At 64.8% G+C, this 57,671-nt stretch carries 34 protein-coding genes, 1 tRNA gene and 5 pseudogenes (2 of these 40 only partly in view); 20 read left to right on the top strand and 20 right to left on the bottom strand.

Going from position 1 to position 57,671, the window contains the following annotated elements:
- Positions 1-328: the 5' end (the start) of a threonine synthase gene (thrC, locus tag ACCQ05_RS12230; RefSeq protein WP_372390505.1), read on the bottom strand. The gene continues 977 nt to the left of window position 1, outside the view; the window shows 328 of its 1,305 coding nt (coding positions 1-328); its start codon is at positions 326-328; its stop codon lies beyond the left edge, outside the window.
- Between the two features lie 158 nt (positions 329-486).
- Between thrC and ACCQ05_RS12235 the strand changes: the two genes are divergently transcribed.
- On the top strand, positions 487-801 hold the full coding sequence (locus ACCQ05_RS12235) for an EthD family reductase (RefSeq protein ID WP_372390507.1): 315 nt from the start codon (positions 487-489) through the stop codon (positions 799-801).
- Between the two features lie 62 nt (positions 802-863).
- Here ACCQ05_RS12235 and ACCQ05_RS12240 read toward each other — a convergent pair whose 3' ends face one another.
- From ACCQ05_RS12240 to ACCQ05_RS12255, 4 genes are all read right to left on the bottom strand, one after another.
- Entirely contained in the window at positions 864-1,829 is a 966-nt protein-coding gene (locus tag ACCQ05_RS12240) for a homoserine kinase (protein WP_372394067.1), read from the bottom strand.
- A 26-nt stretch (positions 1,830-1,855) separates the two neighbouring features.
- Positions 1,856-4,363 carry a bifunctional aspartate kinase/homoserine dehydrogenase I gene (gene thrA / locus ACCQ05_RS12245; RefSeq protein WP_372390509.1) on the bottom strand — a complete coding sequence of 836 codons (2,508 nt, stop codon included), beginning with the start codon at positions 4,361-4,363 and terminating at the stop codon, positions 1,856-1,858.
- A gap of 561 nt (positions 4,364-4,924) precedes the next feature.
- Entirely contained in the window at positions 4,925-5,425 is a 501-nt protein-coding gene (locus ACCQ05_RS12250; protein WP_372390511.1) for a TspO/MBR family protein, read from the bottom strand.
- Positions 5,426-5,793: 368 nt separating this feature from the next.
- Positions 5,794-7,074, bottom strand: a complete 1,281-nt coding sequence (locus ACCQ05_RS12255; protein WP_228963254.1) for a bifunctional alpha/beta hydrolase/OsmC family protein — start codon at positions 7,072-7,074, stop codon at positions 5,794-5,796.
- 367 nt (positions 7,075-7,441) lie between these two features.
- Between ACCQ05_RS12255 and ACCQ05_RS12260 the strand changes: the two are divergent.
- Positions 7,442-8,044: pseudogene (locus tag ACCQ05_RS12260) on the top strand (IS3 family transposase); the annotation flags it as partial.
- Between the two features lie 42 nt (positions 8,045-8,086).
- The gene (locus ACCQ05_RS12265; RefSeq protein ID WP_372390513.1) at positions 8,087-8,893 is read left to right on the top strand and encodes an IS5 family transposase; all 807 of its coding nucleotides are present in this window, start codon (positions 8,087-8,089) and stop codon (positions 8,891-8,893) included.
- Between the two features lie 6 nt (positions 8,894-8,899).
- Here the strand turns inward: ACCQ05_RS12265 and ACCQ05_RS12270 are convergent.
- From ACCQ05_RS12270 to ACCQ05_RS12280, 3 genes and pseudogenes are all read right to left on the bottom strand, one after another.
- A pseudogene (locus ACCQ05_RS12270) lies at positions 8,900-9,659 on the bottom strand (IS5 family transposase).
- Positions 9,660-9,767: 108 nt separating this feature from the next.
- The gene (locus ACCQ05_RS12275) at positions 9,768-10,229 is read right to left on the bottom strand and encodes a hypothetical protein (RefSeq protein ID WP_372390516.1); all 462 of its coding nucleotides are present in this window, start codon (positions 10,227-10,229) and stop codon (positions 9,768-9,770) included.
- Positions 10,222-10,685: pseudogene (locus tag ACCQ05_RS12280) on the bottom strand (cytidine deaminase-like fold-containing protein). The gene ACCQ05_RS12275 and the pseudogene ACCQ05_RS12280 overlap by 8 nt, the downstream one beginning before the upstream one ends.
- Before the next feature lie 173 nt (positions 10,686-10,858).
- Between ACCQ05_RS12280 and ACCQ05_RS12285 the strand changes: the two are divergent.
- A protein-coding gene (locus tag ACCQ05_RS12285; RefSeq protein ID WP_372390521.1) for an IS5 family transposase occupies positions 10,859-11,664 on the top strand; the annotation gives its coding sequence in 2 pieces (ribosomal slippage) (positions 10,859-11,189 and positions 11,189-11,664; 807 coding nt in all).
- On the opposite strand, the pseudogene ACCQ05_RS12290 reads toward ACCQ05_RS12285, so the two are convergent.
- The 5 genes and pseudogenes from ACCQ05_RS12290 to ACCQ05_RS12310 form a co-directional block, all read right to left on the bottom strand.
- A pseudogene (locus tag ACCQ05_RS12290) lies at positions 11,638-15,567 on the bottom strand (hemagglutinin repeat-containing protein); the annotation flags it as partial. The gene ACCQ05_RS12285 and the pseudogene ACCQ05_RS12290 sit on opposite strands and share 27 nt — an antisense overlap.
- A 164-nt stretch (positions 15,568-15,731) precedes the next feature.
- Positions 15,732-16,097: a hypothetical protein gene (locus ACCQ05_RS12295; RefSeq protein WP_372390524.1), complete on the bottom strand. Its 366-nt coding sequence runs from the start codon at positions 16,095-16,097 to the stop codon at positions 15,732-15,734.
- A complete protein-coding gene (locus ACCQ05_RS12300) occupies positions 16,097-17,707 on the bottom strand; it encodes a DUF8616 domain-containing protein (RefSeq protein ID WP_506191552.1) in 1,611 nt (536 codons plus the stop codon). The genes ACCQ05_RS12295 and ACCQ05_RS12300 overlap by 1 nt, the downstream gene beginning before the upstream one ends.
- Before the next feature lie 531 nt (positions 17,708-18,238).
- A pseudogene (locus ACCQ05_RS12305) lies at positions 18,239-30,577 on the bottom strand (hemagglutinin repeat-containing protein); the annotation flags it as partial.
- A 70-nt stretch (positions 30,578-30,647) separates the two neighbouring features.
- The gene (locus ACCQ05_RS12310; RefSeq protein ID WP_372390529.1) at positions 30,648-32,348 is read right to left on the bottom strand and encodes a ShlB/FhaC/HecB family hemolysin secretion/activation protein; all 1,701 of its coding nucleotides are present in this window, start codon (positions 32,346-32,348) and stop codon (positions 30,648-30,650) included.
- Between the two features lie 719 nt (positions 32,349-33,067).
- On the opposite strand from ACCQ05_RS12310, the gene pgaA reads away from it, so the two are divergent.
- The 4 genes from pgaA to pgaD are packed head-to-tail and all read left to right on the top strand — an operon-like array spanning position 33,068 to position 38,606.
- Complete coding sequence (gene pgaA / locus ACCQ05_RS12315) at positions 33,068-35,026, top strand: poly-beta-1,6 N-acetyl-D-glucosamine export porin PgaA (protein ID WP_372394069.1); 1,959 nt, start codon at positions 33,068-33,070, stop codon at positions 35,024-35,026.
- The gene (pgaB, locus tag ACCQ05_RS12320) at positions 35,008-36,906 is read left to right on the top strand and encodes a poly-beta-1,6-N-acetyl-D-glucosamine N-deacetylase PgaB (protein WP_372390532.1); all 1,899 of its coding nucleotides are present in this window, start codon (positions 35,008-35,010) and stop codon (positions 36,904-36,906) included. The genes pgaA and pgaB overlap by 19 nt, the downstream gene beginning before the upstream one ends.
- Positions 36,907-36,909: 3 nt before the next feature.
- On the top strand, positions 36,910-38,163 hold the full coding sequence (pgaC, locus tag ACCQ05_RS12325) for a poly-beta-1,6-N-acetyl-D-glucosamine synthase (RefSeq protein WP_372390534.1): 1,254 nt from the start codon (positions 36,910-36,912) through the stop codon (positions 38,161-38,163).
- A complete protein-coding gene (gene pgaD, locus ACCQ05_RS12330) occupies positions 38,160-38,606 on the top strand; it encodes a poly-beta-1,6-N-acetyl-D-glucosamine biosynthesis protein PgaD (protein WP_372390537.1) in 447 nt (148 codons plus the stop codon). The genes pgaC and pgaD overlap by 4 nt, the downstream gene beginning before the upstream one ends.
- A gap of 380 nt (positions 38,607-38,986) precedes the next feature.
- Here pgaD and ACCQ05_RS12335 read toward each other — a convergent pair.
- Positions 38,987-39,063 (bottom strand) — tRNA-Arg (locus tag ACCQ05_RS12335).
- 134 nt (positions 39,064-39,197) lie between these two features.
- On the opposite strand from ACCQ05_RS12335, the gene amaB reads away from it, so the two are divergent.
- From amaB to ACCQ05_RS12375, 8 genes are all read left to right on the top strand, one after another.
- Entirely contained in the window at positions 39,198-40,730 is a 1,533-nt protein-coding gene (amaB, locus tag ACCQ05_RS12340; protein WP_372390540.1) for an L-piperidine-6-carboxylate dehydrogenase, read from the top strand.
- A 354-nt stretch (positions 40,731-41,084) separates the two neighbouring features.
- Complete coding sequence (locus tag ACCQ05_RS12345) at positions 41,085-41,369, top strand: DUF4190 domain-containing protein (protein ID WP_228961504.1); 285 nt, start codon at positions 41,085-41,087, stop codon at positions 41,367-41,369.
- 2 nt (positions 41,370-41,371) lie between these two features.
- Positions 41,372-42,139 (top strand): class I SAM-dependent methyltransferase, encoded by a 768-nt coding sequence (locus ACCQ05_RS12350; RefSeq protein ID WP_372390543.1) that lies wholly within the window; start codon positions 41,372-41,374, stop codon positions 42,137-42,139.
- Positions 42,140-42,144: 5 nt separating this feature from the next.
- The gene (locus ACCQ05_RS12355) at positions 42,145-43,200 is read left to right on the top strand and encodes a quinone-dependent dihydroorotate dehydrogenase (RefSeq protein WP_372390546.1); all 1,056 of its coding nucleotides are present in this window, start codon (positions 42,145-42,147) and stop codon (positions 43,198-43,200) included.
- Positions 43,197-44,249 (top strand): UDP-N-acetylmuramate dehydrogenase, encoded by a 1,053-nt coding sequence (gene murB, locus ACCQ05_RS12360; protein ID WP_372390548.1) that lies wholly within the window; start codon positions 43,197-43,199, stop codon positions 44,247-44,249. Before ACCQ05_RS12355 ends, murB begins: the two co-directional genes overlap by 4 nt.
- Entirely contained in the window at positions 44,243-45,154 is a 912-nt protein-coding gene (locus ACCQ05_RS12365; RefSeq protein WP_372390550.1) for a DMT family transporter, read from the top strand. Before murB ends, ACCQ05_RS12365 begins: the two co-directional genes overlap by 7 nt.
- 139 nt (positions 45,155-45,293) lie before the next feature.
- Positions 45,294-46,013: an aspartate/glutamate racemase family protein gene (locus ACCQ05_RS12370; RefSeq protein ID WP_372390552.1), complete on the top strand. Its 720-nt coding sequence runs from the start codon at positions 45,294-45,296 to the stop codon at positions 46,011-46,013.
- A 133-nt stretch (positions 46,014-46,146) separates the two neighbouring features.
- The gene (locus ACCQ05_RS12375) at positions 46,147-47,460 is read left to right on the top strand and encodes an MFS transporter (RefSeq protein WP_372390555.1); all 1,314 of its coding nucleotides are present in this window, start codon (positions 46,147-46,149) and stop codon (positions 47,458-47,460) included.
- A gap of 141 nt (positions 47,461-47,601) precedes the next feature.
- Here ACCQ05_RS12375 and ACCQ05_RS12380 read toward each other — a convergent pair whose 3' ends face one another.
- Together ACCQ05_RS12380 and ispG are read right to left on the bottom strand one after the other, a co-directional pair.
- A complete protein-coding gene (locus ACCQ05_RS12380) occupies positions 47,602-48,300 on the bottom strand; it encodes a phosphatase PAP2 family protein (RefSeq protein WP_228961497.1) in 699 nt (232 codons plus the stop codon).
- Positions 48,281-49,546: a flavodoxin-dependent (E)-4-hydroxy-3-methylbut-2-enyl-diphosphate synthase gene (gene ispG, locus ACCQ05_RS12385; protein ID WP_372390557.1), complete on the bottom strand. Its 1,266-nt coding sequence runs from the start codon at positions 49,544-49,546 to the stop codon at positions 48,281-48,283. The genes ACCQ05_RS12380 and ispG overlap by 20 nt, the downstream gene beginning before the upstream one ends.
- A gap of 120 nt (positions 49,547-49,666) precedes the next feature.
- Between ispG and ACCQ05_RS12390 the strand changes: the two genes are divergently transcribed.
- Together ACCQ05_RS12390 and ACCQ05_RS12395 are read left to right on the top strand one after the other, a co-directional pair.
- Positions 49,667-50,893 carry an ATP-binding protein gene (locus ACCQ05_RS12390; protein ID WP_372390560.1) on the top strand — a complete coding sequence of 409 codons (1,227 nt, stop codon included), beginning with the start codon at positions 49,667-49,669 and terminating at the stop codon, positions 50,891-50,893.
- A complete protein-coding gene (locus tag ACCQ05_RS12395) occupies positions 50,890-51,468 on the top strand; it encodes a response regulator transcription factor (protein ID WP_104540484.1) in 579 nt (192 codons plus the stop codon). The genes ACCQ05_RS12390 and ACCQ05_RS12395 overlap by 4 nt, the downstream gene beginning before the upstream one ends.
- Positions 51,469-51,581: 113 nt before the next feature.
- Here the strand turns inward: ACCQ05_RS12395 and ACCQ05_RS12400 are convergent, their stop codons facing one another.
- Positions 51,582-52,574 carry a glycoside hydrolase family 5 protein gene (locus ACCQ05_RS12400; RefSeq protein WP_372390563.1) on the bottom strand — a complete coding sequence of 331 codons (993 nt, stop codon included), beginning with the start codon at positions 52,572-52,574 and terminating at the stop codon, positions 51,582-51,584.
- Between the two features lie 417 nt (positions 52,575-52,991).
- Here ACCQ05_RS12400 and ACCQ05_RS12405 point away from each other — a divergent pair, with 417 nt between their 5' ends.
- Positions 52,992-54,845, top strand: coding sequence for a putative bifunctional diguanylate cyclase/phosphodiesterase (locus tag ACCQ05_RS12405; protein ID WP_372390565.1), 1,854 nt, complete (start codon positions 52,992-52,994; stop codon positions 54,843-54,845).
- Positions 54,846-55,089: 244 nt separating this feature from the next.
- Here the strand turns inward: ACCQ05_RS12405 and ACCQ05_RS12410 are convergent, their stop codons facing one another.
- Both ACCQ05_RS12410 and ACCQ05_RS12415 read right to left on the bottom strand, forming a co-directional pair.
- Complete coding sequence (locus ACCQ05_RS12410; RefSeq protein ID WP_372390567.1) at positions 55,090-55,596, bottom strand: hypothetical protein; 507 nt, start codon at positions 55,594-55,596, stop codon at positions 55,090-55,092.
- Positions 55,597-55,619: 23 nt separating this feature from the next.
- Positions 55,620-57,107, bottom strand: a complete 1,488-nt coding sequence (locus ACCQ05_RS12415; RefSeq protein WP_372390569.1) for an XVIPCD domain-containing protein — start codon at positions 57,105-57,107, stop codon at positions 55,620-55,622.
- Between the two features lie 30 nt (positions 57,108-57,137).
- Between ACCQ05_RS12415 and ACCQ05_RS12420 the strand changes: the two genes are divergently transcribed.
- Complete coding sequence (locus ACCQ05_RS12420) at positions 57,138-57,623, top strand: hypothetical protein (protein WP_372390571.1); 486 nt, start codon at positions 57,138-57,140, stop codon at positions 57,621-57,623.
- On the opposite strand, the gene ACCQ05_RS12425 is transcribed toward ACCQ05_RS12420, so the two are convergent.
- Positions 57,609-57,671 carry the 3' portion of a hypothetical protein gene (locus ACCQ05_RS12425; RefSeq protein WP_372390573.1) on the bottom strand. Its footprint extends 1,224 nt past the window's final position, so 63 of the gene's 1,287 nt are visible here — the last part of the coding sequence; the start codon falls outside the window, past its right edge; the stop codon is at positions 57,609-57,611. The two genes, ACCQ05_RS12420 and ACCQ05_RS12425, sit on opposite strands and share 15 nt — an antisense overlap.

The raw sequence follows: 57,671 nt of genomic DNA on the forward strand, positions 1-57,671 counted from the left end.
GAAAACGCGCCCCGAAATCCTTGAACGCAGCGGTGGGGCCATGAAACAGCTCCAGCGCGTAGTCGCCCGGCGTGGCCAGCGGCACCAGCGGTGCCGGAAAATCGAAGGCTTCCGCGCAGATGGCCGGCAACTCGGCGGCCAACGCATCGCCGGCAAAAAACGGCTGCAATAACAAGGTGGCGGTGGCGGCCAGGTCGGCGCCAGCGGCCAGGGTGCGCGCCGGTGGCAGCGTCTGCGGCACGTACAACCCGCCATCGGGCGCCAGTCCGGCGGCGATGGCCTGGCTCAGGCTTGCGGCGGGCGCGCCGCCACGGGTGGAAATGAACATCAGCAACGCTCCAGACAAGAAGAGGACCGGGCATGGCCCGGCAAGGCAATCGGTATTTGGGTGCGAGGCGCGATGGCCTTAGACACACGTGTCGCTGCGGTCACTCGCGCCGAACGTGGCAGCGCTATGCTGCGCGCACCGTTCCGTGGAGCCGGCAGATGATCAAGGTCAGCGTGATGTATCCCTACCGCGAAGGCGCCCGTTTCGACCACGGCTATTACCGCGACCGGCACATGCCGCTGGTCAGCGCCCGCATGGGTGCGGCCTGCCTGCGCTACACCGTGGACAGGGGCCTCAGCGGCAGCGAGGCTGGCAGCAGCCCGCCTTTCATCGGGATGTGCCACATCTTTTGCGACTCGGTGGAGGCCTTCAATGCGGGTTTCGGACCGCATGCGCAGGAGATTCTTGCCGACGTGGCCAATTACACCGATCTGACGCCGGTCATGCAGATCAGCGAGGTGGTGGTGGAGTAAAGCGTACGCGGTGTGCCGTCGGTTTGCGGCACGCGGCGCACGCGCTGGATGTGGATGCCGCGTCATCCGATCAACCGCGCTGCCGGGCTTGCGATGGGCGACACCCAACACTGGCTGTCGAATCCTGCGGCGGCAAACCCGGCCTGCACCGCCGGCGCCGCTGCCTGCGCCGCATCGCGCGTTTCAAACCATGCGAACACGCTGGGGCCGGCACCGGAAATGCTTGCGCCCAGGGCGCCATGATCGAGCGCGGCCTGCCTGGCATCGGCAAAGCCACCGATCAGCGGCGCACGCCGTGGTTCGACCAGCACATCGCGCAGGCCCGCACGCACCAACTCGGCATCGCCGGCGTGGCAACCGGCCAGCACCAGCGCAAGGTTGGTGCTCTGTGCAACGAACTCGCGTAGTTGATACGTGCCTGCCAATGCCTCGCGCGCGCGCCGGGTTTCCAGCACCGCCTCCGGGTGCACCAGCAGGCTGTGCCACGCGGCCGGCACCGCGATCGGCACCAGCCGCTCCAGCGTGCATAGCACCAGGCCGCCCAGGAACAGCGGCCCCAGATTGTCGCCGTGCCGGCTGCCGCTGGCCACCGCTTCGCCATCGAGCGCGTGCTGGTAGAGCTGGGCGGTGCTGAGCGGGGTTTCCAGCAGCGCATTGGCGGCCACCAGCGCAGCCACGCACGAGGCAGCAGAGCCGCCCATGCCCGAGCTCAGCGCGATGCCCTTGTCGATCTCCACCTCGAAGCCGTAAGGCAATTGCCCTGCCGCGCGCAACGACATCAATGCCGCACCCGCGGTATTGCGCTCGGCATCCAGCGGCAGCGCAACGGTGGTGCCGCGGATGGCGGCGATGCGTACCAGCGGTTCGTCGATGCGACGTACGGTGACGGTGTCGCCGACGCCTTCGACCGGATAGCCGAGCAGATCGAAGCCCACGGCCACGTTGGCCACCGAGGCCGGCGCGAAGGCGCGCGTTTGCTGCAGCACTCCCGAGGAACCCAAGCGCCCCGCCTCGCCGGTTTGGAACAACGGTGGCTGGCTGACAGCGGATTGACTCACAACCGCGCCCCCTCGCCCGCCGCTACCCGCAACAGATCGGCGAACACGCCGGCGGCAGTCACTTCGGGCCCGGCACCCGGGCCCTGCACCACCAGCGGGTTTTCGCAATAGCGGCGCGTGGTGAACTGCACCACGTTGTCGGTGAGGCGCAGATTGGCGAAGGCGTGATCGGCCGGAAGTTCCACCAGGCCCACGCTGGGCGCGCGGTCCGGCGGCAGCTGCGCCACGTAGCGCAACACGTTGCCGCGTGCACGCGCATCGCTCAGGCGCTGCGCGAACACCGCATCCACTTCGGGCAGCCGCGCCAGGAAGTCGTCTACGCTGGCCTGGCGCAAGGCTTCCGGCACCAGGCTTTCCACCTGCACGTCTTCCAGGCTGATGGCGCGGCCGGCTTCTCGGGCCAGGATCACCAGCTTGCGTGCAACGTCCACGCCGGACAGATCGTCGCGCGGGTCCGGCTCGGTATAGCCCATGCCGCGCGCCTGCGTCACCAACTCGGCGAACGGCACGCTACCATCGTATTTGTTGAACAGCCACGCCAACGTGCCGGAGAAGATGCCTTCGATCGAGGTCACCGCATCGCCGGTATCGACCAGGTCGCGCAGTGTGGTGATCACCGGCAGGCCTGCACCCACCGTGGCTTCATAGCGGAAGCGCGCGCCGCTGGCGTCGGCCGCGGCGCGAATCGCCTCGAAGCGCTCCAACGGGCCGGAACCGGCCTGTTTGTTCGGCGTCACAACATGGATGCCTGCGGCCAGCCAGCCGGCATAGCGGTCGGCCACTTCGGCACTGCCGCTGCAATCGATGATCACCGTATGCGGCAGATGCGCCGACAGCAGATGGGTGGTGAACCGTTCCAGATCGGTCGGCGTGGCGGCGGCGGCGAACGCATCGCGCCAGTCGCCCACCAAGCCGCGCTCATCCAGCAGCATGCGACCGCGCGAGACCACCGCGCGCAGGCGCAGGTCCAGATTGGCCTTGCCCAGCAATTGCGGCTGCGCAATGCGCAACTGGTCCAGCAGCGCAGCGCCTACATTGCCCGGGCCGATCACGCCCACCGAGAAGGTCTGCGGCGACAACCAGAAGCCGGCATGCGCCGCGCGCAAGGCCTTGGTCGCATGCGCCGCATCGATCGCCACCGAGATATTGCGCTCGGACGAGCCCTGCGCAATGGCCAGGATATTGACCTGCGCGCGCCCCAGCGCTTCAAACAGACGCGCCGCCACACCGGGCTGGCCGGCCATGCCATCGCCCACCGCCGCCAGCACGCTGATGCCGGTGGTCAACTGCACGCGCTGCACCTGGCCCACGGTGAGCTCATGCGCGAAGGCCTGCAGCAAGGCATTGCGGGCACGCTCGGACTCATGTTGCTTGACCACGCAACAGATCGAATGCTCCGACGACCCCTGCGAGATCATCACCACCGACACCTGCGCCGTGCGCAGCGCTGCGAACACGCGCTCGGCCGTGCCCGGCACGCCGATCAGGCCGGTGCCTTCCAGATTGAGCACGGCCAGATCCGGGCTCAGGGTCAGGCCCTTGATCGGCCCGCTCACCGCGCTGCTGGAGGTGATGCGCGTGCCCGGATGCTCGGGCTGGAAGGTGTTGCGGATGATGATCGGCAACCCGCGCTCGATCGCCGGCGACATCGTCTGCGGGTGCACCACCTTGGCGCCGAAGTACGCCAGCTCGCAGGCCTCGTCGTAGCTCAATGTTTCCAGCTGCACCGCCTCGGGCACCACGCGCGGGTCGGCCGACAGCACGCCATCCACATCGGTCCAGATATGCAGCTCGTCGGCATTGAACAGCGCCGCGAAGATCGCACCGGAATAATCGCTGCCGTTGCGCCCCAGCGTGGTGATGCGATCGGCGCGGTCGCGCGCCACAAAACCGGTCACCACCACGCGCGTCTGTGGATGCGCCTGGCGCCAGCTGGCCAGCCGCTGCGCGCTCACCTCCCAGTCCACATCCACGCCCAGCTCGCCGCGGTTGACCACCAGCACATCGCGTGCGTCCAGCACCGCGCAGTCTTCGCCGATGGCGCGGAAGTGATCGCCCAGCAATTGCGCCGAATACACCTCGCCCAGGCCCTGCACGCGGTCGAGCACCTCGCGCGGCAATTCGCCGATCACCGCCAATGCACCGAGGATCTGCGACAGATGTTCGAAACGTTCGTCCAGCCATTCCACCGTCGGACCCGAGTGCTCACCGAGCAACGCCACCGCCGCACCGCGATGGCGCGCACGGGTTTCGTGCCAGCGCTCGCGCCATTCGGGGCGATCCTGCGCCGCAAGTTCGGCCAGCGCGATCAGCGCGTCGGTCACCCCCTTCATTGCCGAGACCACGGTGACCTGCACCGTCTCGTCGCGTGCGAGCAGCAGCTGCGCCACATGCCGATAGCGTTCGGCATCGGCCACCGAGGTGCCGCCGAATTTGTGCACCACGGTGCGCAGGGAGGGCGCCGCGACGGCGGCAGGGTCGAGCGAAACAGCAGGCGATGACATCGACAGACCTCGTTATGGAGGCCCCGTCCGCATCAGGTGAGAGGGAAGCCCCCGCATCCTGATCCGGGTGCGGGGCCGTTGTTTTCGGAAGTTACGCGAAGACGACGGACCGCACCGGGCGAATGGTGACGGTGGTAATGGTGGTGGTAATACCGGCCACGCCCGTCCCTGCCCACAACAGCGGCTGGCAGAGAAGCGAAACGGTGGCGCAGGCGTTACCCATGCCTGCAAAAGACATCAGCGGGCCGAGGCCTGTCAAGCGTTGCGTGAATGGGCGGGCGCACGCGTACGACACCGGCAATAGAAAACCTTGCCGCTCAGGGATTTAGCCGCCACGCTCGCAAGTAATTGATTGCCATGGAAACTTTTATGGCGAGCGTCGGCTGCTGTCGTGCGCAGGTTTCGCACACTGGCCCGTGCTGCGGCGGGACTCGATTGACGGTTTTGCTCGCAAGCGCCATGCAACCCCAACCGCAGCGGTTACTTCGGCTGGGGCGACCGATAGTCGTCGTGAACTGCGCGCTTGGAGAGGGATCAAGCCATCTATTGAGTTACGCCAGATCAGCCGAGCACCTGAGGATTGAGTTGCCAGACCGAAAAGTTGAGCGCGGCCGCGAAGCTCACCCATACCAGGTAAGGCACCAGCAACCACGCCGCCAGCGCATGCCGTTTCGCGAACGCACCGATGGTGGCCGCCAGCACCAGCCACAGCGCCATGATGTCCGCGAACGCCCACGCCCCCAGATGCCACGCAAAGAACAACCAGCTCCACAGCCCGTTGAGCGCCAGTTGGGCGACGAACAGAATCAGCGCCGCGCGCGCGCCAGTCCATCCTCCGCGTCGCCATACCAGCCACACCGACACCGCCATCATCCCGTACAACACCGTCCACACCGGCCCGAACAGCCACCCCGGTGGTGCCCACGCTGGGCGCACCAGCTCCGCGTAGAAACTGGCGGCCTGGAGGGAGGCCATGGCGCCCAGGCCGGCCACGGCATAGCACAGCGCCAACCAGCCCAGCAGGCCAACCCATCGTGCTTTTTTGGAAATCGTGTGGTGCATGGTGCGTCCGATCGCTTTCGATGGCGGCCACGTTGCCAGGACGCTCGTGCAGACGGCGCGCAGGCCGATCGTCGGCCCAATCCGTGGACGGTGCGCGTGCCAGGTACCGGGGCGCATACCTGTACCGACTGCGCGATCGACTCCGTTGCTCCCCGGCCTCTCTCGACAGGTGCAGCACCGGAGTCATTCGACGGTTGGCTGGCGAGCACACGCCCGCCAGCTCCTGTGGCCGCCGCAGCGCCGGCACCCTGCCTGGGCGCGAAGTGATCGTGGGATGGGCGGAGTGCTCACATCCTGCGCGGAGGCCTGGCGCACCCCGTTGATCAACCCGGGATATCCACCGCATCCGCCCGCTACTGCGCGTTGCCCTACCCTTCGGCCTGTGCATCGACGGCATGGTCTACCACGCTCGCCGAGGCATCGACGCCGCGATCGACCCGCGGCGCGGATCTGCCGTTCCGCTCAAGATGGGTGGACACCTCCGCCCCTCGGGTAAGCGTCAGATCCACCGGGCATCGATCGGCGATCGCCAGCAACTTGCTTCGTTGTTCGTCGTCCAGCGGACCTTCCAGGGTGATCGCCCTCGTAAACAGGTCAGCCGGCGTCTGATCGGCGTGCCGGCTGTGGGTGACACGCGCACTCGCCCGCACCAGCGGAAAACCCTTTTGCCGAGCGTACATCCGCATGGTCATCACCGTGCAGGCGGCCAAGCCCGCCGAGACGAGGTCATAGGGCGACAGGCCGCTGGCCATTCCGCCAAGCGACTCTGGCTCGTCGGCCAGAAAACGATGCTTACCGCTGGACATTGCCAGCTGGAACGCCCCGCCGCCGGTCTCTTCGGCCAATACGCCCGCACCCTCGACTATATCCTGCCTGTCTGCGGTCAGCGGCGGCAAATAGCGTGCAGCCCACGCAGCGATCACGGAAGCCGCGTATTCGGCGTCAGCGCGCCGGGTGAGCAGATGATCGGCATCATCGAGAGACACGAAGCTCTTGGGATGGCGGGCCGCAAGAAATATCTCGGTTGCGTTGCCGATATCTACCACCGTATCGCCAGGCGCATGCATCACCAGCAGCGGCTTGCGCATCCGGCCAATGCGCTCCTGCAGATTCTGCTGCCGCGCATCGTCGATGAAGGACTTGCCAATCTTGAACGGGCGGCCGGCGAGTAGCAGCTCTGCCTCACCACAGCGTTCGATACGTTCCAGCGAGGCCGGATCGATCTGTCGCAGCACATGTTTTACCTGCGAAGGCGCACCCACGGTCGCCAGCGCACGTACCGAAGGCATGTCCGCAGCAGCACTCAAGGCAGCGGCCCCGCCCAGGCTGTGGCCGATAAGCAGTGTCGGCGCATTGCCTGCCTCCGCCATGGCATGCCCGGCGGCGATCAGATCGCCGACATCCGCGGCGAAGGTGGACGCAGAGAACTCCCCGCCGCTCCCCCCGAGGCCGGCAAAATCGAACCGAAGGACACCGATACCGCTCAGTACCAGCGCCTTGGAAATACGCGTTGCCGCAAGGCTATCTTTCCCGCACGTAAAACAATGGGCGAATATCGCCCATCCCCGCGGCGCAGCCTGCGGATGTTCGATACGGCCAGACAATGGAGTACCGCGCGCGCCTACAAAATCAAAGCGTTGACCTGACATTGCCATCCTTCAAAGACATCGGATTAGACGATGATATGTGCATACGAATTGCGTTATGTCTTACGGAGAATATCGCAGGACCGTGGTATCTCAAGGAGCTGTCGGCGAAGAATTTCAGTTGCGCTCGGGTTGGAATCGAAGACACGTATTCGCCCACCACCTGAGCACATCGGTTCGATTGGACTGGCAATTCGCTCAATGAAACGAAGCACATGCCATAAAGCGAACTTATGTCGCCTTTATAACTCCATCGACATCGATGCCGATGGCATGATCTTTCTGCATCCAACTTAATTTTATGTACCTGATCGACTGGCCTAATCGGTGATGAAACATCGAGTTCCCGCCGAATCAGACCAGCCCCCCCATGGAGCGGATGTACCGCGAGCAGGAGCTGCAAGTGCAGCGCCGCAAACGCAAGAAGGTGCCAATCGGCGAGCGTCAGCCGCTGCTGCGACCAGAGCAGGCCAACCAGGTGTGGTCGATGGACTTCGTGTTCGACCGCACCGCCGAGGGCCGGGCGATCAAGTGCCTGGTGATCGTGGACGATGCGACACACGAAGCGCTCGCCATCGAGATGGAACGCGCGATCTCCGGCCACGGTGTGGTGCGGGTGCTGGAGCGACTGACATACAGTCGCGGCCTGCCGCAGGTGATCCGCACCGACAACGGCAAAGAGTTTTGCGGCCAGGCCATGGTGGCCTGGGCGCATGGTCGTGGCGTGCAGCTTCGGCTCATCCAGCCCGGCAAGCCGAACCAGAGCGCCTATGTGGAATCGCTCAACGGCCGGCTACGCGATGAATGCCTCAACGAGCACTGGTTCCCCACACTGCTGCATGCACGTACCGACATCGAGCGCTGGCGACGCGAATACAACGAGGAGCGCCCCAAAAGAGCAATTGGCGGCATGACGCCCTCAGCGTATGCCCACCGGCTGGCCAACACCGATATCATCAACCCCGGACTCTAGAGCGTGTTATGAACTTGAGGCTCTCGCGGCTATCGTAAGCGGATGAAGCCGCCACGCCCTTATCCGACCGACGTTTCCGATGAAGAATGGGCCTTCGCTGCACCCTACTTGACGCTGATGGATCCACAGGCACCGCAGCGCAAGTATGACCTGCGCTTGATGTTCAACGCGTTGCGCTGGATGGCGCGTGCTGGAGCGCCCTGGCGCTTGATTCCCCACGAGTTTCCGCCGTGGGAGGCGGTCTACCAGCAAACCCAACGGTGGTTGCAGGCCGGCTGCTTTGAGGCCATGGTCAACGACTTGCGTTCGATCTTGCGAGTGGCGCAAGGCAAGCAGGGGCAGCCCAGTGCTGTGATCCTGGATGGCCGAACGGTGCAGTCCACATGCGAAAGCGGACCACGTGCCGGCTACGACGGCTACAAGCGCAAGAAGGGCAGCAAGGTGCACATGGCGGTGGACACGCTCGGCCACTTGCTGGCAGTGCAGGTCACCCCAGCCAACGAGCAGGAACGCGCCCAGGTGCGATCGCTGGCGCAGGAAGTTCAGTATGTCACCGGCGAGACGGTGAAACTGGCGTTCGTCGATCAAGGCTACACCGGCGAAGGGCCGGCCGAAGCTGCGCAGGAGGAAGGCATCGAGCTGCACGTCGTAAAACTGCCGGAGGCCAAGAAAGGCTTTGTATTGCTACCTCGCCGCTGGGTCGTAGAGCGCAGTTTCGGTTGGGTCAATCGGTTCCGACGCCTGGGCCGTGATTACGAACGCCTACCGGAAACCCTGGCCCGACTCCACTTCGTCGTCTTCTCCATCCTCATGCTTGGAAATGCCGCGTCTCTATTTCAAAGTTCATAACACGCTCTAGACCCGCCTGCTACTCAGGATGAGGGGACGTCGGAGCCACGCCAGATGGATATCAATTCGACGTTCGAATCGGATGCGCAGCTAGCCCATGCCTGCGAACCACGCGTGCGTGCGTTTCACGACCCAACGATGGCGCCCCAGCCGGTCGTTGCGCTCGATCCCCTTGCGAGCGATGCGTGGCGTGATGCCCCGCTCCTTGAGGTGATGGCGGCAACGGTCGATGTCGTAGCCTTATCAGCGTGCAGTTTGCCTGGCCAACGTCGCGGGCGCCCTGGCTTGCCGGCGATGGGCGGCAAGGCATCGACCAGTTCCTCGAAGACCACCGAGTCGTGCCGGTTGGCTCCGGTCACGCACAACGCCAAGGGAACGCCATTGCGGTCGACGATCAGATGCCACTTGCTGCCGAGTTTGCCGCGATCGGTCGGGTTCGGACCGCTATACGCGCCCCCTGGGGGGACGCCACACTGGCCGCGTCCAGGCTGGCTCGGCTCAGGTCCAGCTTGTCGGCTCGCCGCAGTTCGGCCAGCAGGACCTGATGCAGTCGATGCCAGACGCCAGCGGCCTGCCAATCGCGCAACCGGCGCCAACAGGTCATACCGCTGCCGTAGCCCAATTCCAGGGGCAGTTCTTCCCATGCAATGCCGGTACGCAGGACATAGACGATGCCGTTGAGCGCTTGCTGATCGCTGACGCGAGGCCGCCCTCCTTTGGGCGAGGGCTTGACTGATAGGATCAGCGGTTCGATGCGCTTCCACAGCGCGGCGGGATCTGTTTACGACGGGCCACGCTGCCAATTTTGCCACTTGCGAATCTGCGTTCAACCAGGTTTTGTTAGAGAATCTTACTCAAATCATGAATTTAATCATCAAGTCCTAAATGAAAAATCTACATCCCAAAGAGATTTAAAATTCGAAAGATCATCCAATCCACCCTTATCAAAAAAAACCTTCATCAAGTTTTTTGCCACGTCCAAATCAGACAACCAACCTCTCGGATCCCACTTCTGATCCAAATAGCTTACAAAATCAACTCCACTACAACCTTCGCCCTCCCCCCACCACTTCAAAATTTCACGCTTCGGGTCCCTCGAATCAACCCTTAACAAAATTCTATACATTCCTTTAACTCCCTCCATAACAACAGCTTTAATTTTATCATTTGAATCATCAACTCCATTATAATCATGCATGATAAGAGATGCTCGCCCGCCATCTACAAAGACAGATTTAATTCCCGCAACAATCCTTTCCCATGCGGGATCTTCAGTGCAAACAGCACGCATGCCGGGAACGCCGAAGGAAAGTATAAATTCGTACTTATTATCCACCAGTAGCCCTCTTCAGCTCGACCAGACCGTCACCAATTTTCCGCCTACTCCAAATCCAAGTTTTCCCAGTAGTAGTATCATAGACAGTCAACGAACTTAGCCCGGACCTCTCGGCGGCAGCCGCTAAGTTGGTTGATTGACTACAATAAGAACAAATTTCCTCCCCCTCACCACCATTGACATTTCCTGCCCTTGCGTCAAGCCCGAATCGTAAGCCCGTTGTATAGTAGCAATTTCCGCATGGGCATTGCTCATATTTGAGTTAGGAGCGCCCGGAGGAATTAAATCGGCAATCAACGTGGACTTCGAACTGTCTGCCATTGCTGCGGGACGTGCCATCTGATTCGTATCTATGATTTTCTTACCTGCCACACTCGCCTCAGCGGTGACTTTGACAGTCTCCCGGCCTGGCTCAAGTATCCGTCCAATCAAGGGATCATGAGTCTCTCTCCTCATCAAATCCTTTAAAAGGCTGGCAGCTGCTGCAGCATCTGCTTTTCCATCAGCCTTAAGCGGAATAAGCCTTCTATAAGCTAGTACAAGATCATCTACTGTAAACCCAGGGCTAGCCAATAAGAGCGGCTAACAAAACCCTTGAATTTTGTTGAGTCGGTGGCAACATTGCCTGCATGGCACGTCGCAACGAGATCCCAATTGCGCTGTGGAAGCGCATCGAACCACTGATTCCGCAGGTCAAGCCTTCCCCCAAAGGTGGACGGCCTCGTCTCAGTGATCAGCAGGCCCTCAACGGCATCGTCTATGTGCTACGTACGGGCATTCCGTGGGAAGACCTGCCTTCGGAACTTGGCTATGGCAGCGGCATGACCTGCTGGCGGCGGTTGCGTGATTGGCAAGCCAGCGGGGTGTGGCATCGTCTCCATCAGGTGTTGCTGGCCGAGCTACGTCGCGCCGACAAGCTGGATATGAGCCGAGCAAGTCTGGACGCCGCCAGCGTGGCCTCCCCCCGGGGGGCTCGTATACAGGGCCAAACCCAACCGACCGCGGCAAGCTCGGCAGCAAACGGCATCTGATCGTCGATCGCAACGGCGTGCCGCTGGCTGTGTGCGTCACCGGTGCCAATCGACACGACTCGGTTGTCTTCGAGGAGTTGCTTGATGCATTGCCTGCGATCGGTGGAAAACCAGGGCGCGCGCGACGCTGGCCAAGCAAACTGCATGCCGACAAGGCCTACGACATCGACCGTTGCCGCAATGCCCTCAAGCAGCGCGGCATCATTGCGCGGATTGCACGCAAGGGCATCGAACGCAACGACCGCCTGGGCCAGCATCGCTGGGTTGTCGAGCGCACGCACGCTTGGTTCGCCGGGATGGGCAAGCTGCGCATCCGCTTCGAGCGCAGCATCGATATCCACTTAGCGTTGCTCTCGCTCGCATGCTCCATCATCTGCTTACGCATGCTTCCTTGGTTTTGTTAGCTGCTCTAAATCATCAAATTTCTGCGCCGCAACAGAGCCAAGCGCCCCTCCCCCAGAAATCGCAAGAGAGTGTCCACCGGTCCACTCGGTTGCGATCGCGTCAAGCGCACCAACTACTAGTCGCCCACAGGCAACAAGATTTAATGCGCACGCCCCACCGCCTACCGCCGCGACACCAATCGCAGCCCCCGTAGCTGGAACAGCGAGAGTCAGGCGGCTGTCTCTGCCGATACCCTTTCCTGCATAAGTCAACAGCTCCGGCTGGTACATCAACTGCAACTCGTCCTCTTTCAGGCCTGCGGCACCAAGCGCATCGAAGACGTCCTTGAAATTTTCCGGCGTGCCTGCCAATTTTTTGCCGTAGAGGTGGAAGTTGTCTCGATCACTTGTATCGAAGGCTTTTACACCGTCGTACTCGTTGTTGTTCGTCCTAAGGAATTCGACGGCCGCTGCATTCATCGGCACATCCTTCAGTGCCGACTGAATCGTCGCATCTACGTACGAAGCTGCCTCAACGAGCAGGATCTGCTTGGCACTCTCTTCCGAGATACCTTGCTCGTAGGCGAATACCGCTGCATTGTCCTTGATCCACTTCACTTCGTCCGGATGCAGCTGCCGGTTGAACTGATCGCCGGCCAACGCGGTGTTGGCTCCTGCAACGCCGCCCAGCGCTCCACCGATCGCCGCGCTTCCGAGTTCCATGAGGGCTCGGTAGGTTTCGCTATCACTCGCGATACCCTGATCCCTGAGGTACCCGGCCATCGCCAGCTTCGCCTTCTCGGCACCAGCGGCAGCAAGCGCGCCTCCCGCCACATCGCGGCCGCCCAGCGCGGCCACCGCGGCGCCGGTGAGACCATGAAGCAGTGTCTTGTTTAGGCCCCCGTCGGCCCAGCTGTCCATCTTCGCCTGGGCGTCAGCCATTCCTTGCGGATTGTTCGTGCTGTAGGCAGTCGCGTATTCGCTGAGCGCACGTTGTTGCATGCTGCTGGCGATATCACCCGCTGCACGGAACCCGATCGCTCCAGCCAGCCCCATCAGCTCCTTCTGATCTTCGATCTTCTTCTGATCGAAGATCTCCTTCAGGCCTGACTGCTGCAACTCGGTTGCACTACGATCCAATCCTGCAAGCGCAGATGCGTCGCCATTGCGGATCTGGATCGTACCGGCGGCGATGTCACTCTTGGTCGTGCTGCTCGAACTATCGCTGGTGTTGCCCAACATGCTCAGTCCGGCACCGATGGCGACACTGGCCATGCTGCTGCCCGTGCCGCCGGCAACTGTCACGCCACTGGTCTTGTACTCGGCCTTGTTCTGCAGATCCTCGACCGTCAGGCTGCCGGTGGACAGCCGGTTGAGGCTGGCATCGGCTGCACTCGCGATGGCACCGCCGACCAAGGCTGTGTTGCCGCCCACCGTGATGTCGAAGCCGCCATTGCCAGCCTGGATGCCGCTCTGTTCGGTCACGCTGGTGTAGCTGCTGTTGACCTTCTGCTGGCTGTAGCTGCCGCCGCTGCCCGAGCCGGTCGCCAGCGTCAGGCTGGCCTGTTGTTGCTTGCTCTTGTACTCGTTGGTGTCCTGCTCGCTCTTGATCAGCATGTCACCGCCAACAGTGGCGAGCACCTTGTTACCAATGGCCTGTGCACCCTGGATGGTGGTGTCGTTGCCGCTGACCAAAGTCAAGTTGTCGTTGGCCGTGATCACGCTTTCGGTGCGCAGGTCGCTGTTACCCTTGGCGCTGCCCTTGCCTGCTGACACCGACAGGTAGTAGCCGGTGACTGCACCGACACTGAAGCCGATCTCGCCACCGGCGTTCTTGTTCTCTGACTTGGTGGTATTGGTTTCCTTGTTGCTCAGCAGGTTGAGATTGTTTGCAGCGGCCAGGGCCACGTTTTCACCAGCGATCTTGCTGCCGATGACGTTGAGGTCGCCGCCGGTCGCGGCGATGGTGATATCGCCGTTGCTGAGGATGCGGCTACCGCCGGTGGTTTCCTCATGCGTGGTCGTCTTGCTCGACGAACTGCTGGCGCCGATGCCAAGGCGCAAGCTCACGCCCGCCGCATTGGCCGCTCCTTGTGCGCCATCCGCTGCAGCAGTACCTGCCTTGGTCGTGTTTCCTGCAACCGCTTGGCCGTCGTAGCCCTTCAGGCCATTGTTGACCAGCCCCACGGTGTCGCTGACCGCATAGCCCGCCTTGGCGGCGTAAAGCGCCTTCAAGCGGTCGTCTTCAACTTCCGATCCACGCTTGACAGCGCCGTAGATCGCCTGCGCGGCATCTACAGCCCCACCAGTCAACCCCAAGGTAATGCCTGCACTCTGCTGCTTGGACGTCTGCACCGTGTCCACAGTGTTTTCCGCTGCGGCAATGGTGACCTCTTTGCCCACGATGGTGGTGCTGGTAGCACTCAGCACATCGCTGCCGGTGATGGCCACCTTGTTGCCGGCGGTCATCGTCACCGCGCCGTCGGTGCTGCCGACCAGGCTGCCGGTGTTGGTGACCTCGGTGACGTCCAGACCATCGGTTTTCTTGGTCACGCCCAAGGCGACGCTGAAGCCACCTCCGCCGTAGAGACCAGACTTCTTGACGGTCTTCTCATGCTCTTCGCTGCGGGTGTTCTGCACCGTGTCCAGCGTGAGGTTGTTGCCGGCGGCCAACACCACATCGCCGGTGCTGGCGACCTGTGCGCCTTGCGACAGCAGATCGTTACCCGCCGCGATCTGCACCGTATCGCCACTGAGCGTGGTAGTGACCGCCACATTGTCGTGCCACGCATCATGCGTAGTGGTCGTCTTGCTGCTGAACGTGCCCTTCTTCTTCTTGGTCATGTCCTGCACGGCATCGTGCTGCTCGCTGGCGGCGAGCAGGTTGACGTCGTTGCCGGCGGCCAGAGTGATGCCGCCGTCCTTGGTGGCGGCCGTGGCTGCGGTCAGGGTGATGTCGTTGCCCGCCTGCATGGCGAGGTTGCCGCCGGCGGTGAACTCGGTGCCGTGGACGGTTTCATCGCGGGTGCTGGTGGTTTGCTTGAAGCGCTTGCGCGTCTCCAGGACATCACTGGTATCCACCGTGGTCAGCGTGCTGGCGTTGATGTCGTTGCCGGCGCTGATCCCCAAGCCCTTGCCTGCATCGAGCTTGGCAGCGACCAGATTGACGTCGTTGCCGGCGCTGAGGATCAGGTTGCCGCCGGCAGTGAGCGCCTGTTGGTCGATGGTTTGCGTGGTCGTGGTGGTGCTGACACGGGTCTTGCCGTTGCGGGTCTTGTAGCCATCGGTTTCGGTCTCGTTGAGGACGGACTCGACATTGAGGTTGTTGCCGGCTGCGGCGATCAGATCACCGCCGGCCTTCACCTCGGCCTGGCGGATGGTCAGGTCGTTGCCGGCGGTGAGTTGCAGGCTGTCGCCGGTGCTGATGTTGGTGCGGGTGGCGACCTTGCCGTCCAGACCGGTGGTGGGGGTCAGCGAAAGGTTGTTGCCTGCCTGCAAGGCGGCGCTGCCGCCGGCGTTGATGGTGACGCCATGCAGCTGCAGGTCGTTGCCTGCGGACACGATCAGGTCTTTACCCGTGACGAGTGACACGGCATCGCCGCCGCGCAGCAGGCCGTTATCGTCGCGCAATGCGCTGGGCGTGAGGCTGAGATTGTTGCCCGCGATCAGCGCCGCGCTGCCGCCCGCCTGCACGCGGGTGCCGGTCAGGGTCATATCGTTGCCGGCAAACAGTTGCAATGTATTGCTGGCACTGATGCCTGACAGGATGCCGACGCCATTGATGGCCTTGGACGCTTCGCTGACCAGGTTATTGCCCGCTGCCAGCCCAACATCGCGGCCCTGGATCTGGCCCTGGTTGAGCAGGTCGTTACGTGCTTCCAGCGACACGCTGTCGGTGCCGCTGATGCAGCCCTGGTCTAACAATGCCTAGATCAGATTTACGGATAGGCGACAGGAAGAAACTTGCAAGGCGTCCCCTGCCCCTCAGCATACCCAAATAAAAATACATTATTTCATCAAACGTCACTTAAATCACCATTAATCCATTCAATCTCCTTGATAGATTAATTTTCTTTCAAAAGGCATAGTCATATCCACTTGAAATTAGGATCAACTTGAAAATCCAGCCCAGCTACCTGCAACTTCTTTATAACATCATAAACTTTCTTAGCCTTCCCGGTAAAAATAACAAATGAACTCTGCTTGAGAAATTTTCTAGCCTCAATGAAATTAACACCAACTATAGATGCAACCATTCGCACATGCTCAGAGTTACTAAAATCACCACTGCACCTAATGCTGTATTCGCTATTATCAGAACTCATCTCAGGAGTAACTGTAGTCACAATCGACCACCCACAATTATTGCAAATAAGACCCTGAGTTCTGCCATCCATGTAAATATCTAAACGCCCCCCACAAACCTCACATTTCTCAGAAATATGGCCATTCATTATTGCACCTTTGGTTTAAATATCTTGAACTCACCTTGCCGTGACAAATCAGGCTGATTAAACAGCAGAGAATTTCTATCCAGGGAGCGCCGAGGAGCAACTACCATTTTACCATCGCCATAAGCCCAGACAAGATCAGTAGGCGCTTTAACCGGAACACCCATTTTGTTAGCCAGATTTTGCGCAAAGCCTAGATCACAAGATCCGGTTTCGCAAGAGAGCAAGCGAATAGGTTGACCGCCATAGCTTGGATCGCTTTTTATAAGCTTGGCCAATACCCTCTGGTCGGCTGCTACTGGACCATTTGGCGTAAAAACTTCGACCTCATTCTTATTTCCGTGAGCGATAATGTCAAAAAAACCATCAGAATCAACATCTCTCCGCTTGGAAGCATTCAAGAAAAATTGATCAGATTTCCCCATAAAATTCAGCGAACCAGGAACTACATCGACTGGCTTACTCGAATTTAGGTAGGCAACAATGTCGTCAGCCTTAAACGCGTCGCCCACGTTTGTGGCTGCCTTTGCAGCGACACCACCCTTCCCCACATAGAGTTCTGGGGCAACGATTGAGAATACGTCAACACTGACCTTGCCACCGATTGCACCCGCCTTGGCTATGTCATAGATATCCCAGGAGCCGTGCGTGTTCGTGTAGGCAGCAAATGCGAGATCACTTGCATAGCCGATAACACTGGCTTTTATTGCATTCAACGTATTCTTTGTGTCGCTATAGCTTTTGTTGGCAGTTGCCGCGTAGCCGTTCCCCCATAAATAGCCTAACTGATCAACCGTCTTACCCACTTGGCCAGCAGGACTGGTTCCAACGGAAAGCTCTACAACGCCGGTGATCATTTCGCTGACACGCTCCCTTGCCCCGACCGCACCTGCTCCGAGTCCTAGCGCTGCACGTAAAGCGGAATCAGCGGTTGCAACCGACAGTGGGATGCTGCCGTTCCACGCCGCCGAAGCCAGTGCCTGATTACTACAACCACCCGCCATGGCGCACGCAAGTTTGTGGCCGAGGTCCGCAGTCGTCACATGGGTGACGAAGTCCTTGGTCAGCGTTCCGTCCTTGTCGGAGTTAAACAGGCCAGCCAACTCAGGCACGTGGCCCGCAAGCCAAGTGGTGTATTCACCAGCGTGATCGAGCTGATCTTGCATGGCTGCAGCAGCCAGCTGTTTTTGCTCCGCACATCCGCCGCTGGCTGGATCGCTACACGCACCGCGTAATGCAAGATTGCGTTGTTCCGACAGCGCTTTCAGTTGCTCGGCGCGCTCACATTGGGTGCCAGACTTGGAACAAGCGATCAGCGCCGTGGCATATTCCATCCGCTCCTGATGGCCGAGGTAATTGTTGGACACCTCATTCAAGGCTGCGGCACCACCTGCAGCGCCACCAGCCACAGCGCCTAGCGCGGCTGTTGACAGCCCTGTCAACGTGGCAGCCACCGCTTTATTGATTCCTGCTTGCTCCAGCGCTTCTGCCAGGTACGGCGCCGCAACGGTGCCTGATGCCGCGCCGAGAGCTCCTTCCGTGCCACCGGTGAGCCCGCCTACAACCGCATGTGATAGCACACGCAACGTGCCACCATTACCCCAATCCTTCATCAACTGATCAGCTTCGGCCCGCTTGCTCTCGTCACCGGTTGCCTCGGCTTCGGCATAGAGCTCGGCTGCTTTATCAACTTTTCCCTGTGCATAATCGCCAACAAACTTGGTTGCTTGCTGTCCTGAGGTCGCAGTGATCTGCGCTTGCGCAGCAACCTGATCACGCAGTGCCTGACCATCCCATTGCTTCGTCAAGCCACCCGCATCATCGCCACTGATCGCATCGCGCTTCAGCCCCGCCAAAGCATCTGCGGCGGTCTTGCCAGTCTTGGCGAGTTGCCCAGCCTCATCGGTGATGACCAAGCTGCCACCACTAATTCCGCTAGTGGCGGTCGATGTCGCGTCGCCGCTCTTGCTCCCGATGCCAGCCGCTGTACCGCTGCTTCCAGTCTGGAAGTTCTGCCAAGACCAATTTTCGCCATTGTTAACTGTTGATTGGACCTGACCGGTTTCTCCCTGCTGCTTGTTGTCGCCTATGCCTTTGCTGTATCCGCCCGAGAGGCTGAACCCCTTGGCATCGTAACTGCTGGTATTTTCAATATCGCTATACGTCAGCGTGCCGGTCTGCAGGCGATTGGCTCCGGCATCCACCGCCGCCTGGGTGCTGGCGATCACGCCGCCCTTCAGGTCGGTGTTGCCGCCCACGCGGATGTTGAAGCCGCCATCGCCGGCCTGGATGCCGCTTTGCTCGGTGACGCTGGCGAATTCACCGTTGACCTCGTTGCTGCTATAGCTTCCGCTGGCACTGAACCCTGCGCCAAAGGTCACACTCGCACCAACACTCTTGTCCTTGCTGTCGTACGTGCTGGTGTCCTGCAGGCTCTCGATGCTCAGATTGCCACCGACATCGGCGATCACCTTGTCCGCCGACAGCTGCGCGCCCTTGAGCGTGGTGTCATTGCCACTGATGACCGTGGCCGTGTTGCCCGCAGCCAGATGACTATTGCTGTAGGTCACGTCCTCGCCATTGGCCTTGCCGCGCGATCCAGCTGCACTGATCATCACGCCAAATGCGGCACCATCCGGGCCGTAAGTGATGCCGACACCCAACGACGCGCTGCTGCTCTTACTGGTACTTTTTTGCTCGGCGGTGTTCTTGGCTGCTTCGATGAGTACATCGTGATCGGCTGCCAGCAGCAGATCATTGCCCGCCTTGATGTCACTCCCACGAATCAACAAGTTGCTCTGGTCGCTGCCACCGGTCGCTATCAGGTTGACGTCACCGCCTGCCTGTAGCTTGGAGCCTTGCGCGACACTGGCCGTCTGCGTGCTCTTGCTCTCGCTCTTGCTGCCGCCAATACTGATGGCAATGCTCAGATTAGCCCCTTGGGCTGCACCTGCAGCGCTGCCACTGCTCAACGCGCTGCCCGCTTGGCCCAGCGCCTGCCCTGCCCCATACGCACTGTAGGCCGCCGACCCGAGCGCAAGTGCTTCCATGCGACTGTCGCCCTTGACCGCCTTGCTGGCCTTGTAGCTGTCGTTTGCCGCCTGTGCCAGGCTGATCGCAGCCGAACTCAAAGTAAGCGACAAACCACCTTGGCTGAACTTGCTGCGCTGTTCCGCATCGTTGTCGTTGTAGACCTCCGTGATCGCGATGTCTTTTCCGGTCGCAGTCAGGTCGCCCTGCAGCGCCATGACATCGCTGCCGGCGATCGCCAACTTGTTGCCGGCCACCAGGGTGACATCACCCTCAAGGCTGCCGACCGTCGTTCCGGTATGCGTGATCTGGTCGATGTCGGCGCCAGTGGTGACCTTTTGCTTACCGAGCGTCACCCCAATACCGCCACTTCCGAACAAACCGGACTTGGTGGTGACTTTGTCATGCTCTTCGCTATGCGTGTTCTGAGCAGTTTCCAAGGTCAGGTTGTTGCCTGCTGCAAGCGTGACGTCGCCGGTGCCGACAACCTGCGCACCTTGCGACAGCAAGTCATTACCCGCCGCGATCTGCACCGTATCGCCACTGAGCGTGGTAGTGACCGCCACATTGTCGTGCCACGCATCATGCGTAGTGGTCGTCTTGCTGCTGAACGTGCCCTTCTTCTTCTTGGTCATGTCCTGCACGGCGTCGTGCTGCTCGCTGGCGGCGAGCAGGTTGACGTCGTTGCCGGCGGCCAGGGTGATGCCGCCGTCCTTGGTCGCGGCCGATGCGGCGGTCAAGGTAATGTCGTTGCCCGCCTGCATGGCGAGGTTGCTGCCGGCGGTGAACTCGGTGCCGTGGACGGTTTCGTCGCGGGTATTGGTGGTCTGCTTGAAGCGCTTGCGCGTTTCCAGGACATCGCTGGTGTCCACCGTGGTCAGCGTGCTGGCGTTGATGTCGTTGCCGGCGCTGATGCCTAGGCCCTTGCCTGCTTCGAGCTTGGCAGCGACCAGATTGACGTCATTGCCGGCGCTGAGGATCAGGTTGCCGCCGGCCGTCAGTGCCTGCTGGTCGATGGTTTGCGTGGTCGTGGTGACGCTGACACGGGTCTTGCCGTTGCGGGTCTTGTAGCCATCGTTCTCGGTCTCGTTGAGCACGGACTCGACATTGAGGTTGTTGCCCGCTGCGGCGATCAGATCACCGCCCGCCTTCAGCTCGGCCTGGCGGATGGTCAGGTCGTTGCCGGCGGTGAGTTGCAGGCTGTCGCCGGTGCTGATGTTGGTGCGGGTGGCGACCTTGCCGTCCAGACCGGTGGTGGGGGTCAGCGAAAGGTTGTTGCCTGCCTGCAAGGCGGCGCTGCCGCCGGCGTTGATGGTGACGCCATGCAGCTGCAGGTCGTTGCCTGCGGACACGATCAGGTCTTTACCCGTGACGAGTGACACGGCATCGCCGCCGCGCAGCAGGCCGTTATCGTCGCGCAATGCGCTGGGCGTGAGGCTGAGATTGTTGCCCGCGATCAGCGCCGCGCTGCCGCCCGCCTGCACGCGGGTGCCGGTCAGGGTCATATCGTTGCCGGCAAACAGTTGCAATGTATTGCTGGCACTGATGCCTGACAGGATGCCGACGCCATTGATGGCCTTGGACGCTTCGCTGACCAGGTTATTGCCCGCTGCCAGCCCAACATCGCGGCCCTGGATCTGGCCCTGGTTGAGCAGGTCGTTGCGCGCTTCCAATGCCACGGTGCCGGTGCCGCTGATACGGCCCTGGTTGAGCAGGTTGCCGGCGGTGATGCTGACATCGGCACCGGCGATCACGCCCTGGTTGCTCATGGCGTTGGTGGCGTTGAGCTCGACATTGCCGCCAGCGATCAAGGCGCCATTGCCGCGCAACTGCAGCGAGTTGGAGGCCAGATAGACCACCGGCACCAGTACCTTCTGGCCCTGGTAGTCCTGCTCCACCATCCACACGATGTCCTGCGTGAGCGCAGCGGCCTGCGCGGCGGTGAGGCCCACGCCCATGCTCAGCTGCAGCTGGCCTGCGGCGGCCACGCCGGATTCGAGCAAGGCGCGGTATTGCGCCACGCCATCGGCGTAGTTGCCCAGGTAGCGACGACCAGTGAGCTGGGTGATCTGGTCCAGCACTAGGCGCTGCTCATAGAAGCCGTCGCCCAGGCGGGTCTGGGTCCACTCCGGATCCACGCCCAGCTTGTCCAGCAGGAAGTCGCTGCTGATGAAGTTGTCGTAGTTGACGAAGCGCGGATCGGTCTCGATCAGGTAACGACGGCCCGGACCATTGCTGCGCCAGGCGTTGATGCCACCGAGGCCGGTTGCTGCGCGCCCCATTGCGGTGCGGTCAGTGGCCGTGCCATTGGACAGGCGATACAAGCCGCCGATAGGCAGATCGATCTGCGTCAGCGAGGTCTGGCCGCCGCCCACAATATTGGCGACCGGAATGGTGGCGGGGTCGACACGCGTGCGGGTTTCGTTCGCACCTGCCGTGACACCGGTACCAGCTGCGGTGGGTTGCACATCAGTCTGATCGACGCTGCTGCGCACCAGCCCACTGTCGTTGGACATCACCGGTGCGACCGACATCTTGACGATGCCGCCCGACGTGGCGAGCGTGGCGTCCTGCGTGTTGGCGCCGACTTGAGCGCCTGCGTTACCGGCAGTACCGGTGGCAACACGGATGCTGTCCGCGCCCCCGTTGGCACGCCCGGTCACTGCCTGCTGACCAGCGCTGGCTGCGCTCTGCCTGCCACGACCGCTCAGGCCGCCTTGCGCGCCGACTGCAGCCAGCGACGCACCGCTGATCGCACGCCCGTCGATGCCGACTGCGCCATTGCTGATGTTCGCGCCGTTGATGCTGACGCCTTGGTTGCCGGTCATGCTGGCGCCAAGAGCAGTGTAACTCCTGTCTAAGGTCCCAGACCCCACTTCAATCTGCTGGATGCTATAAGTACACCCCCGATTTTCTATCCCTTGCGCACAATCAGTATTTTCGTCCAGAACGTAGCTTTCTTCGACATCTACATAGTTTGTAACCTGCTTGAGAGCCAGGGATTCGTTAAATATTGCCTCTTGACCCGTATAAACTTGGTCAGAAATTCCACCTACACCTCTAGAGTTGAGAAAAAGATTACTTCCAGCGGCCACTGTAGATGCAAAATTGCGCAGAGTGCCTGATATTGCCAAGTTCCCGCCTGACGCAATCCGACTTTCAGAGCTTGCACTGACCAACCGCTCCTGCTCTCTCACGTCATAGACCCGATAACGACCTAGCGGTATCGAGTATCCAATGTTCTCTCCGCGCGGATTCTCAGGAATTGGCTGCCTAGGCGTCAGCTCTTCGATTGGCAAGGCAGCATTAGCCGCTTCGCGCTCTGCATCAGATAATGGGCCAGTGATAGCATTTACCACGCGACGACGATTGTTCAGCTGATTCGCCGCAATCAAAACATTCCCATCCGCCTCGATACTGCCCGACAGGTTATTCACCACACCCGTACGCGCTACCAGCGTGCCACCACCATCCTGCGCACCACCAATCGCGATATTGCCCAGGCTAAAGATGCGCGCATCGCGGTTGAGCAGCTGATCGCGCACGACAAGGTTCATGTTGCCGGTGGAGCCGAGCAAGGCCGAGCCGTAAGCGGCATTGTCGGTCGCGCCGCCGAGATCAGCGCCGTTGACCAGCGTGCCGGTATTCACCGACACATTGCCACCTACGATGCTGCCAGTGTTGTAGACACTGTTGGCAACCAGCGACAAGGCGCCGTTGCCGGAAATGCTGCCGGCATTGTCGATGACGTTGCCGCCATTGAGGCGGGTATCGTTGGACAGGATGCTGGCGCCGGCACGGTTGGTGATGCTGCTGGCGGTGATGTCCAGCGCACGTGCGGCCTTGAGCGTGGACTCATTGACGAGGTTGCCGCCCACGCGCAGGTTGAAATTGCCGTTGCTGACCAGGTCGGCACCGGCGCGATGGGTGTAGTCGCTGCGCAGGGTCAGGTCGAGCAGATTCTGCGCCAGGATGCTGCCGCCACCATCGAAGCCCACGGTATCGATCACCACATCGCCGGCCCCACCGGTCGTGCTGCCTGCGCCAATCTGTCCACCTGCGTTGCTCAGGCTCTGCAGGTTCAGGCGGACCGCTTGTTCGGCCTTGATCCTGCCGTTGCGGTTGTCCAGCGTCGCGCCTGCGCGCTGCAGCAGCACGTTCGCGCCCGCATAGACGCTGCCGCCCTGATTGTTCAGGCCATTGGTATTGGCGATCAGATCGCCACCGGCCACCAGCTGCCCGCTGTTGTTGGCGATGCTGGCCGCATCGATGACCACGCTGCCGCGCCCGCCCAGATTGCCGCTGCTGTTGGTCAGGGCGCCGCCGGTAGTGATGCGCGTCAGCCCGGCTCCGTTATTGACGACGCTGCCTTGCGTGTTGTCGATCAGCCCGCCGGAGGCGGTCAGGGTGTTGCCGGCATCGAGCTGTCCACCACTGTTCAGTAGCGCACCTGCCACAGCGACGTTGAGATCGCGCCCGGCGCTGAGCTTGGCGTTCTGGTGATTGTCCAGCTGGCCGCGCGCAGTGACGCTGAGGTCGCGCGCCGCTTGCAGGCTACCGCCGGCGCTGGCGATGTTTTCTGCCGTGATCACCGCATCGGTGCTGGCGCCGATGATGCCGTTGCCGTTATCCAGGCCACGGTTGAGTTCCACCCGCAGGCTGCCGCCTGCCCCGCCGCTGGCAACCGCCTGCACGGTACCGCCGGCATTGCTCAGGCTATCGGCACGCAGTGTCAGCGCACCACCACTGGCCTGCAGCAAACCGCTGCGGTTATCGGTGGTGCCGCCGGCCTGGACAGTCAGCCCACGTGCGGCGACCGAGCCGCCAATGTTGTTGAGGCTGGCCGCCGTCAGCGTTGCATCGCCGGCTGCGGCGATGGCGCCGCCCTGGTTGTTCAAGCCACTGCTCGCACCCAGAGTGAGCTGGCCCTGGCTCAGGATGCGTCCATTGGCATTTCCCAACGCGCCGCGACTGGTGACCGAAAGATTGCCGGTGCCGGCATGCTCGATCCGGCCTTGCGCGTTCTCCAGGCTCGCCGCGGTGATGGTCAGATCCTGACCATTGCTGGCCAAGGTGCCAGCGGTGTTGTCGATGGCGCCCCCGATGCTGACCCGGGTGAGGCCAGCGCCGCTCTGCACCAGCCGGCCACCGGCATTGTTCAAACTGCCGCCATCGATGCTGAGCTGGGTGGCCTGCATCTGGCCGCCAACCGTGTTGAGCCGGCCGTTGTCGATCATGCCGCCGGCCTGGACGCTCAATGTGCCACCTGCGAGAAGATCGCCGCCACGATGAGCGAGGCTGCCCGCAGTGGTGAGCGAGGCGTTGCCGGTAGCCCGCGTGCTGGAACCGCTTAGGTCGAGCTGATCGCCTTGCGCCACCAGGTTGCCACCGGCCAGCAGTTTGCCGGACACGCCTAGTTGGCGGTCTGCGACCAGGCTCAGGGTGCTTCCCATCCCCAGATTGCCATCGGCCGCGATGCCTGCGCCCACGGTACCGGCGACATTGATATCGCCGGCACGCAGAGTCAGATTGCCTGCTGACGTGGTCTGCCCTGCATGGTCGATGCGCGCACCTTGCAGACCCACTATCGCGCCACTGACGACACCTTGCTGACGCAGCGCCGCATCGCTTGTCAGCGTGGTCTGTTGACCAGACAGCTGCCCTGCGACAGTGAGATCGCCCTTGGAGTGCAGGTCCAGGCTGCTGCCCGCACTCAGACGACCGCTCTGCGACAAGCTGCCTTCGGCCTGCGCCGAAAACGCCGCTGCCGCGGCCAGGTTGCCGTCCAGCTGCAGGTTGCCGCGGCTGATCAAGGCGACATCGCCGCGCTCGCTGCCTAGTTGGCCGCTGCTGCTCAGCTGTCCGGCCTCCACGCGCAAGCCGTTGCCGCCGATCAGGTCACCGCGATTGTCCACCGCACCCGATGCGGTCAGGCCAAGACGCTGCAAGCCGTACGCCTGCCCACTCTGGCGCAGCGCGCCAACGCCGAGCGTCAGCTGATTGCCTGCGCGGATGGCGCCGGCATTGTCGAGCAAACCGGCAATGGTCAGCGTGGTATCGCCTTGCGCCAGCAGCACGCCGGTGCCGGTGTTGCTTGCACTGGCGGCGGTAACGCTCAGGTTCTGGCCGGCGACGACCTGCGCGGCATTGGCCAGCGTGCCGGCAGCACTCAGCACCACGGCACGATCGGCCTGCGCAACTCCGGCAACGGCCAGGTTGCCGGTACTGCGCAAATTCAAATCGGTGGATGCATCGAGGGCGCCGCGGCTGTCGATCGCCGCGCCATCCAGGCTGATTGCGCCACCGGCCTGAAGCACCGCCGCTTGCGCCGTGCCGATGGTGGCAGCGCGCAGGGTAGCGGCGCCACCACTGGACGCCTGCCCGTTCAATGCGAGCGTGCGCTGCGCCTGCAGGTCCAGCCCGGAGGCGGACTGCAAGGTGCCTGCCGCGACCAGGTCGCGCCCGGCATGCAGCACAACCGACTGCGCCTTGAGCGAACCGCCTTGCTGCAGATCGCCTGCCGCGGTTGCCTGCAAGGTGGTCGCCGCGGCAACCACGCCTTGCAGCGTCATCTCGCCGCGGTTGGTCAGATCGACATCGGCTGTCTGGCTGCCGAGCTGCCCGCTGCTGCGCAGGCTGCCTGCGTCCACGACCAGGCCATCGGCGGCGATCAGGTTGCCGCGATTGTCCAGCAGCCCGGTGACATTGGCGGTCAACGCCTTGCCGGCATTCGCCGAACCGCTTTGATCCAGGCTGGCTGCAGTGATACGCAGGTCGCTGCCGCTTTGCACGTTGCCGGCGTTCTGTAGCGCACCGGTCGTCAGGGTGACGACACCCTCGGCAGCCAGAGCGCCGGACGCGGCGTTGGTGACCGTGCCTGCCTGCACGGAAAGATCGCGGCCTGCAACGACTTGAGCCGCATTGCTCAGGCCACCCGCTGCGTTGAGCACCACATCGCGGTTGGCTTGCGCCACTCCTGCCAAGGCGAGGCCACCGGTACTGGTCGCGCGCAGATCGCTGCCTGCATCGAGCGTGCCGCGGCTGTCGATGGCTGCGCCGTCCAGGGTGATCAGGCCAGCGCTTTTCAGCACGGCGGCCTCACCGGTCGTGATGCTGGCGCCCCGCAGGGCGGCAACACCGCCTGCCTGCGCCTGGCCGTTCAAGGCGAGCACATGCTGCGCCTGCAGATCCAGCGTGGAGGCCGATTGCAACGTGCCGCCGGCAGTGAGGTTGCGCCCTGCCTGCAAGCTGACACTCTGCGCACCGAGCGTGCCCGCCTGCAGCAGGTCGCCAGCTGCGGTGGCCTGCAGCGCAGTGGCGGCAGACACGACGCCGCGCAGGTCGATGGCGTTCTGGCTGGTCAGCGTCAGTGCGCCCGTCACCGAGCCGAGCTGGCCGTTGCTGACGATGTTGCTCGCCCCGATGGTCAGGTCCTTGCCGGACACCAATTGCCCGACATTCTCGAAGGCTCCGCTCGAAGCAATGGAAATCGCCTCTCCGCTGTACAGGCGGCCACGCTGCAACAACGCGCCTGTCGACACTGCAAGCCCGCGCTCGCCATGCAGGGTGCCGCTGTTCTGCAGCGTGCCAGCCACGTCGATACGCAGATCGCGCAATGCCCCCAGGGTTGCGTCGGCGGCATTGTCGACACTGGCCGCGCGCACGCCGAGATCGCGCGCGGCAATCACCTGCGCGGAATTGCGCAATGCACCGTCGGCCGTCAGGGTGACATCGCGCCCGGCCTGGGCCACACCGCCCAGTGCAAGATCGCCTGTGCTGCGCACGCTCAGATCGGCGGCTGCATCGAGTGCACCGCGGCTATCGATGGCGCTGCCGTCCAGGGTGATGTCGGCGCCGCTCTTCACCACGGCCGCGCTGCCAGTGGTGATGGCCGCAGCGGTGAGCACGGCGTTGCCTGTGCTCGATGCCTGCCCGTTCACCGCAAGCGAGCGCTGCGCCTGAAGATCCAGAGTGGAGGCAGACTGGACGGCGCCATTGACGGCAAGGTCGCGGCCGGCCTGCAGTGCAAGCGATTGCGCCGTGAGCGTGCCGGAGTGTTGGAGGTCGCCACCGGCGTTGGCGCGCAATGCAGTGGCAGCAGCCACCACGCCGTTCAACTGCATGTCCGCCTGGCTGGCCAGCGTGACATCGGCACGTTCGCTGCCAAGCTGGCCGCTGCTGCGCAGGCTTGCTGCGTCGACCAGCAACACGTCCCTGGCGACCAGGCTACCGCGGTTATCCAGCGTGCCAGCCACCGCAACCTTCAAGGCCTTGCCCGCGGAGACACTGCCGCTTTGGTCCAGCGCCGCCGAGGTGAGCTGGACATTGCCGCCGGCTTGCACGCGGCCGGCGTTGGCGAGCTGCGCTACCGTGGTCAACGCCACGTCGCTCTCGCCGGCCAGGACACCGGCGGAAGCATTGTCCAGTTGCTGCGCCTGAAGGGTCAGATCGCGTCCAGCCACGACATGCGCGGCGTTGCTTACCGCATTGGCAGCGGTGAGATGCACGTCGCGGCCGCCCTGAGCCACGCCAGCCAGCGCAAGATCGCCCTGACTGCGGATCCGCAGATCGCCGCCCGCGTCCAGCGTGCCACGACTGTCGATGGCGCCCCCCTCCAACGTCAAGGCGCCGCCAGCTTGCAGCACGGCGTCCTGGCTTGTCGTCACGCTGTTCGCGTGGACGGATGTATCGCCCTGTACCTGGCCTTGCGCGGCAAAGGTCAGCGCACGCTGCGCCTGCAGATCCAGCGTCGATGCCTGTAGCGTACCGGCCGCGGAGAGATCCCGCCCCGCCGTCAATGCGACTGACTGCCCCGTCAACGCGCCCGCCTGCTGCAGATCGCCACCAGCACTGGCCTGTAGCGACGTCGCCGCTGCCGTCACGCCCTGCACCCGCATGTCGCCCAGGCTCGCCAGCCGCACGCTGCCCGCTTCGCTGCCGAGTTGACCGTCGCTACGCAGGCTGGCAGCGTCGATCTGCAGCGCGTTTCGGGCGACCACATTGCCGGTGTTGTCGAAGCCGCCGCTAACCGTTGCGGTCAGCGTATTGCCACTGCCAATCCGGCCGCTCTGGAGCAGCGTGCCAGCCGCCAGCTGCACTGCATCAGCGCCGTAAAGGCTGCCAGCGTTATCCAGCACCCCGCTAGTTCTTACAACCGCACCGGCGTTGGAGGAGAGTGCCGCGTCCTGCGCATTGCGCAGCGAGGCCGCATCGACCTGCAGCGCGCCATTCGCCACCACGTTTGCGCGATTTTCCAGCGCGTTGCCCGCCTGCAAGGTGATAGCACCTGCGCTCTGCAAGGTGCCGTTCAACGCCAGATCGGCGGCGCTTGCAACGCGCAGATCGGCACCGGCATCGATCGCCCCCTCGTGCTCGACCGTGCCACCACGCAATTGCAAAGCGCCGGCGCTGCGCAGCTGGCCGCGCTGGCGCAGCGCGCCATCCGCCTGCAGGTCGATCGCACCCGCTGCACTCACCAGCGCAGCGTTGGCGAGCTCGCCCCCGGCGATAACGGCGACATCGCCGCGTGTGGTCTGCAAGGTGCCCGATACCTCGGCATTGCCGCCACTGCGCAGGGCCATGCTCGCAGCATTGACCGCCCCGGAGAGTTGCGCCGTAGTGCCGGCATCCACTGCCAGCGCCCCGCCCGCCACGGTGTTGCCGCTCAGAATGACGCCATTGCCGGCGCGCAGGGTGGTATCGCTACGCTGGCTGCCGATGTCGCCACGGCTTTCCAACTGTGCAGCGTCCACCGTCAATGCGTTTCCAGCCACAACGGTGCCGCTGTTGACGAAGCCTCCGGCGACAGCAACCTGCGCATCGCGCGCAGCGGTCATGCTGCCGGCGGTGGCCACGCTGCCGGCCTGGAGCCGCAGGTCGCGACCGGCGTAAACGCTGCCCGCGTTGTTCAGCGCGGCAGTGCTGCGCAGATCCAGATCGGCTCCCGCAGACAGGGCAGCGCGCTGCGCAACATCGAGCGCGCCGGAACTCAACGCAACCGCATCGGCAGCGACCAGTTGCCCCTGCAACCCCAGCCGGCCACCGGCCTGCACCTGCGCGTCCCGCCCCGCCTGCGCCAGCCCGCCCATCCGCACATCGCCGCTGCCGGTCACTCGCAACGCGGTCGCTGCATCCAGCGTACCAAGCGCGTCGATGGTGTTTGCGTTCAATGCAATCGCACCGCCGCTCTGCAAGGTACCGGACAGCGTGATGCTTGCCGCACGCAGATCCGCACCTGCGCCGCCATATGCAACACCGCCGCTGCGCAACAGGCCATCGGCTCCCAGCTCCAGTGCACCGGTGCTGTGCAGGCTGCCGTCGGCATTCAACTCCGAACCAAACAGGCGAATTGCGCCGGCACTGCTGCGGCCGGCATGCTGCAAGGTCCCGCTGGCCTGTGCTATCAACGCCCCGGCAGCCACCAGATCGCCGGACAGGCGCAGCTGCGCGCCCCGCAGGTTGACATCGCCCTGCTGCGAGCCCAGCACGCCGCGTTGGTCCAGGTCACCGGAGGCACGCACGTTCAATCCATCGCGCGCCACGGTGGTGCCGCTCAGGCTCACCTGGCCGGCACTGTCGATCTGCAGATCGCCGCTCTGTGCCGCCAGGGTGCCGCGGCTGACCACGCCAACACCGGCTTCGGTGGCAATCAGGCGAATCCGCTCGGCGTACATGCCGCCCAGCTGCGCCACGTCGATGCCGATCGACGGTGCTGCGCCATCGGTGCCGGGCAACACCTCCAGCAACATGCCATCGACATTGACACGTCCGGTGCCTGCACTGGCCACCAGTTCCCTGGTCCAGATCGAGCCGTCGACGCCGAGTTGCCGCGAGAGCAGGTCCAGGCGATCCACGTTGAACGCATCCAGGCCATTGCTGCCGATGCTGAGTGCGCCGCCGGTAATGGTGAAACCATTCAAGGCACCATCGCTTCCCAGGTTCGGCGTACCGGTGGCGAGCGTGACGCGCGAGGTGTTGAGAAAGCCGCAGCCATCGCAGGAAATGCCATTGGGGTTGGCGATCACCAACTGCGCCTTGGCACCGGCGATCTCGGTATAGCCCTGCAACCGGCTGCTGGCCGAGGTGACCTCGTTGAGGATCAGCGAGGCCGCGCCGCTGCGCTGCAGGTTGTTGTTGCCCGCGACATAGCCGCCCAGCTCGGTCTTGGAGATCTGCGCGCTGTTGTTGAGGATCAGCCCGTTCGGGCCGACATTGAAATTGCTGTAGCGATTGTGCGAGACGCCGCGCGCATTGGGCGCGACGATGTCCACCACCGGCACCCCATTGGCAGCGACCTGCTGGCCGGGGGTCTGCCCACCGGGATTGGGCGTGGGTGCAACCTGGGCCCAGGCCGGGAACGAGGTCCAGGTGATGGTGACGCACAGCAGCAGCGCCAAGGCGCGCTTGCCCTGCTCGACCACGTAACCACGCACGCTCATCGCTTCGATATCCATCGTTTCTCTCTGGCCGCCTGTGGACGGCATCAATCCGCTAGCGCGCGGCCGGCTGGCTGCGCGATCCATGTCAGAACTGGTAGATCACCCGCGCGCCATAGGCTGGCTGCGCGCTTCCAAAACCTTCAGGCCGGTGGATGGCCCAACCGGCGAACGCATCGAGGCTGGCGCCGAACCATCCGCCGCGCAGGCCCACCGCACCACCCACCAGGCTGCGCCCGCGCAGCCCGCTCGCACTGGTGCCATCGATACGGCCGGCGTCTAGGCCCAGGTAGGGCGTCAGCCCGATCCGCTGTACCGGAAAGCTCAAGGTATTGCGCCAGTACGCGCCCTTCTCTGCACCCAAGGTGGCTTCACCGTCGAAGCCACGCACGCTGTAGCGGCCGCCGATGGTGACGAATTCCGAGCCAAGCAATAGTTCGCCGGCGGTCTGCGCACGCAGGCTGCTCTCCCACGCCATCGGTACCGGGCCAAGCTTGAACGGCAGCGCAGTGCTGATGTCCAGAGTGGTGACGCCATAACGGAAGGTCGGAAAGCCGATCTGTGGGTCGTATCCGGTCCACTGGCTATTGAACCAGGGCGTTCCGCGCCGATGGGCGATACGCGCATCCAGCTGCATGGCGCCGAGATAGCGGCGATGCGTGAAGTAGAACTCCGCGCTACTGGTATCGCGCCGCTGGATTCCGATCTCCACGCCATCCAGATAGCTGCGTGCGCGGCGCCGGCCGATGGTCACGCCGGCCGAGGTCTTGCTGGTGCCGTCACGGTGCAGCACGCGCTGGATATCCAGCTGGGCGTTGCTGGATCGGCCGCTGGACTGGAACGTCTGCAGGAAGCCATCCACGCGCTGGTGGTACCGATACGACGATGCCGACAATGCAACTGTCCACCATCCCCAGGGCAGGCTGTAGCTCAGGCTGTTGCCGCGGGTCCCGCGCTCTTCGTCGCGCGTGGCCAGATCGTGGCTGTAGCCCACGCTGAGCAGATCGTTGAGCCCCAGCGGATTGTCCAGCGACAGATCCAGCCCACCCTGCACGCGGCCGGTGGCTTCCACACCCGAATCTTCTGCGTTGACCACGCCGCGCCAGCGCCGGCCGTGCTGCAGCGTGATCACCAGATCCGACTCGCCCGGCGCTTGCCCTGGCGCGATATCGATCTTGGCGTCCTGCGATGGCAGGCGCTTGAACTGCTCTACCGCCTGCTCGATCGCACGCAGATCCAGCAGATCGCCGCTGCGCAGCGGCAAGGCCGTTTTCCAGTGCGCGCCATCGGTATCGGAAACCACGCGCACCGCACGCAGGCGTCCGGGCATCAATTCAAAACGCAGTTCTCCATGCGACAGATCCTGCTCGGGCACACCAATACGCGTGGTGACAAACCCACGTGCCACCAAGTGATCCAGTGCACGGCGGCGAATGATGTCGATCCCCGCACGTCCGACGCAGCGGCCCTCGTAACGACGCAACGATTTCCACAGCCAGGCAAAGCGGTCTGCCGCGTCGCCCGCGCCGGACAGGCGCACGCGCGCGATGGCAAAGCACAGCTCTTCCTTGGGCAATGCGGTGCTACGTGCGTCCACGCGCTCGGCATCCTCGCGCGGGCCGGCGAAGGGCGCCTGGCGCTCCTGCTCCTGCCTGCGCTGGATCTCTTCGGCCTGGCGCAGCTGTTCCTGCCGATCCAGGCTGGACGGCGCCGTTTGTTGGGCAGCGGCCAGCCCGGCGACCGCCCATAGGCAAGCCGCCAGCGCCAACGGCGCCGATCGCATCCACATCTGTCATGCCCCCTGTGCAACACGTTCACGCCTTGACGTGCCGTTGCTCGCACCGCCGCGCCTGGCCGCCAAGACGGCGACGCAACCTGTGAGCGCGGCGAGTGCTGCGGGACTTTGCGGTAGCGTTAACAGAACGTCAACGCTCGCTGTAGGGGCCACCCTGTAAGAAAAGTCCGACAATCAAGCTAATGTGATGGAAGTCACCAAAATAGCTGAGCACGCTTGCAGGAACGTCGGCGCGTGCCGCCGGTTCAGGACGACTTGTTGCCGGTAATTTCGGCCAATGCGCAGACTAAATGCAGATTCAAGCAATGCCTTTTGAGACATAACAACGCCCGCACGAGGCGCGTTGTTGGCGGAGTGCACGGCTGCATCTGCCAGCATCGTCGGGAGCGTTCGTGCGGTCGCCAACGACTGCGGCCACGCGAGCGCCATACTCCAACGGCAAGCAGTGTCAACCGACGAACATCTCATCGACATCGTGACGACGTCATTTTTACAAAGGTATACGCAGTATCGCCGCTCTTCATAGCCGGGATCGCTAGTGACTTCTTCTCCCCACACGCTCGCACAAGCACGTGCAACGCGGTCGCCCTGACCTCACAGGCGCGCTCACTCCTCTGCTTGGCCTAGCGTTGTTTGCCGCATGTGCGCCTCAGGCGCGCAGTGGCGAAGTGCGGCCTGCGGATGTGACTGACGCCTCCATCGCCCTCACGCCCATGCAACAGGCCGAGCAATTGCGCGGCCAGCAGCGCTATGCGGATGCATTGGCCATCTACGAGCGGGTCTTGCGTGCAGACCCGCGCGACAAGGGCGCCTATACGATGCGTGCGCTCACGCTCGGCGACCTGGGAAGCGCGCAGCTTGCCGCCGAAGCGGTCTGGCTCCACCCAGACTGGTTCTCGCAACAGGAACGCGACCGCCTCGAAAACGATCGCGTCGCTCGCATGATCGGCTGGGCCGGTGCCGAACCGGTCGACGCAGCGCACCGTTATGCGGAGACCGATCAGGCATTGGCCAACGTGGCGCGTATCGAAGGCGGCGCACCGCCGCAGGTCGCCAGCGAAGCGAGGCGGTTGCGCGTCGATCGCCTGATCGCGCTCAACCAGCGCCAGCGCCATCGCGATGTGGTGGCCGGGTACCAGGCGTTGCGTGCGCAGGGCATCGACATCCCGACGTATGTGCTTGCGACGGTGGGCGATTCGCTGATGGGACTGCGCCGCCCTGCCGAGGCCGAGACCGTCCTGCGGCAGGCGCTGCAGCACAACCCTAACGATTTCAACACGCAGGTCCTGCTTGGCTACGCCTTGCTCGAACAGGAGCGCTTCGATGAAGCGCTACCGCTGTTCGAACGACTGGCTGCCACGCAGGCACCCTGGCCGCGTCGAGCGGGCGCCACCAGCGGTTACGAGAATTGGGACCGCTTCAGCGCCGACATCGCGCTCGCCACTGCGCGTTCTGCGGCCAACGACAATCGCAACGCCGAACGCCTGTTGCGCGAGCGCGTGGCCATCGGTCCGGACAATGCCGAACTGCAGGCCGCGCTGGCCTCGATCCAGGCGCGGCGCGGGCACACCACCCAGGCCCTGCAGCGCAATCGGATTGCATTGACGCTGGACCCGCACCAGAAACAGGCACGCAGCGGCATGGTCGAAACCCAGCGCGACCTGGATCGGCTGGATCTGGCCGACGCGCAGTTCACGGACCTGCGTGACGAGTATCCCGACGATGTCGGCCTGCAACGGTTGGGGGCATCGCTGCAGCGCCAGCGTGGCTGGCAGGTGCATCTGAGCCAGGCCTGGGGCCGCAGCGAGAACGACAACCGCGCCACGGCGATCTCGCCGCTCGGCAATCGTTTCGGCAGCACCTTGCTGGAAGCCGAGTCGCCCCTGCTCGGCGAGCGCTGGCGTGTCGGCCTGCGTGCCCGCGACGACTGGGCCGACTTTCAGGACACCCGCGTGCGCTACCGCAGCTTCTGGCTGGGGACGCATTACCGCTACGACCGCCTGGATGTCAGCGCCTACGGCGGCCGCGCCCTGGACGATTTCGACCGTGATGGCACCGCATGGGCACTGGACGCGGGATGGCGCTTTTCCGATGCGTGGTATGGCAGCGTTGCCTGGCGCACCCGCGACCCGGAGGCCTCGTTGCAGGCACGTCGCCTGGGCATCACCGCCGACAGCATCGGCGCCACCGCGCGCTGGACACCCAGCGATGAACGCCGCTGGGAACTGCAGGCGCGGCAATTGCGCTACAGCGATGGCAACCGGCGCGACCAAGTCGATCTCTCCGGCAGCCAGCGCCTGTGGGCCAGCCCGCATGTCCTGATCGATGGCCTGTTCGCCGCATCGGTCGGGCGCGCAGAAGACGACCGCGTTGTCGACTACTTCAATCCACGTCGCAGCGCAGGCGTGGCAGCGGGCGCGCGGATCGAACAGATCGGCTGGCGCCGCTACGACGACGCTTTTCGCCAGCGTCTGGAAGTCACCGCCGGCCCGACTTATCAATCCGGCTTCGGCAGCCAATGGGTGCCAGCGGTTGCCTATCGGCATCTGTGGTCGCTCGGCGATGGCAGCGCACTGACCTATGGGGTGAGCTGGTCGCGCCCGGTCTATGACGGCCGCCGCGAACACCAACTTGGACTGGACCTGGATTTCCGATGGGGAGGTACGCCGTGATCCGCCTGCCGCTGTTGCTGCTCGCGCTGCTGCTGACGACGTTTGCGTCATCGGCGCATGCGGGTCTGCTGGTGCTCAGCTACCACGATATCCGCGACGACGTCGCGGCCAAGGGCGACCCGGATAGATACGCGGTGTCCACCAGCAACTTCGCGGCGCACCTGGACTGGTTGCGCTCGCACGCGTACCACCCGGTGAGCGTGCAGCAGGTGCTGGACGCGCGCGCCGGGCGGCGCCCCCTGCCTTCGCGGCCGGTGTTGCTCACCTTCGACGACGGTCTGCGCAGCGTCTATACGCGGGTGTTTCCGCTGCTGCAGGCCTATGGCTATCCTGCGCTGGTTGCGCCGGTGACCAGCTGGGTCGAACTGCCTGCGGGCAAGGTCGTGCCCTATGGCCCGCGCGATTTCACCCGCGACGACTTCGTCACCTGGGCACAGTTGCGCGAGATGCAGGACAGCGGCCTGGTGGAAATCGGCTCGCACAGCGACGACCTGCACAAGGGCATTGCCGGCAACCCGTTCGGCAACCAGACGCCGGCCGCGGTGACGCGCCAATGGCATGCCGATCGCGGCTACGAGAGCGAGGCGGACTATCGCCAGCGCATCGAAACCGATCTGCGCCACAGCCGCGATGCCATCGTGGCGCACCTGGGCAAACCACCGCGGGCGATGGTGTGGCCCTATGCCGCCTACAACCGCGCCAGCAATGCGATCGCCGCGCAGCTCGGCATGACGCTGAGTTTCGACCTGGAAGGCCGCTCGCACGAAGCCGATATCGGCCAGCAGGGACGCGACCGCGTGGATGGGCAATCGCTGGCCAGCCTCGGCCGCCTGTTGCTGTTCAACAACCCCGATGTGCGCGACCTGGCCGGCGAACTGCGCCGCGATCTGTCGCGCGATGGCCTGCGCGCGATCCAGGTCGATCTGGACTACGTCTACGATCCGGACCCGGCACAGCTGGCACGCAACCTCGACATCCTGGTCCAGCGCATCAAGGACATCGGACCCAGCCATGTGTTCCTGCAGGCCTTCGCCGATCCGGATGGGGATGGCGCAGCCGATGCGCTGTATTTCCCCAACCGGCATCTGCCGATGCGCGCGGACCTGTTCGGACGTGTCGCCTGGCAGTTGCGCACCCGCGCCGGCGTGCGGGTGTTTGCGTGGTTGCCGGTGCTCGGCTTCCACCTGCCCGATGCGCAGCAACAGGCCGCATTGCAGATCCGCGGCAACGATCCCAAGGACGTGCCGCGCCTGGACCCCGGCAACCCACGCACGCGCGCCCTGGTGGCCGATGTCTATGAAGACCTTGCCGCCAATGCCTACTTCGAAGGGCTGCTCTTCCACGACGATGCCTACCTGCGCGACGACGAGCTGCCCGCCTATGGCAATGGCGATCCCGCCAGACGTACCCAGGCACTGATCGGCTTCACCCAGCAGCTGAAGACCGCTGCCGAACGCTGGCGCCCCAAGCTGGTGACGGTGCGCAACCTGTTCGCACAACCGGTGCTGGAACCGCATAGCGAAGCCTGGTTCGCACAACGGCTGGACGCGTTCACCGCCGCGTACGACTACACCGCGTTGATGGCGATGCCGTACATGGAAAACGCCGACGACCCGCAGCAATGGTTAACGCAGCTGGCCAGGCGCGTCGGCGAAAAGCCGCAAGGTTTCGACAAGACCATCTTTGAACTGCAGACCGTCGACTGGCGCACCGGCAAGCCGCTGGCCGACGGCGTACTGCTTGCGCACAGCCAGTTGCTGCTCGCCGCAGGCGTGCGCCACCTGGCGTATTACCCGGACGATTTCATCGGCGGCCATCCGTCGTTGCCCGAAGCCCGCGAGGCCATCTCGGCTCGCCAATTCCCCTATATCGAGCGATGACCGATGACGACCAGCCTGTTACTGGCCGCCCTGTTCAACTTCGCGTTCTTCTACCCGATCATCATGGCGTTCTTCTGGATGATCGGTGGCATCTACTACTACCTGCGGCGCGAGCGCGGCACGCCCGGCCCGTCCAAGCCGCCACCGATGGCCAGCGAACCGTTCGTGTCGCTGCTGATGCCCTGCTACAACGAGGCCAAGCACGTTGCCGAAACCATCGCGGCCATGAGCGCGCAGCGCTATGCGGATTACGAGATCATCGCGATCAACGATGGCAGCACCGACCGCACGGCCGAGGTGCTGGAGGACCTCACCCATCAGTATCCACGCCTGCGCGTGGTCCATCTCGAGCAGAACCACGGCAAGGCCAACGCGCTGCGCGTCGGCACGCTGGCGGCGCGCTCGGACTACCTGGTGTGCGTGGATGCCGACGCCATTCTCGACCCCAATGCCACCCGCTGGATGGTGGGCCACCTGGTGGCCGGCCCACGCGTGGGCGGCGTCACCGGCAACCCGCGGGTGCGCAATCGCACCACTTTGATGGGCCGCATGCAGGTGGGCGAATTCTCTGCCATCGTCGGCCTGATCAAGCGCGCGCAACGCGTCTACGGCCGCTTGTTCACGGTGTCTGGCGTGATCTGCGCGTTCCGCCGCTCGGCCCTGCACCACGTCGGCTTCTGGTCCGACAACATGGTCACCGAAGACATCGACATCTCCTGGCGGCTGCAGCTGGACGGCTGGGACATCCGCTACGAGCCCAACGCGCTGTGCTGGATCCTGATGCCGGAAACCTTTCGCGGCCTGTGGATGCAACGGCTGCGCTGGGCGCGTGGCGGCGTGGAAGTACTGCTGAGCCATGGACGGCGCGCAATCAGCTGGCGCAGCCGGCGGATGTGGGCGGTGCTGCTGGAGTACGCGCTGAGCCTGATCTGGGCCTACGTGATGCTGCTCATCATCGTGCTGTGGGCGCTGGGCAAGTTCATCGCCATGCCGCCCGCGTTGTATGTGGACACCATCCTGCCGCGCTGGCATGGACTGGTGCTGGCGGTGGTCTGCCTGCTGCAGTTCGGCACCAGCCTGCTGATCGAGCGACGCTACGAAAAAGGCCTGGCACGCCAGTTCTTCTGGGTGATCTGGTACCCGGCCGCCTTCTGGATGATCGGCATGTTCACCGCCGTCATCGCCTTCCCCCGCGCCCTCATCGCCCGCCGCAACACGCGCGCGCGATGGAAGAGTCCCGACCGAGGAATCCAATGACACCGCCCATCATCAACCTACCGCAACGCCTTGGCCGCTCGCGCCGCCTCGCCTACGGCGCCGCCACCGCCGGCGCCTGGATGGTCTACTTCTATCTGTGGGCACCGCTGGCCACGCTGATCGCCTGGTTCTTGGGCCTGCGCAGCGCCTATACGGAACTCTATCTGCAGCACAACGCACTGGACCCCTTCGCCCTGGGCGCGCTGCCGGTCATCGCGCTGATGGCCGCCATCACCACGGTCGGCTGGGCGGAATACAACCGCCTGCGCTTCGCCAATGCCGACAAGCGCAAGCGCCCGCGTACCGTGGCCGAACCCGAGGTCGATAAGCGCCTGGGCGCCCCCGAACAACTCGGCCCCCTGCTCCGCCACAGCCGCATTTCCACAGTCTCGATGGACAAGTTCGCAAAACCGGTCGCGGTGCGGGTGGTGCGGCATCGGTGAGTGCGTCGTCGACGCAGCCGCACGCCCCATGAGGCGCTCGGACCTTTCCCGGTCATCAATGCCTTCAAAACGCGACATCGCGCTGGCAGACACGCCCAGGCCGCGCATCTGGTGCAGCCGCTTCAGGCCGGAGGTGCAACGCGTCACCTTTGCGCGCCGCACCCTTCTGGACGCTGCGCATCGAGTCATCGAGATCCGGCGGCGAACTTCAACATGGCCAGGCGCCAGGGAATCTACCGAGAGTCCGCCCTTCCGGGACTGGGCTCCCGGTTGACCGGGAAACGATCTGCAGCGGTGCACTGTCGCCGAACGATCTTGGCAACGACCGAGTCGTTCAGACTCGCTACGACGTTGTGGCCTGCACCACTTGATACCGACAATGGTGACCCCGGCCCGATTCGAACGGGCGACCTTCCCCTTAGGAGGGGGACGCTCTATCCAGCTGAGCTACGGGGCCAAGGGCGGCATTGTCGCATGTTCAGCCAGCTTGCCAAGTCGGCTGGGGTGGGTGGAGCCTGCTAAAATCGCCGGCTACCCGTGTCGCTGCCGGCCTTGGCCGCTGCGCGACCGCCACTGCTTCCAGGAGATTCCATGTCCGCTGACCTGCTCAAGGCGCTCGATCTCGCCGCGTCCAATTCCGGCACCTACCTTGGCGAGGCGACCTGGTCGCAGGCCACCGGTGCCGGTGTGCTGCAGCCGCTCAATCCGACCACCAACGCGGTCATCGCCGATGTGCAGGCGACCACGCCGGAAGACTACGAGCTGATCGTCCAGCGCGCCCAGGCGGCCTTCAAGGTGTGGCGGACCACGCCGGCGCCGCGCCGCGGCGAGGCGGTGCGCCTGTGTGGCGAGGCGCTGCGCGCGCACAAGGATGCGCTCGGTTCGCTGGTGGCACTGGAAATGGGCAAGAGCAAGCCTGAAGGCGATGGCGAAGTGCAGGAGATGATCGACATCGCCGATTTCGCCGTGGGCCAGAGCCGCATGCTCTACGGCTACACCATGCATTCGGAGCGCCCCGGCCACCGCATGTACGAGCAGTACCAGCCGCTGGGCCTGGTGGGCATCATCAGCGCGTTCAACTTCCCGGTGGCGGTGTGGGCGTGGAATGCGTTTTTGGCGGCGATCTGCGGCGATATCTGTATCTGGAAGCCGTCCAACAAGACCCCTCTGACCGCGATCGCGACGATGAAGATCTGCAACGCGGCGCTGAAGGATGCCGGCTTCCCGGACATCTTCTTCCTGATCAACGATGCCGGCACCGCCCTGTCGGAAAAGCTGGTCGAAGACACCCGCATCCCGCTGATCAGCTTCACCGGTTCCACCCAGATCGGCCGGGTGGTCGCCGAAAAGGTCGCCCACCGCCTGGGCCGCTGCCTGCTCGAGCTGGGTGGCAACAACGCCATCATCCTGGACGAAACCGCCGACCTGAAGCTGGCGATTCCCGGCATCGTGTTCGGTGCGGTCGGCACCGCCGGCCAGCGCTGCACCACCACACGCCGGCTGATCGTGCACGACTCCATCTACGACACCGTGCTGGCCACGCTGGTCAAGGCGTACAAGCAGCTCGACAGCAAGATCGGCGACCCGACCGACCCGGCCAACCTGATGGGCCCGCTCAACAGCCGCGGCGCGGTGGAGCAGTTCCTGGCCTCCATCGCCAAGGCCAAGGCGTCCGGCGGCACCGTGGAGATCGGCGGCACCGCCATCGATCGCCCGGGCAACTTCGTGCTGCCGGCGATCGTCACCGGGCTGCAGAACAGCGACGCAGTGGTGCAGCACGAAACCTTCGCGCCGATCCTGTACGTGATGAAATACAGCACGCTGGACGAGGCGATCGACCTGCAGAACGGCGTGCCGCAGGGCCTGTCGTCGTCGATCTTCACCCAGAACCTCAAGGCGGCCGAGAAGTTCCTGTCGGCCGCTGGCAGCGATTGCGGCATCGCCAACGTCAACATCGGCACCTCGGGTGCGGAGATCGGCGGCGCGTTCGGTGGCGAGAAGGACACCGGCGGTGGCCGCGAATCCGGCTCGGATGCATGGAAGGTCTACATGCGCCGCCAGACCAACACCATCAACTACTCCGATTCGCTGCCGCTGGCCCAGGGCATCAAGTTCGATCTTTGATGGATGGACCGCGCGCCGGACACTGCGCCGGCGCGTGGGCTTGCCTGCGGAGCGCGCAAAGGCCCGCCTTGCGCCGCCGCGCTGTGGGGATACTGCGGCACCGAGCACTGGTGCCAATGGCGAAGCAGGCCACCGGAACCGGTTGCTGCAGACGGTCACTGGCCCTGCCCGGCCACGCGTGAGGCCTAGGGCCACGCGCCCGCAACGCGCCAACGCCGCCTGCGGCAGCCTTTCAAACCGCTTGAATCCGGCCATCGGCCACGGTTCGCCCCAACCGGCACGCCTTTTGGCCGGCCGCTCTGGGATAATCGGGCTACGCCAGCCGCCGGCTGCGGGCCCTTCTAGGAGTTCATGATGAACGTTGTCGTTCGACAGACCAGCGCCATGGCCATCGTCAGCCTGGTGGCCGGCATTCTCGGCTGGACGTTGATTCCCTTCCTCGGCAGCGTCTGCGCCATCATCACCGGCCACCTGGCGCGCGCGGAAATCCGCCGCAATCCGCAGGGGCTGGATGGCGACGGGCTGGCGATCGGCGGCCTGATCCTGGGCTGGCTGGCGGTGGCGCTGTGGGTGCTGGGCATTGCGGTTTTCATTCTTTTCTTTGGCGGCATGGCGTGGCTGGCGGCCGCCAACAGTTGAGCATGGCCGCGCCCTCCTCGGCCCAGCGTTTCAACGACCGGGTCGCGGCATATGTGCGCTACCGGCCAAGCTACCCGCCGCAACTGCTGCGCTGGTTGCACGACGACCTGGGCGTCACCCCCGCCGTGCCCGTGGCCGATATAGGTGCTGGCACCGGCATCTCCAGCCGCCTGTTGTTGGAGGCCGGCTACACGGTCACCGCCGTGGAACCGAACCCGGCCATGCGCGCCGCCGCGCAGCAATGGCTGGCGGAATTCGGCAGCTTCCAGGCCATCGAGGGCACCGCCGAGGCCACCGGGCTGGCCGATGCCAGCGTTGGCCTGGTGTCGGCCGCGCAGGCCTTCCACTGGTTCGACACCGAGGCCGTACGCCGCGAGTGGGCACGTATCCTGCAGCCCGGCGGCCTGGCGGTGGTGTACTGGAACTCGCGCGAACTGGACTCCACTGCGTTCCTGCGCGGCTACGAACAGCTGCTGCTGGACTACGGCACCGACTATTCGGCGGTGGCAGAACGCTACCAGGACGATGCGACCATGCAGGCCTGGTTCGGCGATGGATTCCGGGCGATGGCACGCTTTCCCAATGTCCAGCGGCTGGATTTCGACGCCTTGCGTGGCCGCCTGCTCTCCTCCTCGTATGCGCCGCTGGCGCACGATGCGCGGCATGCGCCGATGCTGGCCGCGCTGCGCGCCCTGTTCGACGCGTACGCGCACGACGGGGTGATCGACTTTCATTACCAGACCCGCATTTTCGCCGGGAGTTTGAACTGACCCGCATGTATTCGCTTGCCCGCCCCTTCCTGTTTTCCCTCGATGCCGAACGCGCCCATGCGCTGGCATTGCGCTCCATCGATACCGCCTACCGCACCGGCACCACGGCGTTGCTGGCCAAGCGCCCGGTGCCGTTGCCGACGCCCGCATTCGGGCTGATGTTCCCCAATCCGGTCGGGCTCGGCGCCGGGCTGGACAAGAATGGCGAACATATCGACGCGCTGCTGGCGCTGGGGTTCGGCTTCGTGGAGATCGGCACGGTGACGCCGCGTGCGCAGGAGGGCAACCCCAAGCCACGCATGTTCCGGCTGCCCGAGTACCAGGCGGTGATCAACCGCATGGGCTTCAACAACCTGGGCGTGGATGCGCTGGTGGCCAATGTGCAGCGCGCGCGCCGTCGCGGCGGCCTGCTCGGCATCAACATCGGCAAGAACAAGGACACCCCCAACGAAGACGCCACCAGCGATTACCGCTACTGCATGGAGCGGGTGTATCCGCTGGCCGACTACATCACCGTCAACATCTCCTCGCCCAATACCGCCGGCCTGCGCGAGCTGCAGGAAGAACAGGCGCTGCGGCGCCTGATCGCCGACCTGCGCGAAACCCAGGAGGCCCTGGGTGCGCAGCACGGCAAGCGCGTGCCGATGCTGGTGAAGGTGGCGCCGGATCTCAACGACCGCGACATCGATGCAGCCGCACGCGTGCTGGCGGATCTGGCGGTGGATGGCGTGATCGCCACCAATACCACGGTCACGCGCACGCTGGTGGCCAATCATCCGCTGGCCGGCGAAGCCGGTGGCCTGTCGGGCGCGCCGTTGCTGGGGCAATCTACCCTGGTGCTGCGCCGCCTGCGCGCACGCCTGCCCGAAGCGATTCCGTTGATCGGCGTGGGCGGCATCACCTCCGGCGCCGATGCGGTGGCCAAGATGGCCGCGGGTGCGAGCCTAGTGCAGTGCTATAGCGGGCTGGTGTATCGCGGTCCGCCGCTGATCGGCGAATGCGTCGATGCCATCCGCCGCCGCCGCGAGGCGCCCAGCGGCGGCGCGGTGTCGCCGTTATGAGCGATGCCGTGCAACCGGGCTGGCGCCTGAGCGAACATGCCTCGCTGCAGGCCTTGAACACATTCCACGTGCAGGCCACCGCGCGCTGGCTGCTGCATATCGACACGCCCGAGGCCTTGCCGCAGGCGCTGTCGGCGCCGCAGATCGCGGGCGAACCGCTGCTGGTGCTGGGTAGCGGCAGCAACGTGCTGCTGGCCGGCGACCCGCCGGGCTGCGTGCTGTGTTTCGAGAACTGCGATATCGCCATCATTGCGCACCATGCCGACCATGCCATCGTGCGTGCCGGCGCTGGCGTGAACTGGCATGCGCTGGTGCTGTATTCGCTGCAGCAGGGCCTGTCGGGCCTGGAGAACCTGGCGCTGATTCCCGGCACGGTGGGTGCCAGCCCGATCCAGAACATCGGCGCATACGGCGCGCAGGTGGGCGACTTCATCCATGCGGTGGAGGCCTTCGACCGGCAGGGCCAGCAGTTCATGCGGCTGGGGGCAGAGGACTGCGCGTTCGGCTACCGCGACAGCGTGTTCAAGCGGCAGCCCGAGCGTTACCTGATCGTGGCAGTGGAGTTCAACCTGCCGCTGTTGCACGAATTGCGGCTGGACTATGCCGGCATCCGCGAGGAGCTGGCCCGCATGGGAGCCGAGCTGGCCGGTGCGGCCGATGTGGCGCAGGCGGTGATCAACATCCGCCGGCGCAAGCTGCCGGACCCGGACGTGCTGGGCAATGCCGGCAGTTTCTTCAAGAACCCGCTGCTGCCGAGCGAGCAGATCGCGGCCTTGCAGGCCAGCTTCGCCGAGATGCCGGTCTACCCCGGCGAACAGGCCGGCCAGGGCAAGTTGTCGGCGGCGTGGTTGATCGAGCAATGCGGCTGGAAGGGCCGGCGCGAAGGCGACGCCGGCGTGTCGCCCGATCACGCGCTGGTCCTGGTCAACTACGGCAGCGCCAGTGGCGCGCAGTTGCTCGACGTCGCACGGCGCATCGCCGAATCGGTGCGCGAGCGCTATTCGGTGATCCTGGAGCCGGAACCGCGCATCATCGGAGCGCATTGGTGAGGGCAGCGTCGGCGCCGGTGCGCGCCGCCATCTGGATGCTGATCAGCACGCTCGCCTTCGGCCTGATGGCCATCAGCATCCGGTTTGCCTCCGCGCACATCCCGACCACCGAGATTGCGTTCTTCCGCAATGCCTTCGGCTTGCTGGCGCTGCTGCCCTTGATCGTGCGTCCGGGCAAGCCGCTGCCGCGCACGCGCCAGCTGCCGCAGTATTTCGCCCGCACCTTGATCGGCCTGGCCTCGATGCTGTGCGGGTTCTGGGCGATCGGGCACCTGCCGCTGTCGCAGGCGATTTCGCTGTCCTACTCCACGCCGCTGTTCGTCACCGTGCTGGCGGTGGTGTGGCTGCAGGAACAGGTGCGCATGCGGCGCTGGCTGGCGGTGGCGGCAGGCTTCATCGGCGTGCTGGTGATCCTGCGGCCGGGCTCGTCCAGCTTCAGCCCGGGCCTGCTGGTGGCGCTGCTGGCCGCGGTGATCAGCGCCATCGTGGCGATCCAGATCAAGCAGCTCTCGCGCAATGACGACTCCGACACGGTGGTGTTCTACACCTACGTGTTCTGGGTGCCGATGTCGCTGATTCCCGCGCTGTTCCAGTGGAGCTGGCCGCAGGGCATCGACTGGCTATGGCTGGTGGCCACCGGCATCTTCGGCACCGCCGGGCAGTTGTTCTGGACCCGCGCACTCAAGCTGGGCGAGGTCTCGGCGCTGCAGCCGATCAGCTTCATGCAATTGCCGCTGGTGGCGCTGCTGGGCTGGTGGCTGTTCGGCGAGGCGATCGAGCGGCATACCCTGACCGGTGCGGCCATCATCATCGGCGCCAACGTCTACATCGCCCATCGCGAAGCGGTGCTGGCACGCCGCGCCGCCACCCATGCGCCGCTGGAAGGCGCCAAACCCGGCGAATAAACGCGGCCAACACCGCAGCGGCGCGGCCGATGCGCGAAATCTTCCGTGGCGCTCGTACACTCCCGGGTCTGGGTGCATCGTCCACGCCCACCCGACAACCGCTCGCAATGTTGTGTTCGCCACTCCAGGGCCTTACGGCATGCCACCTGCATCCACCGCGTTGAAACCCGTCAAGACGCTCGGCCTGATCGGTGGCATGAGCTGGGAATCCACCCAGACCTATTACCGGCTGATCAATCAGGCGGTGCGGCGCGAGTGCGGCGGACTGCATTCGGCCAGGCTGGTGCTGTACAGCGTGGACTTCCAGGCCATCGAACGGCTGCAACAGGCCGGCGACTGGGACGCGGCCGGCGATGCCATGGCAGACGCCGCGCGTGCGCTGCAGGCAGCCGGTGCCGAGCTGCTGGTGCTGTGCACCAACACCATGCACTGCGTGGCCGATGCCATCACCGCCGCCACGCCGATGCCGCTGCTGCATATCGCCGACGCCACCGCCGATGCGCTGGATGCCGCAGGCATCACCCGCGTGGGGCTGCTGGGAACGCGCTTCACCATGGAGCAGCCGTTCTACCGCCAGCGCCTGCAAGCACGCGGCCTGCAGGTACTGGTCCCGCCGGAAGAGGCGCGCGTGCAGGTGCACCGGGTGATCTACGAAGAACTGTGCCAGGGCGTGATCCAGGCATCCTCGCGCCTGCTGTTCCGCCGGATCATGGCCAGCCTGGCCGCCGACGGCGCGCAGGCCATCGTGCTGGGCTGCACCGAGATCGCGCTGCTGGTGGACGCCAGCGACGCCCAGGTGCCGCTGTTCGATACCACCGCCCTGCATGCCGAGGCGGCAGCGCGGGCCAGTCTGGGCTGAGCGTGGCGACCGATTCGTGTTCGCGCACACGCCGGCAAGTACACCGCGCCGCAGCGCCCGCGGGGCCGCGCTAGCATGGCGGCATACCAACGCGCGGCGTTGCGCGCGTCCACGCCTACAAGGATGCCTGCCAGTGACCACTGACTCGCCCTCGCCCACCACTCCCAGGCCCCTGCGCGCAAGCGACTACAAGACCCTGGCGCTGTCGGCGCTGGGCGGGGCGTTGGAACTGTACGACTTCATCATCTTCATCTTCTTTGCCGCCGTGCTGGGCCAGTTGTTCTTCCCGCCCGGCATTGCGGAGTGGATGCGGCAGCTGCAGACCTTCGGTATCTTCGCCGCCGGCTACCTGGTGCGCCCGCTCGGCGGCATGGTGATGGCCCATTTCGGCGACCTGATCGGCCGCAAGCGCATGTTCGCGCTGAGCCTGTTGCTGATGGCGCTGCCAACACTGTGCATCGGCCTGTTGCCGAGCTATGCGCAGATCGGTGTGGCTGCACCGTTGCTACTGCTGGCCGCGCGCCTGTTGCAGGGCGCGGCGATCGGTGGCGAAGTGCCCAGCGCCTGGGTGTTCGTGGCCGAGCATGTGCCGCCACACCGTACCGGGCTGGCCTGTGGCACGCTGACTGCCGGCCTGGCAGGTGGCGTGCTGCTTGGCTCGCTGGGCGCCGGCGCGCTCAACCGCCACTTCAGCGCTGCCGAGATCGCCGACTACGCCTGGCGTCTGCCGTTCCTGGCCGGCGGGGTGTTCGGGCTGGTGTCGGTCTATCTGCGGCGCTGGCTGCACGAGACGCCGGTGTTCGCGGAGCTGGTCGCCATGCGGGGTCTCGCGCGCGAGACCCCGCTCAAGCTGGTGCTACGCGATCACCGGCGCGGCGTGCTGCTGTCGCTGGCGCTGACCTGGATGGTGGCCGGCGGCGTGCTGGTGGTGTCGTTGATGACGCCCGGCCTGCTGCAGAGCAGCTATCACTACCCGGCGGCGGTGGCGCTGCAGGCCAACAGCCTGGCAATCGTGCTGCAGGCGCTGGGTTCGGTGGTGGCCGGTGCGCTGGCCGACCGCCATGGCAACGGACGCGTGCTGCTCATCGGCAGCCTATTTCTCGGCGTGGCGGCGTGGCTGTTCTACCGCCTGGCCGGCGATCCGCAACTGGTGTTCCCGCTGTACGCGCTACTGGGCGCGGCCCTGGGCATCCTGGGGGTGATCCCGCGCATCATGGTCGAGGCGTTCCCGCCGGCCGTGCGCCTGTCCGGCGTGTCGTTCGCCTACAACCTGGGCTACGCCGTCTTCGGTGGGCTGACACCGCTGCTGGTGGTGATGCTGGTCAAGCAGCACCCGATGGGCGCGGGCTATTACGTGATGCTGCTGGCGTTGATCGGCAGCGTGATCGGCGCAGGGCTCTGGCGCAGGTCACCGGCGCACCCGCATCGCCCGACGCACGCCGCGTGAACCAGGCTGCACCGGCTGGAGCGTGACGCCGCCACGATGGGCATGGACGCCAGACTGAGCTGATTTCCACGGGTGCAACCACGCCGTGCGATCGCGCCACGCGCCAAAGCGCGATGGCGTGCAAGCCGCACAGGCGGGTAGTCAGACCGATGCGGCGGTGCGACGCCAATGCGGGCGCCGCGCACCGCGGAACATCACCAGATACAGCCCCACCACCCATGCCAGCGCCGCCGACCAGCCACCCAGGATGTCGGAGGGGTAATGCACGCCCAGGTAGATGCGCGACACACCGACCAGCAACGCGAACGTACTGGCCACGATGGTCACCGGCCAGCGCCAGCGGGTGCGCCAGGCCAGCGCGATGACCACCGCCGCCAGCGTCATCGAGCCCATCGCATGGCCGCTGGGAAAGCTGAAGGTGCTTTCCGGCGCGATCGACTCCCACAGGCTGGGCCGGTCGCGCTGGAAGAACTGCTTGGCCCCCATGTTGAGCAGCGCCGAACCGCCGAAGCCCAGCGCGGCAAAAGTCCCCTCGCGCCAGCGGCGCAGCGCCAGCAGCACCAGCACGATGGCGATGTCGACCGGAATCACGCCGTACTGGTAACCGATCTTGGAGATCACCCCGAAAAACGTATCCAGCTCCGGGGTGGCGATACTGCGCAGGCTCCACAGCAGCGGTTCGTCGAAGTAGAAGTTTTCCAGCTCGTGGACTTCGTCGGCCAGGTCCACGAACAGCCCCAGCGGCAGCAACACGCCGGCAAACAGCAACGCCATGCGCCACGCATTGTTGCGCAGCCATCCCCTGAATCCGGCCGGCGATTCAGCCGGCGCGGCGGACATAGGTGCGTTCGACGTACTGGTCGATCAGCGCGATGAAGTCCTGCGCAATGTTCTCGCCACGCAGGGTGACGGTTTTTTCGCCATCCACGAACACCGGCGCCGACGGCGCTTCGCCGGTGCCCGGCAACGAGATGCCGATATTGGCGTGACGCGATTCGCCCGGCCCGTTGACCACGCAGCCCATCACCGCCAGGGTCATGTTCTCCGCGCCGGGATTGGAGATCTTCCATTCCGGCATGCGCGCGCGCACGTGGTTCTGCACCACGCCGGCCAGCTCCTGGAAGAACTCGGAGGTGGTGCGGCCGCAGCCCGGGCAGGCGGTGACCATCGGAGTGAACGCGCGTTGCCCGGTGGTCTGCAGCAGTTCCTGCGCCACCACCACTTCCTGGGTGCGCGGTTGCCCCGGCTCGGGCGTCAGCGAGATGCGGATGGTGTCGCCGATGCCTTCCTGCAACAGCACGCTCAGCGCCGCAGCCGAGGCCACGATGCCCTTGCTGCCGATGCCGGCCTCGGTGAGTCCCAGGTGCAGCGCAAAGTCGCAGCGCGCGGCCATGTCGCGATACACCGCGATCAGCTCCTGCACACCGGACACCTTGGCCGACAGGATGATGCGCTCGCGCGGCAGGCCCAGTTCCACCGCGCGCTCGGCCGAGTCCACCGCCGAACGGATCAACGCCTCGCGCAGCACGCGGCCGGCATCCCACGGCGAGTCACGCCTGGAATTCTCATCCATCAGCTGCGCGGCCAATGACTGTTCCAGCGAACCCCAGTTGGCGCCGATGCGTACCGGTTTGTCGTACTTGATGGCGAATTCGATCAGCTGCCCGAACTGCAGGTCCTTCTTCTTGCCGAAACCGACGTTGCCTGGGTTGATGCGGTACTTGGCCAACGCTTGCGCACAGGCCGGCTCGGCGGCGAGCAGCTGGTGGCCGTTGTAGTGGAAATCGCCGATCAGCGGCACCTCGATCCCCATCATGCGCAGCTTGTCGACGATGCGCGGGATGGCGGCGGCGGACTCGGGATTGTTGACGGTCAGCCGCACCATCTCCGAGCCGGCGCGCCACAACTCGGCCACCTGCTTGACGCTGCCGGCAATGTCGGCGGTGTCGGTATTGGTCATCGACTGGACGACCACCGGGTGGCCTCCGCCCACGATCACGCTGCCGATCCTGACGGCCTGGGTGATGCGGCGCGGCCAGGCGGTGGCGTCGGCGGGAGGGGTTGGGCGGGTCACGGCGTCATGCATCTCGGTATTTTAGCCTGTCCTCCGTCCGCTCACAGCTGAAGCGTGCTGCGGCCGGTCTTCCGGGCCGATGCGACGGTTTGTCGCAGGCCGCCACGCCCCCAAGCGCATAGCATTGCCGTGATGAACAGCTCCGACGCCTCCTTCCTGCGGACCCTGTGCAGCCTGCGCTGGCTGGCTACCGCCGGCCAGGCCGCCACCATCCTGGTCGCCACCGGCCTGATGGGCCTGAACCTGCCGCAGCAACCGCTGTGGGCCGGCGTGGCCGCGCTGGCGGTGTTCAACCTGTATGCGCAGCTGCGCGTGGCCCATCGCGGCGCGGTGAGCCCGGCCACCGAATTCGGACACATTCTGGTCGATGTGACCGTGCTGACCTGGATGGTGGGCTGGAGCGGCGGCATCGCCAACCCGTTCGGCTCGCTGTTCCTGGTGCTGATCGCGCTGGCCGCGCTGGCCCTGCCGCTGGGCTGGGCGATGGCGGTGGCGGCGTCGTGCGTGGCCGGCTACGTGGTCAGCGCGGCATTCGGCCTGCCGCTGCCGTACGGCAGCTTCGACCCCTTGAGCCTGCACATGTGGGGCATGGCGGCCAACTTCCTGCTGTCCACCGTGGTGGTGCTGGCGTTCGCCACGCGGCTGGCGTTGTCGATGCGCGAACGCGAACGCGAAATCTCCACCCTGCGCGAGCGCTTCGCCCGCAACGAGGGCATCGTGGCGCTGGCCACGCATGCGGCCTCGGTGGCGCACGAACTCAACACCCCGCTGGCGACGATGACCCTGCTGGTGGACGACATCGCCGACCAGTGCGACCAGCTGGAGTTGCGCGAGGATCTGGACACCTTGCGCGAGCTGCTGGTGCAATGCCACGAGCGCGTCCTGGCGCTGGCCGCACCGGCCGACAACGGCCATCTGAGCCGCGAGGTGGCGGTCAAGGACGTGCTGGAACAATGGCGGCTGGTGCGCCCCACCATCGAGCTGCGCCGCAACGAGGACGCACCGATGCGGTTGATGCTGCAACCCGGCGTCAGCCACCTGCTGATGGTGCTGCTCAACAATGCCGCCGATGCCGGCGAGCGCGCCGGCCGCCCGCAGATCGACCTGACGCTGCGGGTGGAGGACGACCATCTCAGCGGCGAGGTACGCGATTACGGCCCCGGCTTCGACACCGCGCAAGCCATGCTGCCGGGCACCTTGTTCAACAGCGGCAAACACGACGGCATGGGCGTGGGCCTGGCCTTGTCGCATGCCACCGTCGAACGCCTGCAGGGCGAGCTGTGGATGCTGCCCGCCGAAGGCAGCGGCGCCCGCGTCGGGTTCCGCCTGCCGCTTTCCGAACACGAGGCCCTGGCATGACAAGCACCCCGATCCGTACCGGCCTGTTGGTCGACGACGACACCTTGTACCTGCGCACGCTGCAGCGCAGCCTGGCGCGGCGTGGCGTGGAAACGCTGACCGCCACCGATGCGGACAGCGCGCTGTCCACCGCGCGCAGCGCATTGCCGGACTTCGCCCTGATCGACCTCAAGCTCGGCCACGATTCCGGCCTGAGCCTGATCCAGCCGCTGCGGCAGATCCGCGCCGACATGCGCATCCTGCTGGTCACCGGCTACGCCAGCATCGCCACCGCGGTGGAGGCCATCAAGCTCGGCGCCGACGACTACCTGCCCAAGCCGGCCAACATCCCCACCATCATGCGCGCGCTGGGCGAGGAAGACGACGACCTGCCCGAGCCGGACGAAGAAGAAACCGCGCAGGAAATGATGACCCCGCTCAGCCGCCTGCAGTGGGAACACATCCAGCAGGCGCTGCACGAAACCGGCGGCAACGTGTCCGCGGCCGCACGGTTGCTGGGCATGCACCGCCGCTCGCTGCAGCGCAAGCTGACCAAGCGCCCCAGCCCGGGACCGCAGCGCGAACCCGGACGCTGATCGCAGGCGGGCAGCGCGCAGGAACCGGAGCGTACGAGCGGTACACGCCGGTTCCGAACACCAACCGCGCCCACCTGACGGTTGCGCCGTAGGTCTGTCAGCCGCTCCTGGATCTAGCGACGCCTCGGACCGAAGATGCTGGCCCTGCGCGAGGTGGCGCGGATGCCGTCGGGGCCGTCGATCAAGCTGCGCCCCCAGCTGCTCAGGCGGGTCGGATCCCAGCCCAGCACGATATCCAGCGACTGGTTGCTGCTGTCGTTGCCCGACCACGACCAGCCCATGTAGCCGACCCCGTACTCGCGCGCGCGCCGCATGATCGCCGCCTCGTCGACCTGCGCGCCGCGATGGTCGGCGCCGAACTCACCCACCACCAGCGCCAGGCCATTGCTGCGAAACGCGCGCAGATAGCTGTCCACCGACGCATCGCTGCCGAACACTTCGTACATGTGCACGCTGAAGACGATGTTGCGGCGGCTGTCCTGGGCCAGCAAGGCCGCGGCGTTGTCGCGCATGTAGAACTGCCAGTCCTGGCCCCAGTTGGGTGCATCCACCATCAACGCATGGGTCAGGCCGGCATTGCGCAAGGTGGCGATCGCACGCGCGTGGCCGGTCACCCATTCGCTGGCGCTGAGACGGTTGCCGAACGGTTCGTTGCCGATATTGATGATGACGTAGTCCTCCTGCCCCACCAGCGCGCCGCGCACGCTGGTCCAGTAGCTGGCGGCATGGGCCAGGGTGGCGGCCGCGCCTTCTTCTCCGTAGCCGGTGGTGTCGTGCACCTCCAGCACCGCGATCAGGCCCAGGCTCTTGCAGCGCGCGACGATGCGCGCGACCTCCGCTTCGGGCGTGCGGGTCCAGCGGTGACCGGAACTGAGTACCACGCGCACGCTGTTGGCGCCGGTGGCAGCGATCTGCGCCAGTGCGGCATCGGTGCGATCGGCAAACCAGGCATGCGGCAGGTTGATGCCGCGCAGGACCAGCGTGTTGCCATTGGTTTCGCGCAATTGCGTGCCGGAAACGGATAAGCCGGCGTGTGCGGCCGATGCCAGCGCAAGTCCGAGGATCAGCAGCGCGGCGCGCTGCGTCAGGCGAGTGAAGAGTGTCATGAGTCGCTCCTGAGGGTGGGTGCCGCGGACGTACCGACATGCCATCGCATGGGCTGGCCCGCGCACGCCGACCGTGCCCGCCGTGCCCTGCGGCGATCTGCGGCCCGGTCACAGAATCGACAAAAGCCGCGGATGCGGACCAAGTGCTCAGACCGCACCGCCGCAGGGCTGGTAACGTTAACTTCTGTACAACCGCGCGCCCGCTCAGGTTGGCCTGGGTGGGCGCCCAGCCCGAGAGCGCAGCGTTTTGCTGCCGCGTCGTGTTGCGCAGCGCTGTGCTGCAGCGCGAAACGCACCGGCGGTTGCCGGTACGACGGATGCCGACGCCTCGCACTGCACCATGCGTTTGCGCTGCTGGCAGCTGAATAAGCCGGTGCGGTCACGTCAAGTGGATACGGCCGAGGCCGATACAGCCACATGCCCTCCGTGCCCGCCCCCGTCAGTCAGCCGTCCCCCATGTCCGAAGAATCCACCCGTCTGGCCGTCCTGCGTGGCCTCTGCCTGCTGGATTCGCCACCGGACCCGGTGTTCGACACCATCGCCGCGATGGCCGCACGTGCGCTGGGCACGGAGATTGCGCTGGTGTCGCTGGTGGACGAGCACCGCCAGTGGTTCAAGGCACGCGTTGGCCTGCCGGCGCCCGAGACACCGCGCGAGCAGGCGTTCTGCGCGCATGCGATCCACTCCGACCAGGTGATGGTGGTGCCGGATGCGCAACTGGACCCGCGCTTCAGCGACAACCCGCTGGTGCTGGGCCCGCCCTTCATCCGCTTCTACGCCGGCGCGCCCTTGCAACTGCGCGACGGCCACCGCATCGGCACGCTGTGCGTGATCGGCACCAGCCCACGCGAGGGCCTGGATGCGGAGGCATTGCTGCATCTGGAAGGATTGCGCGACCTGGCCGTGCTGCGGGTGGAAAACCTGCGCAGCACCACCTATCGCGATGGCGCCACCGGCCTGCCCAATCGCTCGCGCTTCGGCGAAGACCTGGATACCTGGCTGGCCCAGCGCGAGACCGCGCCGGCCACCACCGCGGTCGCCATCGACGTCTGCGGCAGCGATTACTTCCGCGATATGGTCAAGGCGCTAGGCTGGGACTACGCCGATGGGTACGTCGCGCTGGCGCAACGTCGCCTGACCGCCTACCTGCCCGCCGGTACCCTGCTCTACCGGCTGGACCCGACCACCTTCGGCTTTCTCACCCCAGCCGAAAACCAGCGTCTGTCCGGCCTGTGCAACAGGCTGTCCAAGGCGTTCACCGAACCGCTGGATCACCAGGGCATCCCGCATACCGCGGTGGCCTCGATCGGCGCGGTGTCGCTGCACACCAGTTATGGCGCGTCCGACACCATCCGTTCGCTCACCACCGCGGTGGATGTCTCGCGCCAGCGCGGCCTGACCTGGAGCATGTACGAACGCAAGCACGACGTGGCCCAGCGCAACACCTTCCGCCTGCTCGCCGCGCTGCCGGCCGCGCTGGACAGCGCCAGCCAGCTACGCCTGCATTACCAGCCGCGCGTGGATCTGCACGACCATCGCTGCGTGGCGGTGGAAGCGCTGCTGCGCTGGCAGCACCCGATGATCGGCCCGGTGATGCCGTCGGACTTCGTGCCGATGGCCGAGAAGACCGCGCTGATCAACCGCATCACCGCCTGGGTGATCGATAACGGCATCGCCCAGGCCGCGCGCTGGCAGCAGCAAGGCCTGGACTTCAACCTGGCCTTGAATGTGTCGGCCGCCGACCTGGACCGCCCCGGCTTTGCGCTGCTGCTGCGGCGCGGGCTGGAACGCCACAAGCTGGATCCACGCCGGCTGGAGATCGAATTCACCGAAAGCGCGATGATCCGCCACCCCGAACAGCTGGCCGAACAGCTCGCCGCGGTGGCCGCGCTGGGCGTGCACATCGCCATCGACGATTTCGGCACCGGCTACAGCAATTTCAGCTATCTCAAACAGCTACCGGCCAGCTCGTTGAAGATCGATCAATCCTTCGTCCGCTCGCTGCCGGACAACCGCACCGACCGCACCCTGGTGCCGGCGATGATCCAGCTCGGCCACAGCCTGGGCCAGCGCGTGGTGGCCGAAGGCATCGAATCGGCCGAGGCCTATGCGCAACTGCGCGCCTGGGGCTGCGACGAAGGCCAGGGCTACTGGATCGCAAAACCGATGCAGGCCGCCGCGCTGGAAGCCTGGTTGCAGACGCCCTGGCAGGCGCAGTTCGCCGCGCCGGTCACACTGCTTGCAGCAAACATGGCGGCGGCGCGGGTCTGAGCGCAGACGGCCCGAGCCGGCAACAGTTCACCGACAGGCTTGGGACGCTGACTTCGCGCTGCCGCCGGCACGGACAATGCGATCCATGCCAATTCCTGCCACAGGGCGGACTTGGCGACAACCGCAACAATGCGCACCGAGGTGCCTGCCTGCAACGAGCGCGTCGGTGCGGTTCGCCGGACAGGATCGTGTGCCGTGGCAGTTGGCTGCATCGCTGAGTCAACAGCGCACGGAAGACCCTGGCTTACTGCCGCGTACGCGCCTGTTTCCCGGCGGAGGTATCCACCAGGATGTACTCGCCAGCCTTGCTCTTCCAGGTTGGCGCCTGTTTGTCGAGCTTGATGCACGGCCGGCCGCCACACGAGGTGATCTGGACATGCCGGGATGCCTGCAGCACCTCCGCGCGCACCTCTGCCGCCGCCGCGCGGGCGTCCGCCGCCTGTAACCGGTCGTTGGCCTGCCTGAGCAACAACAGGAATCCCGCCAGCAGTAGCGCAAAGAACACCACCAGCGTGGCCATGATCTTCCAGGCCCAGGCGATGCGGGGCTGCAGCGCCTCCCCCATCCGCTCCTGCTGTTCGCGGAACAGCGCCACCATCGCCTGCCTGAACATGGCCTCTTCCTGCTCCCTGGCGGCTTGCATCGCCACCTGCGCGCGTTTGGCCTGGTCCTGCAACTCGGCAATCAAGGCATCCAGACGCCCGGCGCCAAGCGCCATCTGCGCGAGGATCAGTCGTCCTTCCTCGTTCATCTCAGCAGGCTCCGGCGCTTGCATCAGTAGGAGAACCCTTGCTGCTGCGTCTGCATCTGTTGCTGCGCCTGGAACATCGCTTGGTCCTGCTGCCGCTGCGTTTCCGCAGTCAGCTGCTGCAGGCTCTGCTCCAGCGGCTGCGTGGCGGCCTGGGTCGTATCGATACTGGCGCGGTCGATGAACGCAGGCACGTTCGGATTGCCCGATGTCGCCAGCAGCGCACCACCATCCTGGCTCGGTGTCAGCGCATCGATGCGGGGCAGCTGATGCAACTTGGCCTGATACGCCACGGCTCCGGCAACCTGCTCCATCTGCACCCGGTCCAGATAACCGCCAGCCTGCGGCCCCAACCGCTCCAGCTGGGTCATGGCCTGCGCAAACAGCGGATTGTCGCGGCCGGGCAAGTGCTGCTGTCGCGCCAGCACGTTTTCTTCCGCCGCCGCAAGCGTCTGCTGCCAGCGCTCAGGGGTGGCGTAGGCCATCGATGCCGCCCGCGCTCCCTGTGCGTCGCCGGCCTCCAAGGCCGCGTAAAAGCGTTCCACCAGCGGGTCCTGGTGGCGCAACACAGTCTGTCCCGAAACTGGCGCGTCACGTTCCGAGGCTGATGGCACGGATGCCGGCGCGATCGGGACATACTGATGGTCGTGCCCCTGGCTGGCGTCCTGGGTGTGGTGAAAGCGACCCAGCGCCGCCGGTGTCTGGCTGGTATCCAGATATGGGCGCGGCGCCTTGTTCGCACCGAGGTCCAGGCCCTCCATTTCGATCAGCTCTTCCTTCAGGCCCAGCGCCGCCATGTCGATGGCGATCTGCGGTTTGGCGCCCTGATACCGCACGGTGGCCTTGTCCTCGGCAGCAACGATCTGCTCCAGCGCCCAGGTACCGTAAAAATTGGTGTAGTCGGCGGTGGGGTTGGGCTTGTGCTCGCCCAGATGCACCGGGCGTTGATTGGGCTGGGCATGCAACGCCGAGGGGCGGTCGAAGTAATGCTGCCCCATGGCGGCGATATTGGCCGGGGTCTGGGACAGGCTGCCGTCTTGGTTGAAGGTGAGGCCGGGGCGGGCTTGTGCAGGTGTTGTGGAATTGCCTCGCACAACAAAGTCATCAAGGCGAGTATTCGGGACCTTCGCCATGTTAGAAATGCTGGTGGCAGGGTTGATCTGCTTTTCTCGACTAAGCAACGCATTCCAGCCCGCAATCTCTGCTTTCGCCTCATCTTCGCGCCCAGACTGGATATACGCTCGCAATTCGTCGGTGTAGTCGTGCACCGCCCCTCGCACCTGGGCCTGCTTGGCGATGGCCTGCATGAATGCCTGCGTTGCCCGGTCCTTGGTCGCATCGTTGAAGCCATGCTGGATCTCGTGGCCGAGCACGAAGGTCATGTCCCGCGCATCGTACTTGCCTTGGGGATTGGTAGCTGTTTGGGTCTGCAATCCCAGCGGCGGCAGATTGATGCCCTTGGGCGTGCCGTCCTGCTGCACGGTGTTGCCGTCATAGGTGGCGCCGGCAGCCATGCTGCTACCCAGCAGGCTGAAGTGCTGCACATGCCCCTGGCCCACCGCCTGCTTGATCTGCGCCGCCAGCACCGGCGAACCGTTCAATGTGGCCTGCAGATTGCGCACCATGTCCTGATCGACGGTGCGCGTCTGACCGGCCCCGTCCTGCCAGGTCTTATGGGCAAAGTCGACGCTCATTCCCTGCAGCCCGACCACCGCCTTCAGATCGCCGCTCGCTGCGCTGCCGCTGGGCTGGAAGCTCGCAATAGGAATCGTCACAACACCTGTGGCCTTGTCGTAACTACCGGTCAAGTTGGGCGCACCACCCGGCACCTCCAACGCAAAGCCCTTGAGCTGGCCAGACGCAGCCTGCTGGTTAAGCCGTGCAGCATCCGCGCGTACTACCGCACGCAGCTGCGCCTCCTGCGCCAGCGTGGTGCCTGGCTGCGCGACAAAATGCGCCAGGGCGGCTTCGAGTTGCGGATTTGGATTAGCCATGTGGTCACCCCCCTGGGCCGATTAACGGCCGTTTAACATACGAATGGACCTAACGCAAAGACGGTCAGAATCGCCGACAATCAA

It is taken from the genome of Xanthomonas sp. NCPPB 3582, assembly GCF_041475735.2.
Taxonomy (GTDB): Bacteria; Pseudomonadota; Gammaproteobacteria; order Xanthomonadales; family Xanthomonadaceae; genus Xanthomonas; species Xanthomonas codiaei.

Bases quoted from the DNA above. Each gene is read 5' to 3' on its own strand.
- ACCQ05_RS12265 (WP_372390513.1), top strand. From the start codon at position 8,087: ATGAAGCCGCCACGCCCTTATCCGACCGACGTTTCCGATGAAGAATGG.
- ACCQ05_RS12310 (WP_372390529.1), bottom strand. From the start codon at position 32,348: ATGTGGATGCGATCGGCGCCGTTGGCGCTGGCGGCTTGCCTATGGGCG.
- ACCQ05_RS12255 (WP_228963254.1), bottom strand. From the start codon at position 7,074: ATGTCAGGTCAACGCTTTGATTTTGTAGGCGCGCGCGGTACTCCATTG.
- ACCQ05_RS12355 (WP_372390546.1), top strand. From the start codon at position 42,145: ATGTATTCGCTTGCCCGCCCCTTCCTGTTTTCCCTCGATGCCGAACGC.
- ACCQ05_RS12370 (WP_372390552.1), top strand. From the start codon at position 45,294: ATGCCACCTGCATCCACCGCGTTGAAACCCGTCAAGACGCTCGGCCTG.
- murB (WP_372390548.1), top strand. From the start codon at position 43,197: ATGAGCGATGCCGTGCAACCGGGCTGGCGCCTGAGCGAACATGCCTCG.
- ispG (WP_372390557.1), bottom strand. From the start codon at position 49,546: ATGCATGACGCCGTGACCCGCCCAACCCCTCCCGCCGACGCCACCGCC.
- thrA (WP_372390509.1), bottom strand. From the start codon at position 4,363: ATGTCATCGCCTGCTGTTTCGCTCGACCCTGCCGCCGTCGCGGCGCCC.
- ACCQ05_RS12235 (WP_372390507.1), top strand. From the start codon at position 487: ATGATCAAGGTCAGCGTGATGTATCCCTACCGCGAAGGCGCCCGTTTC.
- ACCQ05_RS12400 (WP_372390563.1), bottom strand. From the start codon at position 52,574: ATGACACTCTTCACTCGCCTGACGCAGCGCGCCGCGCTGCTGATCCTC.
- ACCQ05_RS12410 (WP_372390567.1), bottom strand. From the start codon at position 55,596: ATGAACGAGGAAGGACGACTGATCCTCGCGCAGATGGCGCTTGGCGCC.
- pgaD (WP_372390537.1), top strand. From the start codon at position 38,160: ATGACACCGCCCATCATCAACCTACCGCAACGCCTTGGCCGCTCGCGC.
- ACCQ05_RS12395 (WP_104540484.1), top strand. From the start codon at position 50,890: ATGACAAGCACCCCGATCCGTACCGGCCTGTTGGTCGACGACGACACC.
- ACCQ05_RS12415 (WP_372390569.1), bottom strand. From the start codon at position 57,107: ATGGCTGCCGGCGCCACCTATGACGGCAACACCGTGCAGCAGGACGGC.
- ACCQ05_RS12250 (WP_372390511.1), bottom strand. From the start codon at position 5,425: ATGCACCACACGATTTCCAAAAAAGCACGATGGGTTGGCCTGCTGGGC.
- ACCQ05_RS12345 (WP_228961504.1), top strand. From the start codon at position 41,085: ATGAACGTTGTCGTTCGACAGACCAGCGCCATGGCCATCGTCAGCCTG.
- ACCQ05_RS12300 (WP_506191552.1), bottom strand. From the start codon at position 17,707: ATGAAGGATTGGGGTAATGGTGGCACGTTGCGTGTGCTATCACATGCG.
- ACCQ05_RS12405 (WP_372390565.1), top strand. From the start codon at position 52,992: ATGCCCTCCGTGCCCGCCCCCGTCAGTCAGCCGTCCCCCATGTCCGAA.
- ACCQ05_RS12380 (WP_228961497.1), bottom strand. From the start codon at position 48,300: ATGTCCGCCGCGCCGGCTGAATCGCCGGCCGGATTCAGGGGATGGCTG.
- pgaB (WP_372390532.1), top strand. From the start codon at position 35,008: ATGGGGAGGTACGCCGTGATCCGCCTGCCGCTGTTGCTGCTCGCGCTG.
- pgaA (WP_372394069.1), top strand. From the start codon at position 33,068: ATGCAACAGGCCGAGCAATTGCGCGGCCAGCAGCGCTATGCGGATGCA.
- amaB (WP_372390540.1), top strand. From the start codon at position 39,198: ATGTCCGCTGACCTGCTCAAGGCGCTCGATCTCGCCGCGTCCAATTCC.
- ACCQ05_RS12420 (WP_372390571.1), top strand. From the start codon at position 57,138: ATGCCCCTGGCCCACCGCCTGCTTGATCTGCGCCGCCAGCACCGGCGA.
- ACCQ05_RS12295 (WP_372390524.1), bottom strand. From the start codon at position 16,097: ATGAATGGCCATATTTCTGAGAAATGTGAGGTTTGTGGGGGGCGTTTA.
- ACCQ05_RS12390 (WP_372390560.1), top strand. From the start codon at position 49,667: ATGAACAGCTCCGACGCCTCCTTCCTGCGGACCCTGTGCAGCCTGCGC.
- ACCQ05_RS12350 (WP_372390543.1), top strand. From the start codon at position 41,372: ATGGCCGCGCCCTCCTCGGCCCAGCGTTTCAACGACCGGGTCGCGGCA.
- pgaC (WP_372390534.1), top strand. From the start codon at position 36,910: ATGACGACCAGCCTGTTACTGGCCGCCCTGTTCAACTTCGCGTTCTTC.